The sequence below is a fragment of the Paenibacillus doosanensis genome (genome assembly GCF_025060755.1).
Taxonomy (GTDB): domain Bacteria; phylum Bacillota; class Bacilli; order Paenibacillales; family NBRC-103111; genus Paenibacillus_S; species Paenibacillus_S doosanensis.
The window spans coordinates 1-57,671 of record NZ_JANYUY010000040.1; the positions used below are offsets into that span (position 1 = coordinate 1).

The following is a 57,671-nucleotide window of genomic DNA, read 5'->3' on the forward strand; positions in this document are numbered from 1 at the left end:
CTAAATGATCTTCAGGGATCCAATCGCTCAAATACATCGGAAACAATTCACCTTGTTCCGTGGAGTAAGATTTAAATTTTGCCATAAACCACACACCCTTTTTTACCAGATAAACAGATTACAGTTAAGTTTCGCGACGAAACTATGCTTTTCCTGTTTCGTCGGACAGACTCCTAAAAGCGTGCTGAAAAAGTCCGCGCGGGAGCGCGCTCCGCGGTGCCGAACGGACCGCGCAGACGCCCCCAGCTTGTTGCGGATAAATCAAGCATGTTCCATTCCCTTGTTCTTGCTGCCGCAAGCTCCCCTGCCCCTGCTTCGACCAAAGCCGGAGCCATTCCTGCCTTTACCCGATCGGCATCACTTGCCCGCCCGTCATTGCGATCAGCTCCTCCGGCTTCAGCTTGAACACGGCCTTCGGATGGCCGGCCGCCGCCCAAACTTGGCCGTACTGCAGCAAATCTTCGTCGATCACGGTCATAAGAGCTTCTTTATGACCGATCGGCGATACGCCGCCGATAACGAATCCGGTTCGTTCCCGGACGAAATCCGCATCCGCTTTGCCCAGTTTGAGATCGAGCGCCTTGCCAAGCCGCTTCTCATTAATCCGGTTTACGCCGCTCGCAACGACCAGCAGCGGCCGGTCCGTTTCTTTGACCCGGAAAATGATCGACTTCGCAATTTGCGCCACCTCGCAGCCGATGGCGTCGGCGGCTTCCTGGGCTGTCCGCGCGCTGTCCGGCAGTTCTACGACGGTATGGGCAAACCCCCGTCTCGATAATTCGTTTTGCACCCGGTCGGCGCCTTCGTTTAAACCGTTCATAGCCTTAAATCTCCTTTCTTAGCTTACGTTCCTTTCTTAGCTTAAGCCCCGGCTCCCGCCGCTTCGACCGAAGCGTCCAGCAAGGCGCCGTTGACCGCATTCAGGAACGCATTGGCGCTCGCCTTAATAATATCGGTATCCATCGCGCGGCCGGAATACGTTTTGCCTTGATATTGAATCCGGATATTGACGCGGCCGATCGCTTCCTTGCCCCGGGACAAGCTGTTGATCTTGTAATCCTTCAGCTCGACGTCCAGTCCGGCAAGCGATTTGATGACGCTGTACAGCGCGTCGATCGGACCGTCTCCGACTTCGCTGCCTTTGAGCACTTCGTCCCCTTTTCTCAACTGGACGGTAGCGGTCGGACACAGGTCGTTGGTTACGACCTGGAACGATTCCAGCTCATACAGCTGTTTGTCGCTGTTGCTGACGGTCCTGTGGCTTGTCACCAAGTAGAATACATCGTGATCGTACACTTCCTTCTTGGCGTCGGCCAGCGTCAGGAATTTCTGGAACAGCGCTTCGAAGTCCGCTGCGTCGCTCGTGTCAAAGCCCATTTTCTCAACGGCGTTCTTGAACGCGTGGCGGCCGGAGCGGGCCGTCAAAATCAGCTCCATGCTATCGGCTCCGACATCCTCCGGCGACATAATTTCGTACACCTGCTTATCCTTCAGCAGACCGTCCTGATGGATACCGGAAGAATGGGCAAACGCATTTTCGCCGGTGATCGCTTTGTTCACTTGCACGTCGAGACCGGTCAGATGAGTCACCAGGCGGGAGGCGCGCAACAGCTCCGTCGTTCGGATATCCGTATACGCTTTATAGGCGCTTTCTCTTACTTTCAGACCCATGACGACTTCTTCCAAGGAAGCATTGCCCGCGCGTTCCCCCAGGCCGTTGATCGTGCATTCGATTTTATCCGCTCCGTTACGAATTGCGCTGAGTGTATTAGCCGTAGCCAAACCGAGATCGTTGTGGCAGTGCACGCTCAAAATCACTTTGTCGTCCAAGTTTTTCAGACGCTCGTTAATCCGGCGGATGAGGTCGCCGAACTCCTCCGGTACGGCAAAGCCCACGGTATCCGGCACGTTAATCATCGTTGCGCCCGCTTTGACCACGGATTCGATCGTTTTCCACAAGTACTCGAAATCCGATCTCGAAGCGTCCTCCGTCGAATACTGCACGTGAGGCAGCAGCGTTTTGGCGTATTTGACCGCATCGACGCCCATTTGCATGACCGCTTCCTTGGAGCGGTTAAATTTTTTCTCCACATGAATGTTGGAGGTGCCGAGCACGATATGGATCAGCGGATTTTGCGCTTCCTTGATGCTCTGATAGACGGCGTCGATATCGTTTTTGACCGCGCGGGCCAGCGCCGTAATCGATACGGCGTCCCCTACGGTGCGGACGATTTCCTGCACGGCCTGAAAGTCTCCTTGAGATGAAGCGGGGAAGCCGGCTTCGATAATGTCCACATTCAGCCGCTTCAATTGCACGGCCATTTCTATTTTTTGATGCACATTCAGCTTGGCGCCGGGAACTTGTTCCCCATCGCGCAGCGTCGTGTCCAATACGATAATTTTACGGTGCGTCATCTTCAATTCCTCCCAAATAACGGATTTTAATCATATATATGTGAAGCGGTGTTGACTAAACCCGGACTTTAGCCAACAAAAAAACCCCGTCTCTACGTATAGAGACGGGGTTGAACCCGCGGTACCACTCTAATTCATTTCCTTGCCGGAAATGATCTTCTTCGATGGCAATCACCATCTATCCCTGTAACGGTGGAACTCCGGCTTACCCTACATGATCAGGCAGCTGTTCATAGACGAGTTCGAAATGACGGACGCTGCCGTTTCGCACCTGCCAACGGCTCTCTGAAAGGTCAAGTCACTTCTACTATTTCTAATCGTAACATTTGGTTTTGAAATTAATGGTTATTATAGGGCATGATTTTTCGTTTGTCAACACCCTATGTGGGAATAAATTGCCGGCTTATCTTTGCGCCTGCTGCCCGCGAGTTCTCGCGGGTAAGCCCGCCCCGCTTCCGCGCGGCTTCCGGTTTACGAAATAAATGCTGCAAACAATCAGCACCAGTCCCGCCAAGAGCGAGACGGTAAACGGCTCATGCAAAAATAATGTTCCGGTCAAAATCGCTACAAGCGGGATCAGGAAAGTGTAGGAAGCGACCTTGCTCGCTTCGCCGGAATCGATAAGCTTGTAGAACACCAGCCATCCCATAGCAATAACGAAAATCGAAATAAACAGCAGGCTGACGATAAAAGCAGGCTTCCAGCTAATATCGGACCAGCGCTCCACGCCGCTGCCGAGCAGCGTCATGAACAGCCCGCCGGTCATGAGCTGAAGCGTGACGAGCCAGATCGGATCAACGCGGGAGCCCGTTTTCTTTACATAAATCGTTCCGAGAGCCCAACTGAGCGCCGATCCGAGCGCAAGCAAAATGCCGGCGACGGAAATATGGCCCGAGAGGCCGCCCGCTCCGCTGCAAATGACGCCGACGCCGACGAATCCGAGAATCAAACCGGCAATTTTCAGCCCGTTCATCGATTCGCCGAGCCAGAGCCACGAGAAGATACCGACCAGCACCGGCTGCAGAAATACGATCGCCGAGAACAGACCGGACGGCAAATATTCCAGACCGATCGTTTGCAGACCGTAATAGAGCACTACGTTGACCAGAGCGGATACGAGATATATCGGCCAAGTCGCCCGAAAGTTCAGCTTGCCCATCCGGGGTATGGCGACGAAGAGCAGCAGGATTCCGCCGAGCAGTGTTCTTATCCCGGAGAACAGCACCGGAGGCATAAAGGAAAGCGCAAATTTGGATAACGGCCAATTGACTCCCCATACGATAACTAAAAATAAGATCAGCAATACCGATTGCAGCTTGCTTAACTTGCGCACATCCATTTCCCCTTGTAAATCAATCATATGTTTTAGGCTAATAAACTACTATACGCCTCTTCCAACGAGTTATCAATGCCATTTATTGCACGTGCGGCACGGTTCAAAGCTCAAGCCTCGTCGCCGCCCGTGCTCCGCAAATAGCAAGCCAGCTGCAGCTTAAGCATATGCTCAGGCTCATCGAAGGAGAGCCGAAGCAGCTCCTCAATCTTCCGAAGCCGCTGGTACAGCGTATTGATATGAATGTGCAGCCGCTCCGCCGTCTGCCCCGCCGACCGGTTGCACGCCATATAAGCAAGCAGCGTTTCTTCCAGTCGGCTGCCCTCCTGAGCGCGGAGCGGTCCGAACACTTCGTGGATAAACGTATGCAGCTCTTCCTCCGGCTGATGAATAAACAACCGGTTAATGCCGATCTCCGAATAGCTGAGCAGCCCGGTCCGATGCTTCGAGGCCATGTACGACAACGCCTTGTCCGCTTCGTTATAGCTTTTGGCTACGGCCGTCAGCCCGACATAACCGGAACCTGCCCCGCCGCGCAGCGCCGAGCCTCCTGCCTTCCCCCACTCCTGAATCATCCGGCGGCATGCCTCCAGCGCATCCCCCGGAGCGCCGGACGCAGGCAGTTCCATCAGCAGCGTTACTTTGTTGCGGAATCCGAACACTACGGGAGCGCGGTGCCCCAGCTTGCGCTTGGCAGTCCCGACTAACCGGTGTACCTGTATATTCATCAGCTGCATATCGGTCACGGAGGCAAGCTCCAAAATGACGACCGTCAGCAGTTGTCCGTCCTGCAGTCCGAGCTCTTCCCCTTTTTTGCGCAAAATACCCGCGTCTTTTTGCAGCAGCAGCTCGTTGAACAGTTCATTCGTCTTTTTATAATAAAAATCGGAGAGCGATTGCTTCCGCACCATTTCCAGCGCAAGCACGGCGCTACCCTGCTCAAGCACAAGCTGGCCGATCGTCGTCAGCTCCGTCTGCAGCTCGACCAGAAGGAACCCCAGACAAGCGTTCATCGCCACGATCGGATATACGTAATGAAGCTGCTTGCCCCCGTCCGACTCCAACGTATCGTATAGCGGCGAGCGAATCGAGCCGAATCGTTTCTCCAGCTCGTCGATTTGGAATCTGTTCCGCCATCGCTGCCGCTTCGGATAATATTCGGCCTCCAACAAGTCGACAAACACGATCGGAAGCCCGATCATTCTCCCGAGCTCGCTGACAATGAAGTCGGCTCCTTTGTTTTGCAGCGTCAGTTTCATCAGTGTGGCGTGAATTTCGTCGCGCTTGACGAGCGTCCTGTTTTGACGGCTGACATTTTGGAACAGGCGCGCGTTGGTGATCGCAATCGACACCTGATCGGCGAAGCCCAAAAGCAGCTTCAGATCGTACTCGGTAAGCAGCGGGTACGCTCCGTTCTGATACACGATCAGCACGCATTCCGTTTGACCTTCCACCGCTATCGGCACGCTGATGATCGACCGGGTATTCGTAAAATTATAGGAGCCCATCAAGTAAGCCATGTTTTGTTCGGAAATGGATGCCGAATCCTTGAGAATATCTTGTTGATTCGTATACAGCCGCGGCTTGCCGTCCTGATAAGTCATCCCGATGATTCCTTCGCCGATGCGCATGCGCATAAGACGCGTTCCCTCGCTTAATTGGCCGACGGAGGTGCGTGCCGTCAAGGCGCCGAGCTTCTCGTCGTACATCCAGAGAACGCCCATGTCGGTCGACGGAATGACCGCCATGGCGTTATTCAAAATTTGCATCAGCAAATCGTCGAGTTCGAGAATCGAGGTGATCGCCCGGGTGCTCTCCGCCATTTTGAGCATAATGTACTGCTGCCTCTCTATCATCAGCTCCGCATAATACGGGTACACGGTTATGAAAAGCCTCGACCGGTCCAGCTCCGTAAGAGACACCGGACGGAATCTGCGAAATACGAGGCATCCCCGGTTAGGGTAGGTGAACCAGGTTTCGAGCACCTCGCCGTCGCTCCTCTCCTCTATAGCTCCTTCCGTTTCGGAGGGAATGCCGAGAGGCGGGCTTTCCGCTTCTCCCCCTTTGCTGTGCAGTAAGCGAAACGGTTCTCCCCCCAAGCTGAACCAAAGCTGGCATGAATCTTCGGGTAAAATTCGTGTTATATTTTCTATCACCGTGTTTAGCGCTTCCATTCATTTCATCTCCGTTTTCAATGTATAAAATTCTATATTAATTAGAGTAATTATATATTTTTATACATTGAGTGAAAAGTCTGAATTATTGTATCTTTAGTTTACGGAAGTTTTAGTAACATTTTATTACACAATTCCGCCAAGGAAGGAAGAAGCCCATTATGACATCCGTAAACGCTGGAAAGTGGAAGTACATTATCCTTCTGCTGCTGTTCGCGGGCTGGTCGCTAGGCAATCTTGACCGGTTCGTCATCAATTATGCCGTGCTCGGCATTACGAAAGATTTAGGTTTGAGCGCTTCGGCCACGGGCGTGCTGCTCAGCAGTTTTTTTGCCGGGTATGCTCTTATGCAAATTCCCGGAGGGTATTTGGCGGACCGTTTCGGCTATCGAAACGTGATTCTGATTTCGGTGCTGATGTGGTCCGTCTTCACCGTTCTGACGGGCAGCGCCTGGTCGCTTACTTCCATGATCGTCATCCGCTTCTTGTTCGGCATTGGTGAAGGCGGCTACTTCCCCTCCGGATCTAAAGCCCTTGCCAGTTGGTTCCCGCAAAACGAGCGGAGCCGCGCCATGTCGTTCATGCTCGCCTCCGGAGCGATTATGGGCGTAATCACTCCGATTTTATCCACCCATCTGATGACTTCCGTCGGCTGGCGGTCGATGTTCTACATGATCGGCGCCTGTGGCATCGTGATCACGCTGCTGCTGTTCTTCTTCCTGAAGGAACGGAAAGCGGATGCGCTGCCGGGGATGGCCACAGAGCAGGCGGCCGTCAAACCGAAGGCCCCGCTCAAAACCGTGCTGAAAACGCCGATGATTTGGAACTTGTTTCTCGCTTATTTCAGCGTATACGCGATTAACTGGGGACTGAATTCCTGGATGCCGACGTATTTGGTTAAAGCCCGCGGCCTCGATATGACGTCCGTCGGTTACTTGTCGGCTATCCCGGCCTTCGTAGGCATATTCGGCATGCTGCTGAGCGGTTACATTCTCGATAAGCTGCCCGCCGGCAAAGACAGGCTTGCCGCCGGCATTCTGGCGCTCGTTACCGGGGGCCTGCTCTATCTGATGGGATCGGCTTCGAGCATTCCGATGTTCATTGCGTATCAATGTTTGGTCGGCGTCTTCTTCGCCTTTATCTCGACGCTGATCGCTTCGGCCTCGCTCAAATCGATGCCCGCCGAGCTTGTCGGCTCCGCCAACGGCTTCATTAATACCGGGGCGCAGGTCGCCGGCGTGCTGACGCCTATGCTGATCGGCTTCATGGTCGACGCCTTCGGCGGTTCGTACAATGCCGCCTTCATTATGCTCGTCGCTTTCGCCGCGCTTTGCGCCGGAGCCTTGTTTACAGCCAGGGCGAAACCTGCGGCTTTCTCCGGCCTCCAAGCGCGTACGGCGGCTTATGAGGAATCGACCGGCGGCACGAATATTTAAAATATGAGTTTTGTTTTCGCCGAGCTTATAAAACCACCTTGGGAGGGTATATCTGATGGAAACTTTAACGCAGCTTATTTCCGAACTTGTCGATCGTAAAAGCGCCGTATTTACCGAGGTCAGCGACCGCATATGGGAATTCGCCGAAACCCGGTTTGAGGAAGCGCAATCCGCTGAGCTGCTGGAGCAAACATTGCGCAGCGAAGGATTCGAGGTCGAGCGCGGCGTCGCCGGACTAGATACCGGCTTTATCGCCAGCTTCGGCAGCGGCGCTCCGGTCATCGCGATATTGGGCGAATACGACGCTTTGGCCGGGCTCAGCCAACAAGCCGGCAGCGCGGACTACTCGCCGATAACGCAAGGCGGCAGCGGACACGGCTGCGGGCATAATCTGCTCGGCGGAGGCGCCTTAACGGCGGCCGTCGCCGTCAAAGACTACATGCGGCGGCACGGTATCGCCGGCACGGTGCGCTACTACGGCTGTCCCGCCGAGGAAAGCGGCTACGGCAAAACGTATATGGCCCGCGAAGGCTTGTTCCGCGACGTCGACGCGGCGTTCTCCTGGCATCCCGGCCCGGTGAACGCCGTCATGCACGGCTCCTCGAACGCCGTCATTCATGCGACGTTTCACTTCCGGGGGCGCAGCTCTCATGCCGCCGCATCGCCGCATCTCGGACGCAGCGCGCTCGACGCGGTGGAGCTCATGAACGTAGGCGTCAATTATATGCGCGAGCATATGATCAGCGAAGCCCGGGTGCACTATGCCATTACGAACAGCGGCGGCTTGGCCCCGAATGTCGTACAGCCTGAAGCGGAAGTCACTTATTTGATCCGCGCCCCCAGAACCTCGCAAGTACGCGAGCTGTACGCCCGCGTACAAGATATCGCCCGCGGCGCGGCCTTAATGACGCAGACGCAGATGACCAGCCGTCTGGAGGGCGCCTGCGCCAACCTGATTCCGAACGCTGCGCTGGAGCGCGTAATGCACAAATATATGACGGAGCTGGGCGCCCCGGCCGCTACCGAGGAGGAAGTTCGCTTCGCCAAGGCGATCTACGATTCGACTTCCGCCGAGGATAAAGCGTCGGCCGCCGCGCAAATCGGCAAACAGCTGGCTGCCGAGCTCTCGGAACGGCCTATCGCTGAATTTATTGCGCCTTATGTGGAAAAACTGTCCACCATGGCCGCCTCCACCGATGTCGCCGACGTCAGCTGGAATGTTCCGACCGCTCAGTGCACCACGGCGACATGGGCGTTCGGCACGCCGTTCCACACCTGGCAGGCCGTCGCTCAGGGACAATCGTCTTACGCTCATAAGGCGATGCTGCTCGCAGGCAAAGTAATGGCCTGCGCCGCAATCGAAGCTCTGCAAAGCGCCGAGCTGCGCGCGCAAGCCAAAACCGAGCTGCTGGAGAGGCTGGACGGCGAGTCTTACGACTGCCTCGTGCCATCCGACTGCAGGCCGCCGCGGCTTGCCGAGCTGACCGAGACGGCAGCCCGTCTGTTCGCTTAACGAAAATCAAATTCTTCTTATGTTTCGGAGACGATGACTCATGCGATTTAAAGATGTCTTTTCCATTATCGGTCCGGCGATGGTCGGACCTTCCAGCTCGCACACGGCGGGCGCCGCACGGATCGGCCGGGCGGCCCGTCAGCTGCTCGGAGAGCCTCCGGGACAGGCGCTCATTACGTTCTACGGCTCCTTCGCCGCAACCTATGCGGGGCACGGCACCGACCGCGCCATCGTCGGCGGGCTGCTCGATTTCGCGCCTGACGATCCGCGGCTGCCGGATTCGCTCATCATCGCCGGGCAGCAGGGCATCCGCATCGCCTTCGAGCAGGGGAAAGGCTTGTATCCCCATCCGAATACGGCCAAGCTCGCATTATCGTGCCCGCTGAACCAAAAACAGCTGACGGCGGTAGGAACGTCGATCGGCGGAGGCAATATCGAAATCGTGGAGATTAACGGCTTCAGCGTGAAGATGACCGGCATTTATCCGACGCTGGTGCTGCGCCATTACGACTGGACCGGCGTCATCGCCGACATTACGCAGCTGCTCCGGCTTACCGGCACCAATATCGGCTATATGTCGGTCGACCGCAAAAGCCGCAGCGGCGACGCACTCACCGTCCTGGAGCTGGACGGCGAGGTGCCGCCGGAGCTGATGGAGCAGCTGCGGCGGCTGCCCGCAGTCCAAACGATCCAGCTCGTCAATTTGCAATAAATGATAGATAGGAGGTCCTCATCATGAATTTTCGTACCTTGCAAGAGCTGGCCTCCCTGTGCCAAGCCAGAGGGCTCGGCATCGGACCGTTAATGCTCGAAGAGCAGGCCGCCGAATCCGGACGCGACGCCCGTCTGGAATTCGCCAAGATGGCCGATTACTACGCGGTGATGAAGGATGCCGTTCAGCGCGGGCTGCACGAGGACACGACCTCCCGCAGCGGCTTGACAGGGCTTGACGCCCAGCGGGTCATGGCCTACCGCGGCATGTCCGATCCCGCTCTCGGCGCCGATGCCAGCCTGGCGATGGCATACGCGCTCGCCGTCTCGGAGGTGAACGCCTCGATGGGCCGCATCATCGCCACGCCGACGGCCGGCTCCTGCGGCATCATCCCCGGCGTCTTCGTCAGCTGCCAGCAGCGCTTCGGCTGGAGCGACGAGCATATGACCTACGGCTTGTTCGCCGCGGGCGCCATCGGATATGTGATCGCCAATAACTCGTTCGTATCGGGAGCGGAAGGCGGCTGCCAAGCCGAGGTCGGCTCGGCCATCGGCATGGCAGCGGGTGCGCTGACCGAGCTGCGCGGCGGCACGCCCGCGCAAGCGGTGCACGCCGTAGGCCTCGCGCTCAAAAACTCGCTTGGGCTCATCTGCGATCCCGTCGGCGGGCTCGTCGAAATTCCCTGCATCGTACGCAACGGCTTCGGTGCGGTGACGGCGCTCGCCGCCGCCGACATGGCGCTGGCCGGAGTCCGCAGCGTCATCCCGTCCGACGAGGTGATCCAAGTCATGCTCGAGGTCGGCTCGGCCATGCCGGAGAAGCACCGCGAAACCGCCGGCGGCGGTTTGGCGCAGACGCCTACCGGCCGCCGAATCATGAGCGAGCTGAAGGGCAAATAGGCGAAGCCTCTTCCGGCTCCTCCCTGCAACGCAAAGAAGCAGATCGTCTCCCTTAGGGGAGCGGTCTGCTTATTTTGTTTATTCGCGAAACTGCGGCTTATGTAATCCAATATATAGGTTTTCATAGATTCATTTAATAGATTTGGGCGATGGTATAATCCGCCGAATCTTTGATCATCTCGGGGGCTTGTCCCTTTTGCACGCGGGCCGCATCATACGTTGTGTCTATCGTGACCCATTGCCCGCTGTCCTGCAAATAAATTTGATTCCAGGCGTGATATACATCGGGAGCATCGGCGGCATATCCCATAACCAACCGGGTCGGAATGTGCTGGCTTCTGGCCATCGCCGCAAACAGCGCTGCATAGTCGTAGCAAATCCCTTCCGCCGTATCGTATACGATGTTCAGATCGGGGAGATAGGCGGTTGTGACGGAACGGGCCTTCTCATTATCATACCGGATGGTATGCGTAATATAAGAATAGATCGCCTCCGCTTTCTCCTTATCCGTCAAGGCGTCTTCGGTCAGCTTCGCCGTCTCGGCGACGGCCCTCGTTTCTCCATTCCAGTCAACGAGCTGAATCGGCTGTAAAAACACTTCGTTTTCGTCGGCCATCTTAAGCTCTATGCTTTCTTGCCCGACGACTTTATATTGATTATCGCTTATGAACTGGGCGATCAGGACGTTATACACGCCGTTGCCCCATTGCAGCGGGTAACGGGCTCCGTTCGCCAGATTGTAGTCGGATGTATCGTCGCCTTTCGTTATTCTAACGATGGCTTTCGTATCGGTCTTGCCGGTATAGCGAATCGTTATGATTCCTTTATCCAGAGAGCTCCGGTCAATGACATAAGGTACGGCGGCGGCGTAAGCTGCCGTTGGCAGTGCCATCAGCATAACAGCGATGAACAGCATCGCCAGCTTCTTTTTGAACATAAAAAAGCTCTCCTTTCGGTAACTGGCTGCCAACTTAGCGAATATCGCTAAGGAAGGCCCTTTAGCTTTGCGTCTCCAGCTTTCGCTGGATTTGCCTTTATCGGTTGAAAGCACCGAAAAAATATTTAATATAGTAAAATTATAGCATAGTTGCGCAGTAATGAATAGGCTTCACTGCTTCTCTATTAATGTTCCCTTAACCACAAGACGATGCGTCGGGTTTTCCATAGGATGACAGGTGAGCAGCGAAATTTCTTTATCTTTGCCGTTGCCCTTCAGTACCCAGACATCCTCCGGGAGCACGTACAGCTTCTCTTGAACTTGATATCTGTACTTCTGCTTGCCCGTATCGACCTCGATTACATCTCCCTTATCCAATTCGTCCAGCCTGTTGAAATTTTTCCCGTACGTCAGGTTTCTATGGCCGGCGATGGCATAGTTCCCTACGGCTCCCGCCTTTCCCGTGCCTGCAATGCTGGCTGCGGAAAGCTTCAGGTGGCCGGGAGTCGCATCCGTTATTATCGGCAGCTTCAGATCGATCTTGTCGATGATCAAAATTCCTTCGACCTGCTCCTTAAGCAGCGCGTCCTGCAGAGCATCCGGCTCGTTCTCCGAAGATTGCGGCTGACGGCTCGCTTCCGTTTCGTCCGCCGGCGTTCCGTCTGTGGTCGCCGGAGCCGGAGCGATAACCGCGGATATCGGAACTGGGGCCGCCATAGGCTTCGTACTGGCCGTATCGTCCGCCTGATCGATCTGCTTCATCGTTTCCGTCCACTGCTTCAAAAGCTGCTGCTGCCGGTAAGTCTCGTAACGATCGCTCACCGTCGGGTACAAAAAAACGATGATTCCGAGGCAGATGCACAGCATGGGCAGCATTTTTTTGATCATCCGAGCCTCCTTTCCGGAAAGCCTGCGGTTGGTTACGCAATAGGCGTTGCTCGCTAGATGTTCTTAGTCAGCTTGCGCCGCAGCACCAATCCGACAAGGATTAGGATAAGGCCTGCAATTTCAATGAAAACGGGACTTGCTTCGCCTGTTTTCGGAAGCGTTTCTTTCGGTTTCCCGTCCTCCGGCGGATTGCCGAGAGGGACTTTCTGATTCACTTCGATCGTGCCGGCCGTGTCGCTGCCATCCGGATTGTCCGGATTGTCCGAGTTTGCCGGATTGTCCGGTTGGACCGTCTCTTCCCCGCTATCCGGCTGCCCGGTCACCGACGGACCGCCCAAAGGCACTTTTACATTGCCGTCAATCGTGCTGCCCGGCTGCGACGGATTGGGATTGGCCGGATTTTCCTCCGCTGGCGTCGGCGTTGGCGTCGACGGTGTTGGCGATGACGACGAAGACGAGGACGACGATTTGCGGATTCTCAAGTTCGTTACCGTCAGCGAATAGTTATCCGACGTTTGAAGCGTCACCGGGTACTCCTTGGCATCAAGCACATATCCTGCCGGAGCCGCCGTTTCCTTCACTACGTATTCCCCTGCAGTCAGCTTATCGAAGACGATCATGCCGTTTGCATCCGTCGTTTTTGCGCCGACCGGGGTTAAACCTGTCCCTGTCTTAGCGTACAGCTCGAAGACCGCTCCGCTCAGCAGCAGATCGCTTCGCACCGAATCCGTCTTTTTCACCGTGATTGAGCTTTCCGCAACCGGCGTTGTCGGCGGATTAGACGTAACGTCCTTGTTATTCGTGACGGTGAATTGCGCGCTGCCCGACGTTTGAAGCGTCACCGGATATTCCTTGGCATCAAGCACATATCCTGCCGGGGCCGTCGTTTCCTTCACTACATATTCCCCTGCTGCCAGCTTATCGAAGACGATCGTGCCGCTCGCATCCGTCGTTTTCGCGCCCATCGAGGCTAAGCCGCTCTCCGTCTTCGCATACAGCTCGAAGGTCGCTCCGCCGAGCAGCAGATCGGGTTGCTCCGAATCTACTTTTTTCACTGCGATCCAGCCGTCCGAAGCAGGATTCGTCGGCGGATTAGGCGTAACGTCCTTATCGTTCGTAACGGTTAGCTGAACGTCGGCGGCGGTTTGAACCGTCACCGGATGCTCCTTGGAATCAAGCACATATCCTGCCGGGGCCGCCGTTTCTTTCACTACGTATTCCCCTGGCGCCAGCTTATCGAAGACGATGATCCCGCTTGCGTCCGTCGTTTTCACGCCGGCCGGGGTTAAACCTGTCCCCGTCTTCGCGTACAGCTCGAAGGTCGCTCCGGCGAGCAGCAGGCCGCTTTGCTCCGAATCTACTTTTTTCACCGTCAGCTTGCCGTCTGTGTCAGGCGGGTTAGGCTTAACGATCTTATCGTTGGCGATTGTCAGCTGATAGCCGTCCGCGGTTTGAATTTTCACCGGATATTCCCGAGAGTCGAGCGCATATCCCGCCGGGGCCGCCGTTTCCTTCAGCACATAATCCCCAGCCAGCAATTTCTTGAACACCGCCTCTCCGTTCGATCCGGTTGTCAACGTGCCGACCAGCAGCTGTTCCGAGCCGGTTTTACGGTATAGTTCGAATGTAGCTCCGGCGAGTTTAACCGCAGGGGCAGCTCCGTCTACTTTCGTCACGGTGAGAGTGCCTCTGATGCCGCTAATCGTCCCCGAACCGCTGGTCACTCCGACCACGACGCTCGTTGACGTATCCTTCGTTACCGTAATTTCGTTGTTGCCGCTAAATGCGATTTTGTTGGATACGGTATCCTGGTCCTTGGCGACAATTAAAGATTGATATTCCAGAATCGCCGCCGTAGCGAGCTTCTTGAGGAAACTTAGCTCGAAGCTCTGCTTTCCGTCGTCATCCGTCTTGATTTCCAACGTGTAATCCTTATCCTTAACGAGCTCGGCCGCCTTGTTCACCGTGCCGTTAGCGTCCACTTTGGTCGTAAACAGCTTGAACGTGCCAGGCAGCAGAAGCTGGTTGTCCGACGGCGTATCGATAATTTTGGCGTCGGTCACCGTTGACTGCGTGCGGTTGATAAGAACGGTCCAGTCGATTTTATCGCCGTTTTGCTTGCCGTTCTTGTTCACGTATTCGCCGCCGTTAGGGATGCTGACGGAAGCCGTCAAAGGATTCGATACCGGCGTAACGCCGTCCAGCAAGCCGGCCGTATTGCTTACTTTATTATCAATAATTTTCCCGTCGAGGCTTGTCTTAAAGACAACATAGTACGGAGCCGAAATCGGCTTCTGGAACGTCACGGTCAGCTTATTGTTCTCGTCGACCGAGTAGTTGTAATACGTGCTGTCGACGACGGAGCCTAAAGACGGATTGCCGTTTGACGCGATGTTCATCCCGTATACGGCAAGCGAGTCTGCGACCAGCTTCTGACCGGATTCAAGCGTATCTTCAACGACCGCTTCGGCCAGCGTCTTGCCGTTATAGTTCACGCCGACCGTCCATGCAATCTGCTTCGACGACGCGTCGTAAACTCCGCTTTTAAGCCCGTTGTTTTTCGCTTCGTTCCGCGGATCGAACGTTGCGGTAACCGTCTTCGTCTGTGCATTGGAAGCACTGTCGATCCAATCGACCACGGCCTCGTTCAGAAAATTTACCGCTCCGGCGCTGAGCCAGTCCATATTGAACTCGGTGTTGTAATAGATCGTCACCGGAGAGTTGATCGTCCGATGGAATGTAACGGCAAAGCCTTGATCCGGCGCTATGGCGGGATCTACCGTATAATCGGAAGGGCTCATCCGTTGGCCGCCTTCATACACGGTGAATGCTTCGGGAATAAACCGGAGTCCTTGATGAAGGAATTTATCCGTAACGACCACACCGCTCATCGTTTCGCTGTCGCGGTTGATCGCAATGCTCCAGGCTGCCGTTTTGGCCTTATAGTCGACCAGCCCGACGCCCTTGGCGATCACCACCTGATTAATGCCCCGCGTCGCCGTTTTGCTGCCCCCGCTGCCGGAAACGACCTTATTCGTAATGACAGCGTTATCGATGACGCGATGAACGGCCTTCGTTTGGTACTTGATTTTATAAGCGGACGAAATCGGGTGTGCGAACTGCAGCTTGAAGCCTGTGCTTCCGGCCGCCGTCTCCGGCGTCACGCTATATTCCGCTGCGGGCAATTCAGCGCCGAGCGTCTCTGCTCCCTTGGCATCGACCGTCACCGGGTAAACATGGAGCGAACCGGCGACCAGCTCCTGCGAATCATTAAATAAATCCGTCAAAAAAGCTTCGGTTTGGGCAATGGTTTTCTCGTTGTAATTGTACTTGATTTCCCAATCGATCGTTTGCGTATCGGCATCGTATTTCGTCGACACCTTGTCCAGCGCCGTACCGCGCTGCACCGTAACGGTAGCCGTCGCGCTTACCGGCGTTTGGTTGCCGCCTTGAAGCGTAGCCTTGTTCACAAACGAGGTTTTGTCCCCATCCGTTACCGGCGTCGTGTACTGAATGCGATAGGCCGTTCGGATCGGATTGTCTGTGAAGCTGAGCGTAAGTACATTGCCTGCCGTGTTGACGATGTATCGACTGCCGTCGACCGGCGCTCCCTGAACGACGGTGCCGTCCAGATTGACGCCCAGCTCGTATACGGCAACGGTCACCGGAGCTCCCAGCCCTGCGGGAATCGGGTCGGTTACCACCGCGTTCTGAACTGCAGCCAGCTCCTTGTTCACATCAACGGTCCAATCGATTTGCTTGGCGTTGTAGCCGTCCGGCACGCCGCTTTTCCCAATGGTCGAATCGACGTTCGGTTTAAAGCGGAGCGTAAAAACTTGTTCCCCGCCGTGAACCGGAATTTTAATAATCTGCGTCGTGCTTCCTTGGATAACATCCATATCGAACACGGTCTGGAACGTCAGCGTTCCTCTCACATCCGACAAATTTTCAATCGACTCCATCGTCATAACCACTTCATGGGAGTCTTTATTTAATGTAAATTTGCCTATCGCTTCGCCGCTGGATATGAGGGGCTGCGCGGGAATATCGTTGTAAAACTTAAACTCATCCGGCAGCTTGAACGTGAAGGTGTCCCCGTTCTTGTAATCATGTCCTCCAGGCAGGGACCATGTGTAGTCCAACTGCACCTTCGAGCCCGGCTCATACACATTTTCCGTCACGACGTGGCCGGATTTGTCGTACACCGCCATCGACACGCTGTCGATAATATTATCGGTAATCGCCGCTGCGTTCGCTTGAGGCGAAAAACCGAAAGCAGACAGCACCTGCAGAATCATCAATAGACCGATGAGCAGCGTGCTGATCTTTTTCTTGGCCATATCTTCTCAGCACCTCCATTCTGCATAGATTTTCAACCGAAATCCAAACCCTGTATTCCACCAGAATTTCAATAATTTACCTATAGAGAACGAACTTCCCCCTTTCCGTATCGTTGCACTTCATCTATCAGCCCGCACAAGCCGTCTGCATAGTGAAGCGTGGTATGAATTCTTTCCGGACATTGCAAAAAAAAATCGAGAGCCCGGTGCAACCGCAGACGGATCGCACTATCTCGATGAACCGGAAAGTCTTCCATATCAGTTTACCATAATTATCTGAACAAAATCTAAACAAATTTGCAGGCATATCAGCAACGTCGTCGCCGTCTATTTTGGATGCCTTGACCCCATTCGCCAAAACGCGGGATTTGATAGAAATGCTTAAAAAGGCCGAAGGAGAGCCTGCTGCCGCTCCCGCATTCGACCTTTTTGATAGCTAGTTTTTATGCTTAACGGGCAAACGGAACGTCACTATCGTCCCTTGACCGGGCACGCTGGCCGCGGTTATGTGCCCGCCGTGCCGGACGACGATCCACCAGGCGATCGACAGTCCGAGGCCCGTGCCCCCGCTGCTGCGGGTTCGGGCCTTGTCGCCGCGATAGAAGCGGTCGAAGATTCGCGGCAAGTCTTCGGCGGCAATGCCCGGGCCGTTGTCTTCTACCGCGACCTCGACGCTGTGGCCGCTGCGTCCGGCGCGAAGCCGGATCGTCCCCTGCTCCGGCGTAAATTTCACGCTGTTGTCGAGCAGGATGACCAACAGCTGATGCAGCCGTTCGCTATCTCCCATAAGCTGAAGACCGCTTTCTACTTGCAGCTCCAGCCTCTGCCGCTTCAGCTCGGTCAGCGGTTCGAATTTACGCGCCGCCTCCCTGATCAGCGAATCGAGCCCTAGCGGCTTAAGCTGCAGCTCTTCCTGATTCGAATCGGCTCTGGCCAGCGTAAGCAGCTGATTCGTAAGTTTCCCCATCCGTTTCGCTTCCGCAAGCACCATGGACAGCGGTTCGCTCATGTCCAGAATGGAACGGTCCGGATGCCGGAAGACGAGCTCTGCGTTCGCCTGAATGATCGACAGCGGCATCCGCAGCTCATGGGATGCGTCGGCGACGAATTGCTGCTGACGATCCCAGGAACGCCGGATCGGCTGAAGCGCCTTATTGGCCAAGTACAGCCCAGCGAGAACCGTCAGCGCGCCTCCTCCGAAGATGCCGAGCAGCATGATTTCCAGCAGTATGTTCAGCATATTTTGCTCGGAATCGACGATACTGACGGCTTGCGCGGATACGATCCGGACCGCTTCCCCGTCGTCGGAGGGATAAGGCGGGAGGATATCCCCCTCTTTCGGCGGTAATTGCCCCGTCATGATCTTCACATTCATCGAGACAGGCTGATCGTAATCCAACGTATACAGACGGTAGTAATGACCGTCGATTTTCACCGTCTCCGGCTCGCGTAGCGGCCGGTACGGCCGAAAAGCCTCGGCGGTTTTGCCGTTATCCGTTCCGAGCATAAGGGGGATGCCTTTACCGCTCTCATCCCAGAGCACCAGGAAAACCCGGGGATCGATCCCTTGAATTAATATCATGCTTTTCTTCATGCTTTTATCATCGCTCGCCGGGTTGTATTCCGTGAAAAATTGGGCCTTCACATTGACGGACCGGAGATCCTGCGCTCTCGTCCGCAGCGATTCATCGACCTTAGCATATAACTGGTGGCGCAATTCGCAATAAACGATCAAACCGATGCAGGCGAGAATAATGAATAAGACCGCCGCATTCAGCACCGTCAGCCGGTTTCGGATGCGGTTGAACATGAGGCTTGCTCCTTTATCATATAACCGACGTTTCGGATCGTTTGAATGATATGATCGCAATCGAACGCCTTTAGTTTTTTGCGCAAATAATACACGTAGACATCGACGACATTCAATCCGACATCGGAATCGAGACCCCAGACGCGCGCGCAAATCTGCTCGCGGGTCAATATTTGCTCCCGGTTGCGCAGCAAATATTCGAACAGCTCGAACTCCTTTTGCGTAAGCTCTACAGGTATTTCGCCGATTCGCGCCTGCTTGCTTCGCGTGTTCAGGACGATCCCGCGATAGACAATCGTTCCGTCACGGTCCGCCGGCGAGCGTCTTCGCAGCAGCGCTCTTACCCGGGCGAGCAGTTCCCGCACTTCGAACGGCTTGGTCATATAATCGTCGGCCCCGCTATCAAGGCCCTGAACCATATCCTCCACCGTATCTCTGGCCGTCAGAAACAAGATCGGCGTCGCCGCCTGTTTGGCCCGAACGCTGCGGACAATCTTCAGTCCGTCCATCCCCGGCAGCATCCGGTCGAGCAGCAGCAGATCGTAATCGCCCTGCTCCGCCATATAACAGCCTTCTTCGCCGCAATCCGCGGGGTCGACTTGGTAACCTTCTTCTTCCAGCAAGGTTCGGATCGTTTTGAGCAGATGAAGGTCGTCCTCCACAACGAGTATTTTCATCGAAGGCAATCCCCCTTTTTTTCACGTGCGAGTCTAAATAATCATTTGTAGTATAAAACGAAAAGCTGAAGGCCAGATGAAAAACCGCCGCCCGAACCGGTTAATCCGTCGTGGTGAACCAGTCGATCTTCTTCGCCGCAAGCAGTTTGAGTTGCCCGTTAAAGGAGTCGTATACGCTTAACTTATAAGTTTTGAGCGTCTCCAGTTTGTAGATCAGCTCCTGATCGGACTCCTTGATCTCGAACCGGGTCTTTTGGCCCGCTCGCAGCTTCGTATCCTTCGTTCCGTCATTCGGCTTAGCGGCTTCAAAGTCTTTGAAATCGTATTCGCGGGTAAATGTTTTATTACCGTTCTCATCCTCAAAAGCGATGACCAGCTTGCGGCCTTCAATATTGGTTTCCATCAGCCGATCTTTCTTCAATTCATAGTCGAACGAAAGATTCAGCTCGCCGAGAACTATTGCCGTCGTAATGCGATTCATCGAGAGCTCGTAAGGCACCAAGTCGATATGGAGCAAGTCGTCCTGCACAGTAAATCGTTCCGTGGGCAGCCAGAAAGCGGCGGCGCCAATATACCCGTCCGCTTGCTCATCCCGGGAAGCCAGCTTGCCGCCCGCAATCGCTTCGCCGATCATGACATGCATAGTTGAGGTCGGCGTCCCCTTCGGCAAGGATGCGGTCAGGAACAGGAGCGCTTTGCCCCCGGGGCTTAGTTTCCCGCCGATAGCGCTAACGACAGCCGGGAAGATCGTTCCGTCCGCCGACTGAACATTAGCCGCCAGCCGGGTCACATCGCTGTAGCGTTTCTCCAGATTGGACGCCTCCAGCATAATCATGAACGTATCCGAGCTATCCCCTCTGTAAGTCCGGACATCGCACACCTTGTAGCCGGCGCTCCGACCGGCATGCTCTGCCGTGTACGTCTCGCCTTCGTTGTAGTACGGGACGTTCAGCAGCTCGGCGCCGCTCGTAAAGGAAAGCAGCTCGCCGGTCCCGGTGTCGCTTTCTTTTTCTTCAAGTACAAGTTTGACTTTGGAAAATGCGTACGTATAAGGCAGCTTCCCGACGAGCTGGAAACGGGTCGATGTTCCCGGAGCCAGCCCGATCAGCTGATCGGGCTGAATCAGCGTCGCCTCGATTTTCACCGCATCGTCCAGCTCATAATATCCCGTCATGTCCGGGATCGGCAGCGACAGCTCGCTATTGTTGGCGACGACGATCTCCGCGGTCAGCAAATCCTGATCCTCCCACGGCAGACGGCGGATCGAGGCAATTTCCGCGGTATATATTCCCGCATCGTTCGCGAACGTATACGGTTGTCCGAAGCTTCCCCCGCTAGCGGAAGAAACGGCGGGCAGCTCGTAAACAGCGACGGAGACGTTAAGCTTTAGATCCTGCGGGTATTCGCTTAACACAAGCTGCCACCCCTCGGATGACACGGAAACCGGAATGGAGCCGGTAAGCTCGATTTCTTGAGTGACCTGAGGATCGATCGTCATATCCTTTCCGTTTTTCGAGTCCAATGGATACATAAAACCTTCGAGCGTGCGGATCGCAAAGGAATACGCAGGTACGGCTGCGCTTTTCGCGCCCGCATTGGTCATTTCATATACGATCGTCGTATGATAGTTTTTCTCATCCTGGCGCATCGATCTTTGTTTGATGACCGTTCGCACAGGTATGTCCCCCATTCGAACTTCGCGGGATGACCCGGCTGCGGTAACGTAGCCGGCGGGAACGGCAATGGCTCCGAGACGCCGCTCAAAATTCGGCCGGCTGAAGTCCCACTGGATGAATTCTACGCTTAGCTCGGATAAATTCGTTTGATCGCCGACCGTCGCATAAAACCGGATATTTTGCGCCGAATGCGGCGCAATCCGGTCTATCTCTTTGTCTTGAAGCCATACGTTGAGCGTAATCGGGCTGCCCGACGGGGTCAGCAGATGCACCCAATAGTCATGAAACATCAGATCGGCGGCGCTATCGTTATGCACCGACACGGTGAAGGTAATATTGTTCGCTCCGTTATCTGCAAGGACGCTCCAATCTTTCAATTCAAAATACCGGTTATCCGCAAGGCTCACGGTACCGACGGAGGGAGAAGCCGCAGCTTCCTCCCCTTCGGCTGCAGTCTGGTCTATAGTCTGATCTGCAATCCGGTCTGCGGCCTGAATAGCGGCATTCGCCGGCAGGGCTATGCTGAAGAAGCAGCACATCAAGATAAGCAAAAGTTCGGAAAGGCGCCGCTTACGCTGGCACGGCTTCATGATGCAGTCCTCCTGGTAACGAAAATATTTTGCATGCCGGAACGGTTGAATCCTCTAGGTCCGGACATTATTCCTGCAAGTAGATGCTTACTTTGTTTTGGATTGTCTTGGCGGCTTCCTCCGCCGTTTTCTGTCCTTGGAAAAACGGCCCGGTTTCCGACGATACGATATCGGAAATTTTCAAGTCGCTTTCGGCATACTGCTTCACGTTATCCAATGCATTCATGATGGCGGCGATATCCTGATCCGCAGCCGGCTGAAGCGCCAATTCCTTGCCGTTGACGTTGAGACGCATTCCTTTCCCTCCTCCGCCTTCTCCTGTCCCGAGCGTCTTTAAGCTCTCCGCTTGAGCCTTTGCCCCATTGCGGTTAACGGGAAACCCGTTCAATTCCCGGACCGACTGCATTTCATCGGTCAGCAAAAATTTTACGAATTCCCAAGCTTCTTTCTTATTCGCCGATTTGCTATTGATCGAGACCGGCATGTTCGTCGTAAACGAAGCTCCTCTACTGTCATTCTCGGAAGGCGGATTATAATACGCCGCTTTGCCGTCAAAAAACATTTTTGGCATGGAGTACATGTCCATTGCCATCATAATGTTCAATTTCGGGTTAAAGACGACGTTGTTATTATCCGTATTGTCGGCGGGGATGATCTTTTCGTCATACATCGACTTGGCCAGCTTCAGCATTTGCATAAATTCGGGCGAGTCGAAATTTGCTTTCTTGCCCGCATCATCGACAAATTTGGCGTAGTTGGCGCCGAGCATCACGGCGATCAGCGCATTCGGCTCGATATACCCGAGCGGGTATACGTCCGGCTTGCCGTCGTTATTGCGGTCCGTCATCCATTCGGCGGCGAGCGATTTGAAATTCTGCCATGTCCAGTTGGCGTCGTCAATGCTCTTATCAGCCAGCAGGGCTTGATTGCCCAGCCACTTGTTCAGTCCGAACCGGATCGGGACGGTATACAAAGCGCCTTTATATTTCATCGCATCCATGATGTCGGTATAGTAATCGCTCTGCTGAAAAGATTTGTCCCGGCTCATCAGATCGCTTATATTTTCCAGGAGCTTCTTATCGGCATATTTCTTATAAGGCAGTCCGTTCATGACGATAATGTCCGACGCTTTGCCGCTCATCAGCTCCGTGCCTACCGTACTTACATATTTCTCCGTATTCTTCGGGTCCGGCTTGGTGATGATCGTCGTGTTTGGCCCCTTCATCCCCGTATCCGGCGCCGCCGCATATTCTTTGATGTCAATATTGATATTCGGGTGACTTTCTTCGAATTTTTGCTTGGCAAGCTCCAGGAAACGATCGGAGGTCATGACCGATAACGAGACAGTTTTCGTCCCGGAGCCCGCCGATCCAACGTCTGCGTCATTGGCAGCAGGCGATACGGCTCCGCTCCCCGAGCAGGCGGTCAAGCTTAAAAAGGAAATGATCGAAATGACGGCCAAACAAGGCTTACCTAAAATTCTCGACATGGGAAAGCTTCACTCCTTCAAGTTCAAGTTGGTTTGCAAGGCTATGAGCGTGAATGACGGCGACGATAAAGAAAGCGCCGGTAACCGCATATTCCTGCGGATCGATCCGGTAATCGACTCCCGCCCAGCGGGCGGCGCCATAGCCGATGGCCGCCACAACCGGAATGCAGAGAAACAAACGCTGCAGCTGCACCGGCAAAAGCACCCGTTCGGCCGACCATAGACGGACGCCAAGCAAAAACAGCGGCAAGCCGAGCAGACTGCCGGCAAAGCATAACGCGTCCGCCAGCCTTCCTGCCGCATGCGCAAGCCGTTCATGAGGCGCCGGGACATATCCCGCTTCCGCCGTCTGCTGCTGCCACAGCTCCCGCAGCTTATCGATATAAAACGATACGTCAATGATTTCCTCCGGCACCCAGTCCGGCGGAATGTACAGGCGAAACCGGATCATCTCCCACAATCCGGCCGCGCCTATTGCCGTCGAGGCCGCAGCAAGCGCGCAGCCCAGAAGCAAGCGCCGCTCGCTGCGAAGCACATCGGACCAATCCTGCGCCGCGAGCCGGGCCTGCATGGCCGCGCGGGCCTTGGCCAGCTGCCGGATCATCAGAGAAGCAAGCCCGTAAATTGCGATCATCCCGCATCCGAACAACAGCAGCCGCCGCAGCTGCGAAATCCGCGCATGAACGAGCACATCGTTTGTAATCCGAAATGACGACGGATTCAGCCCTGCCTCCGTCATCGCCTGCTTGACCGCAGTCTCCCCGCGGATCGCCGCATCGGGCTTGGCCGCCAGTTGGACGATGCCGATTCGCGCATCGGGATACACATCCAGCATCGCCGTGACCGGGATGAATACATCCTCCAAGCCGTCATCCGACATTTGCTCCGCCAGGGAGCGTTCATCCTCGAACACGCCGATAACGGTAAAGGGAACTCCGTACAGCTCGATCGTTTTACCGGCGACCCTGGTCGAATGGAACAGCCGATCGGCGAGCTGCGCGCCGATTACCGCAACGCGGCTGCGCTGATCGACCGCGGCTTGCGAGAGCGCCGCACCGCCGATCATTTTGAATTCGCGGAAATCGCGGTAAGTCCCGTTCACACCGAACAGATTGCACGAAACCGACAGCTTGCCCTGAACGGCCTGAGCTTGCATCGCTGCGGCATAAGCGACAGGCAGCGGGTTCCACCTCCGCGCCAACCGCTCCGCCTCCTCAAGCCGCAGCCCGCCCATGCTTGAAGAATCGGCGATACGATCGACGATGGCCGTCAGCTTTTGCAGCCGGTGGGAGCCGTTCTCCCGCTCCCAAGCGGTCGTGACGGACGACAGAAGCCCGATGCCGCCCAGTACAAGCAGTACTCCTGCAAACACCATGAACGAGGCTAATCGGGAACGGCGCCTGAGCATACGCGCTCCCTCCTTTCCTATGAAATGCTAAACGTGCTCAGCTGCCGGGCATGACCCGATCCCCTTCCGCAACCGGCTTGCTGCTGGAGACAACCACTTTGTCGAGGGGCGTCACGCCGTTCTCTATCGATGTCTTCCAATCATCCGCGTCGCCGGCCTGTACGGAGGCGCGCTGCAGGACGTATTCGCTGCCGAGCGGCCCCTTCTTCTCCTTCATAACGAGGACGTATTTCCCTTTATCGTCTTCGCGGACCGCATCGCTCGGCAGCAGCGAGCGGAATACGTCCGTCTTCTTAACGATCCCGAATTCGCCGGTTTCGCCGCCCTTCAGTCGGCTGTCGTTCAGCGAGAACGTAATTTCTTTGCCTTCGCGCTTAGACGGGGCGGACGACCCGGACGCCGACGTCTGCGAAGACGCTTCGTACAGATCGCGGATATCGGTGACTGCGGCCTTCACCCGCACATTGCCCAGCGCGGCAAAGATCAGCTCGGTTTCATCGCCCAATTGGACATAAGGGGCCTTAGTATCCGGGATCGTCGCCTTTAGCCGCTGTCCCTTGGCGGCGTCGGCGATGCGCACGGCCGCCTTCCCGCTTGGCACCGGCGCGCCTTTTGCCGCGTTCACTTCAATGACGGTTCCGGCGACCGGAGACGCCATCCGCCCAAACTCGGCGAGCTGGCGCTGCAGATTGGCGATTTGCCGCTCCAAAATCTGCAAATCCAGCTTTGTGCTGTCAATGTCCCGCGCTATGCCGCGCATCTGCTTCTCGTCGCTGCTGCGGGCGGCATCCATGTAGCTGTCCTGCAGCTTTTGCAGACTCAACTGCTTCTGTTCGTACCGGGCCTGATTATCTTTGAGCGAATCATCGGCATCTCCGGTTTTCAACGTAAACAGTTCTTGACCGGCCTCCACGGTATCGCCGGTCTTGACGGCGACATCGCCGACCGGCCAGTTGACTTCTACATAAATATCCGCCGTCTCCGCCGCTTCTACCTTGCCCGAGCCGGTCACCTCATGCGACAAGGGGCCGCTTGCCGGCTGCTGAACCGTCACCTCCGCCAGCGAGAGGGTCAGCAGCGTATTGGAAAAAAACGTTAAAACGATCATGACCAGGACAAAGACGAGGATAGCCCGCCGGATCGCTTTTTTCTTGACGTCATCCTCGCGCGAGGCGGCGATCGTGCCGTCCATGGAGCATGTCCCCTTTCTCTTGCTTCCCTTACCCTTTGATTCCGGAAAGCTGGATACCTTCGATCAAATATTTTTCCGCATACAACGCCACTAACAGCAGCGGCAGCATATACATCGACGATGCGGCGAAAGCGATTCCGCGTTCTCCCTCGCCGATCTGCGACAAGTAAACGGACAGCGGCTGCCGGCTCGCCTCTTGCAGAAAGATGAGCGGCTGCTCCACCATGTTCCAATTGTCGATGAAAACGAGAATGGAGAGGGCCGCCACTCCCGTCCCGCACATCGGCAGGACAATTCTTGCAAAAATGTACGCGTGGCTCGCGCCGTCCACTCGCGCCGCTTCGATATAGCTCGCAGGCACGAACATCATGAACTGCCGCAGCAGGAATACCCCGAAGGCGCTGAATATGCCCGGCAAAATAATGGACCAATGCGAGTCCAGAAGCCCTAGTCTGTCAGCAACGATGTAATTCGGCACGAGCGTCACCTGAAACGGCATCAGCATCGTCACGATATACATGAAAAAGAGCGGCTCGCGAAACCGAAAGCGCAAATGCGCGAACGCATAAGAAGCAAGCGATGCGACGAGAATTTGGCCGGCAATAATCGGTACCGTCATTTTTACGGAATTCCAGAACATAAATAAAAATTGCGGCCTCCCTACCAGCACTGCATACAGCTGGGACAGCGTTACGCGGTACGGAATCCACTGCAAGCGGACGAATTCGCTCCCTTCCCCACCGTCGCCCCGGCCCTCTGTAAAAGCGGCATAAATATCCGTAATCTCGCTTTCCGACATGAAGGATTGGATTAACGTCAGAACCATCGGAAATAAAAACACCGCCGTCAAAAGCGTAAGCAGACCGACCAGTGCGATCTGCCCGGCTCTTCGTCCTACACGGGCCATAATGACCCGAGCATTTCGGACTGCCGCCGGAGGCTGAAATTTAGCATGCTTCCGCACAGCGCTTGCGTCCGGCTCCGGTTGCGGCTCGCCTGCTGTCATAGAGCGTTCCCCCCTTATCTATTGACCAGAACGTCGGGCCGGATATGCGGCCGAAATTTCGCCTAGCCGAGCGATTTGCCGATACGCCTTTCCGTCAGGAACAGAATCCAGACCAGCACGACGATAACAAGCGCCATCAGGAACGCCGCCGAGGTCAGCTTTTGATAATCCAGCGATTTGAACATGTTGTTCATATAGTGCTGCAGCATATAAATGCTCGGGTCCGGATAATCTCCGGCCAGCAGGTACGTTTCTCTGAACACCTTGAACGAGTTGATGATCGACATGATGAACACGAAAAACGCTGTCGGCGTTAAATACACCAGCGTAATCGACCGCCACTGCCTGAATTTCCCCGCTCCGTCAACCGACGCCGCTTCGTAATAATCGGCCGGGATGTTCTGCAAACCGGCGAGAAACAGCACCATGTTGTAACCGATGTTTTTCCACAAGTAGACGACGAGCACAACCCCCAGCGCGGAAGAGCTCTCCAGCCAATCTTTCGGGGAAGCGCCCCGGCTCCAGCCCCAATCGGCGATCCATCCGTTCAGAACGCCATGCTGATCAAACAGTGCCTTCCAGACTAACACCACGGACGCTACCGGTACGACGAGCGGGCTTAAGAACGATATGCGGAACGTTTGACGCAGCGGCAGCGGCCTGTTGAGCGCCATCGCCAGCCCCAGGGACAGCAGCATGTTCAGCGGGACACAGATAACGGTAAACAGGAACGTGTTGGCGGCCGCCCGTCTGAACACCGGGTTCGCCAGCAGCTCACGGTAGTTGTCCAGCCCGACGAACGTCCCGTCCACAGGGCTGTCCATCAGCGAGAAGCGCAGACCCATCGCAAAAGGAATCGCGAAGAAGACCGCGAACCCCGCAAGGCTCGGCAGCAGAAACCATAGCGCCGTCATCCCTTCGTGATTATGTAGACGTCTCAGCACAAGCGAATCGCCTCCTTTCGTCTGAATCCATTTTCGCATCGTTAGATTAGAATTCGATTAGAAATGACGCCGCGCAAGACGGTCGGTCACGAATTTGGCTTGCCGACGGGGAAAGGCTCGGTTATCATGGGAAGAAAACGGAGGCCGGCGATACCGATGATTTACTGAAGCTTCAGGAGGTGCAGGTCTAAGGCAAGAAATAATACAGACGGGGAGGATGTATATGCAAGGAACCAGATTCAATCCGGAATTTCGCGAGTACCGGGATCGGCTTTCCGGGCGACGCATCGTGCAGCTGACCGATTATTTCGCCCACAGCAACCATCTGTACTTTACGAACGAAACGTTCTACCGCGGCGACATTATCTTCAAATCGCAGCGGGGCAATGCGAGCAATCTGTTCCGGCTGCACATGGATACGATGCACATCGTGCAATTGACCGATCTGCCGCAGCCCTCCTACGACGACCGGTATTTCGACCGCCTGCTTCTGTCCTATGTGCACGAAGGCAATGAGGAAGTGTACATGTTTTACCTCGGCCAGGTGCTGGCGCTGAATCTGAAGACGCTGCGCCAGCGCGTGCTGTATACGGCTCCGGACGGATATTATTTAAGCTCCGGATCGCCCAGCGCCGACGGCAAATATGTCGTGGCGTCCATCAACGAAAACAAGGTGCACCGTGAATTCGAGGGGGGCTTCTACGAAACGTGGGCCGCATATCCCGAGACGCGGCTGATCCGCATTGATATCGAAACCGGCGCTGCCGATACGGTCTATTCGGAACGGTATTGGATCAAGCACGTCAATATGTCGCCGGCCGTGCCGAACTTGCTTACCTTCTGTCATGAAGGTCCCTGGGACAAGATCGATCATCGCGTATGGCTGCTCGATACGAACACCGGCGCAGCGTCCAAGGTCGTGCCGGATCAAGGCCCGGACAAATCGGTCGGCCACGAGTACTGGTTCGCCGACGGAATCCGTCTCGGCTATCACGGCCGCAAGGTGCGGCCGGACGGGCAAATCGACGGCTACTTCGGCTCGATCCGCTATGATAATACGGAGCAGACGGAGGTTGACTTCCCGTTCCAAAGCCATCATTTTCACAGCAACGACCTGGAGCTGATCGTCGGGGACGGACAGCCAATGACGAATCCGCATGTGCTGCTGTGGAAAAGAAACGGCGCGGGCTTCGATCAGCCCCGCGTCCTGGCGTATCACGGCGGCATGGCGATTAATGCCGCCACCCACGTGCATCCGCGCTTTACTGCGGATACCAAGCAAGTGCTGTACACGTCCGACCGCGGCGGGTACGCAAATCTGTACCTCGTCGAAGTGGGAGACGTGGAGGAGCTGCCCTCGCTTGCCGAGGTACAGGCAGGCAAGCGGTTATAGCCTCGTAGCTGGACAATACGATATATCGTTTGGCAAAAAAAGGGTTATTCCCCGAGCAGCCCTATTCGGCTGCCTGGAGAATAACCCTTATGTCTTGCAAGATCATTCCATACGCTGCTACTTGCCGCTTTGGGCCAGCAGGTTCAGCAGTACGGTGACCGCCTCGGCTCTCGTTGCCGAGGCCGCAGGCCCAAATACGTTGCCGTCCCGGCCTTCAATCAGCTTTTGCTGCTTCATGGCCGCAACGGCGCCCTTCGACCATGCCGGAATGTCCTGATCGTCGGCAAAGCCGGCTGCCGCATCCGCTTCGATCTTGAGGCTTGCCGCTTTAGCGATCATCACGGCCATCTCGGCGCGCGTAATCTCGGCGTTCGGCCGGAAGCTTCCGTCTTCATAGCCTTGAACGACGCCCGCTTGAACCGCCTGCGCGACCGCCTTCTGCGCCCAGTCTCCAATCTCCGCGCCATCGGTGAAAGTGAGCTTCGCTCCTTCTCCCTGCGCCTTCCGCGCGTTCATCAGCATGACGGCGAATTCCGCCCGCGTCACCGTGCGGTTCGGCTTGAACGTGCCGTCCGGATAACCGCTCACTATCCCTCGGTTCACCGCCTGCTTAATATTCCCTTCCGCCCAATGTCCGGCAATATCGCTTAAGGCGACAGCCGGATTCGGCTTCTCCGCCGCCGTGTCTACGGCGAATACGGCAAACTTCGTAAAGTGATCGACCTCGACGGAAATCTTATTTCCGTCGATCTTGCCGCCGGCCACTTCCACCCAAACCTTCTTCGCTTCATCGTAGTAGAAGACGGCCGCCGTCTTGCTCTCCGGCAAACCGGCCGTATCGAATGTGAAGGTCAGAGTGACCGGGCTGCTGAAGTTTTCCGAAATATTTTTCAAAATTTCAAATATCGGGCTGACCAAAATCTCATGATTCGCAAGCAGCGCTTGCAGGTCGGTTACCTTCTCGATCGTTATTTTCAATTCCTTGTTCGATGCGTTGGCCGGAATGGAGACGACAATCCCGTCGCCCAGGCTGACTTCTCCCTGCTTACCTGCCGGAAGCGTCAGCTTGCCGTCCGTTCCCGTCACCTTCGCATCGCCTGGAGCGGTACCTGCACCGCCGCCGCTGCTTCCACTGCCGCCGCTGCTGCGTTTCACGAAGCGGGTCACGGTTATGTTGTACGTCTTCGTCGTGCCGTCCTGCGCCGTCACTGCGATCGTCACCGGATTACTGCCGAACTGCAGCGGAACGGCTTGGCTCGCCTGGCCGCTTGCGACCGGCTTGCCGTTCACGGTCACTGCGGCGCTGCTGTCGCTTACCGCAGCCGTTACCGTCAGGCTCGATACGCCGCTGTCCACGTTCGCCGTATACGCCGTCGTACCGGGTGCAAACGCCGGGCTCAGGCTCCCGCTCGACAAGGTCAAGGAGCTTAAATCCGCGTTGCCGCTCAGAGCAGCCGCACGCTGCACGGATACGGTATACATTTTCGTCGTGCCGTCCTGCGCCGTCACTACGATCGTGACCGGATTGGCGCCGACCTGCAGCCGGACGGCTGGACTCGCTTGACCGCTTGCAACCAGGTTGCCGTTCACGGTCATCGTTGCCTGGCTGTCATAGACGCTGGCCGTTACGGTAATATTCGATACGCTGTTATCTACAGCTGCGGCGTAAGCCGTCGTACCGGGCGTGAATGCCGGAGTCAGACTGCCGCTCGACAAAGCCAAGGAGCTTAAATCCGCATTGCTGCCCAGAGCAGCTGCCCGGTTTACCGTCAGTCTGTACGAATTGCTCGTGCCGTCCTGCGCGGTAACCGCAATATCAATCGGGTTGGACCCGAACTTCAAACCGGAAGCCTTATAAGCATATACATCGCCCGTTACCGTGCTGTATACGGCTCCGGTAACGGATATCGACGCCTCCGGCTCGGCCTTGGTCACATAAAGATGGAGGCTGCTCACGCTGCTCGGCACATCGACCGTATAACCGAATTCCGCCGGCGAGAATGCCGGAGAAAGCGTGCCTTGATCGACAGACAAGCCGGACAGCTTGGCATTGCCGCTGTAAGCGACCGTAATCTCATGCGTGCCGGAAGCTTGCTGAAGCATGCCGGAGGAAACAAAGGCACCGTCGACCGTCGTTGCCGTAATGGTAACTTGCCCCGCCGCTACAGCCGTTACTTTGCCGGTTGAATCTACGACCGCAACAGCCGGATCGCTGGATTTCCAGATCACATCCGTCACCGTCGCCGTGCTTGGCGTCAGCTGCGCCTGAAGCCGCGCGCTGCCGTTCGGGCTTAATGATGCCGGTCCGGATACGGCGACTCCCGCAGGAGGCGTATACGGCGGTTCCGTCTGCGGGAACAGAGGGCGCAAACGCCAATAATTATTCCATGCGTTGCTGGAAGAACCCGTCATATTGCCGTTGCCGGCGATTCTAATAAACCGCGCCTGTACGGGCGTATCAAAAGTAAACGTCTGCAAAACGTTCTCTCCGGGCGTTCCCGCAAGCACCGTAAGCGAGTTCATGTACGTATCCGGCTGCGTTTCCCAGGCGACCGGCGTCGCCGAAGTTTCGCTGACGACCGTACCGCTCGGAACGGCCGACCAGTTCTGCCCGTCCGTTGAATATTCGATTCTCAGCTTATACGTACGAGGGTTCGACGCATGCTGGACAAACCCGATCTGCACGCCTTGAACCGTCTTCGCCGTTTCTCCCAAGTACATGCGAATCCACGCCGCGCCGCTGGCTGCCCAGCGAAGCGAACCGGTGCCGGCATAATCGCCGGGGTTCAGCACGTTGACCGCATAGTTGGAATTGCTCGAATCCACTTGCTCGTCGCTTGCCGTGACGATTGGCGATTTGGGAATGACGGCAAACGCAACATTATAAAAGTTTTTCACGCCTTCGGCATCCGTCAGCGTAATGAGCGCCGTTCCGCCGCTCATCTCTTGCGGATAAGCTACATCGACGCGGACCCCTTGCTCCGCTTGAGCGGTAATCTCCGCTTTCTTGGAATAATCGTAATCGAGAGGAAGCGTCACCGTATAGCTGTACACATCCGGCGAAAATCCGGATACGGCCCGTCCGTCTACTTGAAGACCGGTGAGCTTGGGCCGTTTGTCGCTCGATTGATCGTCCATCGGCGGAACGGTATTCTCGGCGATGATAGACGCCGCTTGCGGGCCGTGGCTATTGATCAGCTGCTGAACATACAGGCTTTCCGGCATATGATCGGCCGCAGGCGTCACCTTTTGCGTCACGCTGTATTCATATGCATCAAAGTTAGGTACCTTGCCCCCGTTCAATCCTGCGGCGGCCATATTCGCCGAATCCGACTTGTCCGGTTTTTGCCGTCCGGTCGATGAATCGGTGGCCGATCCCAAACGGTTGCTGGCATTGTCGAATTGATGCCCGATTACATAGTTCGGCGAAAGCTGAGGCTGGGTCGCTATGAACGGGCCGGTGAAGTTATACAGCATATAGTTAACCCCCGCCCAACCGTGCGACGTCCCCATGTCCCAGCGGTTTTGCAAGTAGATGCGCGCTGCGACATTGTCGTACAATCCGCCGGACGACCAGCGGAAATGCGGCTCCGACGCATTGGACGTGTACTCGCTGGAGTTATTGTAAAATACGTTAGGGCCGGAAGTATACGAATCTACGATGAAAGCATGCCGCATATACCGGGAATACACGCGCTGCGTAAACATGAACGCGGATTTTTTATAATAGATGGAATAACGGCGTTCACCGGCATTCATAAGGCTCACAGGGTCCAGAACGCTGCCGTCCTGCACCGTAATATTCCGCGAGCTGCCGTCCGTTACAAAGGCGCTGTCAATATGATATGTCGTAAAATTGCGCAGCCATCCGTCGCGGACGTTGACCATCGCCACAAATACTTCCGCGTGGTTCTCATCGTTATACGACTTGAAGTTGACTCCGTATCTGGATAAAGACGGCTTGGTCGTATTGTAGAAATGCGAGATGCCCTGGATGTTTTCTGCGCCTACGTTGCTGATGCGTCCGCCTTCCGCCGTCTTGACGATTTTGGAGACGCCCCAGCGCATATCGAGATTATCCGAAAGCGGCTCGGCCAGCGTGATCGTGCGGGTTGCGGCGTCGATGCTCTTGATCGTACGCTCCGCCGTGAACGGCGTGCCGGCAAATCCGCTCTCCAGATTGCCGCCGGGCAGCCAGTTGCTCGCTCCGTCCACTTTGTCCATGTACATGGCCTTGACCCAATTCGCATTGATCGCCTTCTGTACGGTGACCAGATCGCCTACGGAGAAACCGTCCAGGCTCGCCACATGGATGGAGTACTGCCCGGCTCCCACATACTGATCCGTGATATCGGTCGATACGGACTTGCTTACGCTTTGTCCGGTAAAATTGATTAAGGTGCTGCCGGATTCTTTCGTATACGGACTGCCGGTCGTCGTATCGTGATTGGCCGGAGGGGTATACGACTCCGCAATTTTCCATGTGGAAATCAGCTTCGTCACTCCGGGCTCGGCGCTCTCGCTGGCGATTTGCTCGTCATACGGATTGCCGGCCGTACCGTCTCCGACAACGGGCGTAACCGTCCCCGCTCCCGCTCCGCGAATGACGACGCCGGATACGTTAACGTTCAGCGGCTTGCTGATGCGGAACACGCCAGCTTCCAAATAGACGGCTCCCCGGAAGCCGTCTTCCTGGACGGGATACAAGGAAACATAATCGATCGCGTCCTGGATCGTCTGCCACGCATCCTGGGTATCGTCGGCAAGAGGCGCTACTTTGACGCGAACCGGCACATTCGGAATCGCTGTGCCGCCGCCCTTATAACCGACCGCCGAGTAATCCATCACCTGATTGCCTTTGTAATCCGGCACATAAGTGAGTTGGCCGGAGCCGTCCATCTGGATTGCCGGATAAGCGCTGTCCGCCCAATCATCCGGACTCTTATTAGCCACGTCGGCATTATTCGAATTTTGGATGTTAGGGATCGATCGGTAATTCGCAAAATCATCGATGGCCGTAAAATAGTAGTTGTCATACAGCGTATTTCCGCTGTTGGTCAACGTGAACGCCGCCCTGTACGTTCCCTTCGCTAGCGCGACGGAATCGGGAACAGACATGACCGCATTGCCGCCCGCATCCGCAGCTGTCGGAGGGAAGCTGTAAGCCGCCGAACCGTCAGGAGCGATGAGCGTTCCGGCAACTGTCGTTCCTGCAACCGCTTTCGTAACTTGGAAAACAGGAAACTTGCCGGATGCCGATTGAGCGTCGATCACGGCCGGACGGCCGATCGTAAGACTCATTCCCGGATAACTCGGCGTGATGATGGCGTATCCGCTGCCCGGATCGTTCAAGTACGTATCGGCAAATGCGGAAGAATCGTCCGTCGCCGTCTCCGAGTTCAAAATTTGCAAATTCGACATGCCGATAGCGCCCGGATTGCCTGGAATGACCGTGAAATGGATCATCACGTAGCGCGCCGTCACAGGCGAGACAAGAGTTCCCGTAGTCGTGGCCGACCAACCGGAATTGCTGGGCTTCAGCGAGCCCCAGTTCGGATCTCCCGCGTCGCTCGCCGGAACGCCGATTTGCTTGGCAAGCGACCAGTCAGCGCTCCACGTATAGGCGGTCAGTCCCGAGTTCGACGTCCCAGGAAGCGAAGCCCAGGCGTTATCGGCCGACGTATAGAGCACTTCATAATCCGATATCCGGGTTTTCACGCTGGAAAAGCCGGCGGGAATATCGAAGCTGACTTCGTCAAACGTCTTCTCCCCTCCCAAATCGACGGCTATCCAGAGCGAACCGGTCCCTTCAGCCGGAAACACCGCTGTCGCGGTTCCGCCGAATTGCCAGTAGTCTTTTCCGTTATGAGCGGCCGCAAACGGCGCTTTTTTAGTGCTATTTTCCGAGCTTACCTTCACGTTGCCGCCGGCGCCCGTCTCGAGCGTCCCCGGCACAACGTCAACCTTGGCTGATGCCGCATGAGCGGCCTGTTGAGGTACAAAGAACAGACCAATAATAAAAGTGAACACCAATAAGATAGACAGAGCCTTGTTCAACGTCTTTTTCAATAGTAGGACACTCCTCCAAAATCACTTTTGTTACCGTTTTCATACCAAGCCAGAACCGTACTTGTTTCTGCTACAGCCGTCGCTCACCCCCAACTCTCATATGCTTTTACATTAACATAAATTATAAATCTTCAGTGTCGATGCATCATGAAAAAATGTCGTTATATTACGATACAAATCAAAAAGCCCCCGAGGGCCGAAGGCTCCTTGGAGAACTTTGCTAATCATTAATGAAGCTGCTCTTGCTCCGCAACGGCAAGCTCAGAGCCGAGCTCTCGGTCCAATTCGCTCTTCTGGCGCAGATGATGACGGAAATGCATGTCAACGAGACTGTACCACTCCCTCGCATTCAACCATCCGAATCCGCCGTGCTTGACTTTACAATCCGGGTTCGTTTCATCCAGCTTTATTACCCATTCCGCCATTCTCCGCTGAACCTGCTCAAGCCCGCGCAGCAATTCCTCTTTACTGTCCGAATTGCTCGGCGAGTTTGCGGGACCGTCCGGCAGCTTGATCTTCACCGGAGGAAAGCCTCCGTTTCGGAACACCTGCTCGCCCGCTTCGGTCTTCACGAGCGTCTTCTCCGCTGCAGCGGTGCAAACCGCCGCTTGATCCAGATAATCCAATGCGGCCAAGATCAAATGATTGTACATCTGCGATAGGGACCAGCCTCCTTCCGCCGGTTGATACCTTAGCTGCTGAAGCGAATAACCGGATAAATATTGTTTGTACGCCTCGATCACATCGCGTTCGCTCATAGGGATCACACTCCTTGGACGTTATCGCTTCATTGCGCGGAACATTGCCATTCATCAATGCGTTATTCGCCGTCATTATTCGCCGGCAGCTGCCCCAAGATGCGGTTCAATGCTTGAATGACTTCGTCCGGCTTGCGCTCCTCCGTCAAAGCGTCATGCAGCCCGATCTGCAAAACGGACGAAATTTCCGAATACTGCGCCACCCTCGGCCGAAAGCGCGCGTGCTTCAGCACGGATTCTATTTCGGGATAGTACGGATTAAACGCTAGGACATCGGGATCATGATACGGCCGATTGGCCGCAGGCATTCTGGAATCGTTCATAGCAATTTGCTTCTGAGCCTCTTCGCCAATCAAAAATTTAAGAAATTGAATGGCCGCCAATCGGCGCGGCTCCGTAATATGGGCGTTCATACCGATGCTGAACCCTCCCAGTCCCGCTCCGCCCAGCGTTCCGCGCGGCCCGACGGGCAGCGGCGCAATGCCGATTTTGCCTTGAACGGGATAATTCCCGTTTTTCGCCAAGCCCCATACGATAGGACCGCTGCGCAGAAAAGCCGACTTTCCTTGCAAAAACCATTCTCTGGACTCCGTTTCCTTTAAACTCAGCACCCTTGGCGGGGAGATTCCCTCCTTCAAGAGCCGCTGCATAAACGCCAAAGCTTCCACGGCTTCGGGATCGTTCAATGTCCAACGGCCCGCGTTTTCAACAATATCCCCGCCGTTATTCCACACTTGTTCCAAGAAGTTGAGCGTCAAGCCCTCATATGCATTCCCCTGGAATAAATATCCATATTCTGCAAAGCCTTTTTGCTGCAGCAGCTTGGACTGTTCTATCAGCTCCGACCAAGTTCGCGGCGGCGGTTGCCCGATTTGTTCCAGCAAATCTTTGCGGTAAAACAGCATCCCCATATCGGCATACCACGGAAGGGCGTACATCGTCCCTTGCGAATAGACGCTTTCAAGCGGAATATCGCTAATATCCTTCAGATCGTCTTGACTGAAATAAGGGGTTAACGGGGCCAGCCATCCGGCGGAAGCGAATTCCTTAATCCAGATGACGTCCATCGCGAACAAGTCGATATCTTTATCGCCGCTTACCAGCTTATTCACATACTCGTCATGCATGGAAGAAACCGGCGGCAATTGCGTAATGTTCACTCTAATCTCCGGATGAAGCCGCATAAAGTCTTCCGCCAGTCTTTGCGCGGTTCCCGTCCCCGTCTCCGGCGCGGAGAAGGCAATCGTCGTCACTTGCTCCGGATCGGGCGAAGCTTCCGGCCTGCCCCCGGATTCGCAGGCGGTCGCTGCCGCCAGCAGCAGAAGCGACAAAGCGGCGGCGAAACCGAATCGTACGTAAAGCCGGCGCCTTAACCTCATCCTTGCCTTACCTCCGTTTCTTGAGCCGAATCGGCCATAGCTTCATAAGCAAGCCGCTCCCGCCATTCCTTCGGAGTCGCTCCCGTATGCTCCTTGAAGCAGCGCGTAAAATATTTATAGTCGGCAAACCCTACCTCATAGGCGACTTCATACATTTTTTTACGGCCTTCTCTTATGAGCTCCATCGCCCGTTCCATTCTTTTTTCCATCACGTATTCCAAAAAGGTCTTGTCCAGTGCTTGCTTGAACAAGGCGCTGAAATGGCTCCGGCTGAGCTCCACATGCTCGGCTACATCCTGCATCTTCAATTCTTCTTGCAAATGCCGCTGAATATATTGGACGGCCTTCTGAATTTCCGGACGCAGCGAGAAGCCGCCGGAAGCTTGCACCCGCTGTTCCCATGCGTCGATTTCGCGCCCGATCCGGCTAACCAGCTCGGACCGCTTGCTCATCCCCCGCAGCTCGGAAATGGCCGCTCCCATAGGGGAAGATTGCGGATCGCCGCATTCCAGCCGGATCATGTCGATCATGGCGGCCGCCATCTCCTTGACGGAAGCGGACGACACGCCGGGCTTCCATAGAGCGGATAACTGTTGGAGCTCCGCTCTTACCTTTTGCGGCGAGCGTGTTCGAAGCGCCTCAAGAAACTGCTGGCGGCGGTCGGCGGTAAACATTGCGCCACTCATTGCGCCTCTGTCCTCCGCTGCGGCGTACGGCGCTTCACCGGTATAAAAGCTCCTTTCTCCCTCGTCGTAAAAGAAAGCTTCCGCGCCCCGGCCCGCTTCTTCCAATGCTTGCCGGGCCGTCGCCAACGATACGAACGGGGCCGATACGCCGACGTACAGCTCCTCCCTGCCGCAATCGAACAGCTGAAGCAGACGGCCCGACCATATGTGCCCCGTCCGCTGTATTTCCAACGAAGACGGCGTTCCGGAATACTTCAGCACGGTCAGCAGGCAGCCTTCCTCATCCAAGGCGCCGTACCAATCGCTCTCGTGGCCGTACAACTGCTCAAGCTGACGGCAGCCCGCGAACAGCGCGCCGCTTCCCGCCGAATGTACGGGCTTCGCCATAAGCAGCAGGAAGCAGCCCGAATCGCCGGCTGAACGCCCGCTTATTGCGGCGGCTGACGCGGACGGCAGGTCGCTTTTGAATGCGGCGCGCAGCCCGGCCTGCCTTTCCAGGCTGCGGACCTGTTCGGCCTGCCGCAGCAGCGCGTCCACGCTTTTCCGCTTTTCCAGGCTTTGCCGTACTTTGCTTAAAGCAAGATCCACTTCCGTTTCGTCCATCGACGTTTTCAATAAATAATTGACCGCCCCCAGGTGAATCGCCTCTTTGGCATAGGCAAAATCGTCATGACAGCTTAAAATGACCGATACCGTTTCCGGATAAGACTCGCGGATCTTTTTGAGAAAGGTCAGACCGTCCATATGCGGCATGCGGATATCCGTGATGACGACGTCGGGCTGAAGATAGGCCATAGCTTCCAGCGCTTTCGCGCCGTTGGAGTAGTCGCCGACCACCTGCATATCGTATTTGGACCAGGGGATGGTCAAAGAAAGCCCCCGGCGCACAAGCACTTCATCGTCCACGATAATAACCTTCCACATTCCTCATCCCTCCTTTACGGGCAAATGGATGATAATCTTCGTTCCTTGCCCGATCTCGCTCATAATGCTGATTCCATAAGGACTTCCGAACAGCCGCTTGATTTTCTCCGCCACATTATGAATGCCGATGCCGCTGAATTTTCCGGGGAATGCATCGTCCTTGGCCAGCAAGCCTTCGATAGCTTCGGGCGTCATTCCGACTCCGTCATCCATAACGGATACCATCAGCGTCTGCCCTTCCCTGCGAGCTTGTATCCATATATGCCCGATTCCGTCTTCCAGCCCGTGAAAAATGCTGTTTTCCACCAGCGGCTGCAGAATCATTCGCGGAACGATGCAATGCTCCGTATCCGCGTCCGTGTCGAAGGCAACGGATAATTCGGGCCCGAACCTGTACTGCTGAATGGAAATATAATGGCGCAGCTCTTCAAGCTCTTCGGACAGCGTCTGGAAAGGCCCCTTCTTGCCTAAGCTCGATTGCAGCAGCTTGATTAACGAAGTAATCAGCTCTTTAATTTGGGGGACGCCGTGCAGGACGGCGAGCCACTGAACCGAGTTCAGCGTATTGTACAAAAAATGCGGATTAATTTGATACTGCAGCGCTTTCAATTGGGCGTCCTTTTTGGCGCGCTCCTCTTCCTGAACCCGCTTGAGCAGCGATTCCAGCGTGTTCAGCATTTCATTATAGGAGCTGCTGAGCTCGCCGATTTCATCATTGGCCAGCACCTTGACCCGCGATTGAAAAAAGCCGGTTTGAATGTGACGAATCGAGTGGCTTAACAGCTGAAGCGGTTTCAGCACATGTTTGGAGAGGGCGACGGCAAGCGCCAGCCCCAGCAAGCAAGCGATCGCCGTAATGGCGAGCGTGACGTCGCGCGTCTCCCGGGTGGACCGGTACAGCTGGTCATACGGGATGCTGGCGGTCAGCGTCCAGCCGGTAACGGGCGAAACATGAGAGATGATCAGGCTCTCGGGCGACGGGGCCAGCACATCCCGGGAGCCGAGTATTACCTTGCCCTCCTTATCGAGCAAGCCGATCTTCTCCCCCGAAAAGCCGATGCCGTTGGAAAATTCGCCGAGCAGCAGGTCCGCGGACATATGTACAAAAACCCACTCTTTATCCTTCGCTTTCAAAGGATACGGAATGGGATAGAACATATCGATGCTCTCGGATACAGGGACGCCGTAATCAAAATAATCGGCCATATGCGGCGCGACAAAAACGCTGGCCGTCTCTTCCCGCAGCACTTCCGGCCACCACGGCTGTCTGACGATCAGATCCGGCTTCAGGTCGACATTGGTCCCTGAGCGGACCAAGAGCTGCGACCGATCGTTCATGGAAAGAATATGAATGCCGTCAATATACGGGCGGCTGCCCTTCTGCGCGGTTAAAAAATGACGGATATCCAAATCGTCTTTGTACCGTTTTTCCAGATTGGCCGCCGTTTCCCCGGACTTCTCCAGCGGAGCCTGATGCAGCCAATCGGAAATGGAGCGGTTGAGCACGACGACTTTGGCGATGGACTCCATATCCTTCATATAAGTATCTACATTGCTGCCGATTTGCCGCAGCGACGCCTGGGCGGAAGCCGTCGCCTGACTCTCGCTGCTGCCGGCGAATTTATGATAAACAAATACGTTTACAACGCTTAGCGGCACGATCGCCATGCCGAGAAAAGACAAAATTAACCTTACGCGAATTTTCACGCGAACCTCCACGCCCGGATGTCATATGCAATGCTGTATGTCCAAAGTCTATCCCTTTACGGCTCCCGAAGTCAATCCGGAAATAATTCTCTTTTGGAACAGCAAAACCATGATGACGAGCGGAATTGTAGAAATGAAGGAAGCGGCGGAAATTTGCCCCCACGGCACGTCGTAATCGGACGGCATCCCGACAATCGCGACCGGCATCGTTTTGAACGCGTCTTTGGAAATAAACGTAACGGCAAACAAAAATTCGTTCCACGCCGATATAAACACAAGAATCGCCGTCGTAAACATGCCGGGAGCGACGAGCGGCAGCAGTATTTTATAGAAGGTTTGGAACGGCGTGCTGCCGTCCACCTCGGCCGATTCGTCCAGCTCTTTCGGAAGCTTCCGGAAAAAGGTCGTCAAATTCCACAGCGAAAACGGCAGCGTAAACGCGATATACGGCAAAATCAGCGCCGCGTAAGAGTTCATCAAGCCAAGCTTCTGAAGCAAAAAATAAAGCGGCGAAATGATGACCATTGCCGGAAACATCGAGATGGCGAGCACAAAATAAAGCACGAATTTGGCCCCCGGAAATTTGATTCTGGCAAGCGCATAGGACGCTATGGAGGAGACGGCAAGCGCGATCAGCATGCTCATGCTCGCTACCATAAAGCTGTTCAGCATATTTCGCAAAAAATTTCTTTTTTGAAAAATATCGATATAATTCGTCCAATAGGTGAAATCCGGGAACCAATGGATATCGTTAACGTTATACAGCAGCCGTTCATTATGAAATGAAGCGTTCGTAATCCAATAGAACGGAAAAACCGTAATGAGAACGGCTGCGGCGACAACGGCGAATAAAGCTGATCTTCCCCAAATGTTAGTCTTCATGTCCGTCCCTCTTTTTCCGATAAAGTCCAAATGTACACGCTGCTGATGAGCGCGATCACAATAAGAATCGATACGGCGATCGTCGATCCGTATCCGAAATCTAAATTTTTGAATAACGTCTTGTAGGCGTACAAGCTGGTGACTTCCGTCGCATTCCCCGGCCCGCCCATCGTCATGACGTAGATCAAATCGAAAACGCGGAAGCTGTCGAGCGTCCGGAACAGAACGGCGACAAGGATGGTCGGCTTGATCATAGGCAGCGTGACCGCCATAAATTGACGAAACCGCGAGGCCCCGTCTACGGAAGCGGACTCGTACATATCTTTGGGAATCATTTGAAGCCCGGCCAAGATGAGCAGCGCCATAAACGGAGTCGTCTTCCAAACGTCGGATATAATTACCGCGCCAAGCGCGCTGTCCGTATTCGAGAGCCACGCGTGAAACTGGCTGATCACTCCGATCTTCTCCAAAAAGATATTGATAAAGCCCCACTGATCGTTATACAGCCACAGCCACATCGTCGCCGAAACTACGGATGGGATCGCCCACGGCACTAATGCCGCCGCCCGGACGACTCCGATATAACGAAACGGCAAATTCATGATAAGCGCCAATATTAGACCGAGCACCAGCTCGCAAAATACGCTGGCCAGAGAAAACAGGCATGTATTGAGGAGCGAATTCCAAAACCGGGTATCGTGAACGAGCGTATCGTAATTTTTCAAACCGATAAATTTCTGATCTTGAACGGCGAGCAGCGAATATTCGTAAAAGCTAAGTTTTACCGTCTGCACTAAGGGGTATACCGCAACGAGCAAAATCAGTATGATCGCCGGAGCTACGAATACGCAGCCCCATAATGCTTTTTTCCTCTCCAAATGAGTTAACGAGGCTTTCATCCTATCATCTCTTTCTTGCCAAAGATGTCCCCCCTGCTATCAGGCAGAGGGGATAGTTCATAAATGCTATTTCTGAATTTCTTCCAGCTTCTTCTGCATATCGGCAAGCGCCTGCTCCGGCGTTTTTTTATTGTTAAATGCAAGGGACAGCTCCTGTTGAATCGTTTCGCTCACCTTGCCGTAATTGGCCGACTTAGGACGGGACACGCCGTTAATCAGCACTTGATAGAACGGGATGAACGAAGGATTCTGGGAAATGATCTCCTGATCCTGGTACAACGTAACGTCCGTCGGAAGACGGCCGCCTTCCATCGCTTTCACCTTCTGCTGCTTGGCGTCCATCAGCCACTTCATAAATTCGAACGATTCCTTCGGATGCTTGGAGGTTTTGGTAATCCCCAGATTCCAGCCCCCCAGTGTAGAAGCCGGCTTGCCGTTATCGCCCTTAGGCAGCGGAGCAACGTCCACTTTCCCCTTCACCGCGCTGCCCTCCTTCTCTACGAGCGGCCATGCGCTGTTCCAGGATCGCAAGAATACGGCGTTTCCGTTCAGGAACGCTTCCTGGCTTTCTTTTTCCACATACGTATTTACCCCTGCCGGCATAACATCCTTAAGCTTCAGCATCATCTGCAGCGCTTTGAGGTTCTCGGGCGAATTCACGACAACCTTGCCGCTCCCGTCCAGGAAATGGCCGTTGTAGGATTCCATAATCTCCAGCGCATTGGTGACGATCGCTTCATGCTGCTTGAACTGGCCTACATATCCGTTCATCTTGTATTTTTGACCGAGCTGCTTGGCCTGATCGTACAGCTCATCCCATGTTTGCGGCGGCCTCAGACCTTCTTTCTCCAAAATATCTTTGCGATAATACAGCATTCCCGCCGTGGAGTTCCACGGGAGAGCATACCAAGCGCCGTTCACATTCATCGCTTCCGACGGCCCTTTCAACAGCCCGGTTGTCGCCTTGGTCTTGAAGGCGTCGTCCATCAACGGGTCAAGCGGCTGAATCCAGCCGGCCTTGGCAAACTCGCTGATCCAGACGATGTCCAGCCCGATCACGTCCAGCGAATCGTCGCTCGCCGCCAGCCACGTCGTCAAGCGGTCCTTGTATTCGGAGTTCGGAACCGGCTTATAGGTCACCTTCACCTCGTTTTGCGATTGGTTATACGCATCGACCAGCTTCTTGTCGACCCCCAGGCCGTCGTCGAAGATGGTAAAAGTAATTTCCACCGGCTTCTTCCCGTCCTTGCCGGCTCCGGAAGCGCCCTGATCCTCCGCATTGCCGCATCCGCTTACAACCAGACAAGCCAGCAGCGCTGTTGCCGTCCATTTTTTCATAGCTTGTACTGCCCCCTTCATAGTATGTGCAATCGCTTACAAAATGGATTATAACCGTTTTGGCGGATCGCTAACACGGAGCAATCATCCGATTTGGGGGAACAATCATCCAATCGCACCCCGCTCGGCACGCCGTGCTTCCCGCAAAATGGTGACGATCATCCGATTTCGGGGGTTAAATGTCCGAATTCAGGGCAGGCAAAAAAACGCTTGGAAGCCCAAGCGTTTCATTGGCAATTAGCCGTTCATATTCCGCTGTCTACTGTTTCATCGAAAATTTCATCTTATCCAGGTTACCTACATACATGAGGCTGGATGTCGTCGATCCCTTGAATACGACGCAGACGGTTTGCTTGCCGCTCACCAGCTGGTTCAGCCGGCCGCCGGCCGTATTGTAGGTGCCCCAGCCCGAGCCCGTATTGGGCAGGCTCAACGTGCCGATCACCGGGCCGTCCTTATCGTTCAAACGGATTTCGGCTGCAACATCGGCAGGCGCTTTCTGCGAAGGCGCGTCGTAGACGATCTCCAGGTAATTTTTCCCTTTCGTCCCGAAATCGACGTCGTTGTAAGCCATCCAGGCGCCGTTAAACGTGTTGCCGACGGTCGTCCCGCCGTTGTTGCTTTCCGTTTTTAACGGGTTGTTATTGAACGTGTTCACCGCCGTCGTCCAGGCGGAACGGGCTTCAAATTCCACGGTCACATCCTGCTCCGGCGCCTGCTCGCTTAAGGTAAAGCTCGCATTGTCGAAATTGCCGATGTATTTGTACGTCGCGCTGCCTGTGCCCGTCATCACGAGGTACACATCCTGAATGCCGGTCAGCGTCCGCGTCAGCTGCGCCGTCACGGTTTGGTAGGTGCCCCATGACGCCGCCGTCGGAGGGGTATTCACCTTCCCGACAAGCTCGCCGTCGACGCCGCCGATCCGCACCTCCACCGCCGCATCGGCCGGGCAGCTCGCGCTGTTGCCCGAATACTCGATGGACAGCTCGTTCACGCCGCCGCTGCCGAAATCCATCCCCTTATAGGCAAGCCAGGCGCCGCTGAACGTATTGGCGACTTGTTTGCCGCTTTTGCCCGCTTCGGTTTTGAGTGGATTATTGTTATACGGATTCAGGGCCGCAGACCATTCGTTGTACGTCTCTAGTTCAAGCTTGGTGAAGTCGGTTCTGATTTTCTGGTAGCCGAAGGTCATCCGGTCAAAGTTGCCGATATAAGGCAGCGCACTCGTCGTGCTGCCTTTCATTACGATCACCAGCCGCTGCTTGCCGGTAATCGTTCTGCTTAGCTGGGCTTGCGTCGTCTTATACGTTCCCCAGCCGCTGCCCGTATTCGGCAGATCCAAGGTTCCGACCAGCTCGCCGTCGACCGCGTCCAGACGAATTTCCAGCCGGCTTCCCACCGGCACTTTATTCGTCGGCGCATCATATTCGACCGTCATCTGATTGGCACCCGGAGTGCCGAAATCAAAATTATCATAGGCAAGCCATGCGCCGGTAAACGTGTTGGCGACGACCGTCCCGTTATTGCCCGCTTCGGTTTTGAGCGGATTGTTATTGAACGTGTTTACATCGGACGACCATTCCGTGCGGCTCTCGAACTGAAGAGTCAAGCCGTCTTCCCCAGGCTGGCCGGGCACTTCCGGAACCTCCGGAACATCCGGCTCCTCCTCCGGGAGCGGAAGGGGTTCCGGCAGCGGCTCTTCGACCGGCGGCTTCGGCTCCGGTTCGGTTACCGGCTCCGGCTGTGATACGACCGGCTCCGCGAGCCATAGCGAGTCATAGATGTTGCCGTTATAGGCATCCACCAAATACACGTTCATCTGGTACTTGCTCGCATTGACGTTGAACAGCTGAGAAAGCTGGAAGCCTCCGGTTTGTACAGGCACGGCATTGGACATCAAGGCCCGTTCGCTGCCGTCCATTAATTGAAACACGACCACGGCGGAATCCGCATATTGGCCTGTCAATGTCCCCTTGACCTGAACATCCATATTGCCGCTCCGGTTCACGTCCACCTGCAGATCGTACACATCCCACTGAATGTCCGAAGTGTATCCGGCATTCGAGATCAGTTCTTGACCTGCCGTGCGCCCGGAAGCTTCGTCCGCCTTCACGCGCACCTGCACCTTGCCCGCTGCAAATTCGAGCGGACCTACCGTTTGCGGGTTCGCCGTCACCGGCTTCCACTTCAAGCCGCCGTCCGTGCTGTACTCGTAATCGGACGGCTGCTCGAAGCCGGGAACGAACGTCCACCCGAAGGTATTCGCCTTATCGTCCACGACCGGTTCGGTCGGAGCGTCCGGCTTCATCATCCGCTTCACCGCTTCCAGGCTGAACTCGAAGGCGATGTCCGAGCTCGTCGCATTCACCTGATGCACCTCGGCGGAAATGACATTCGTCCCCGGCACCAAATACGCAGGATCGATCTGATACGCATTGCGGTCCCGCTCGTCATTGACCGTCGCGTTCGCGTACGTATTATAGTTCACCGGACCGGCGGGCATATTCGTGCGGATCACTTCATGACCGTTCAAGTAGACGATAGCCCCGTCATCGCGGATGAGACCGGCGTCCAGCTCGAGAATATCGCTCGCATCGGATACCTCGAAGGTTTTGCGGAAATACGTCGTCGGATACTTGTTGTTGGCATCCGGTCCGTAGCTTACCTTCGTCTTGACCTTGCCGGTATTGTCGTAGCCCAGCATAGCCTGGCCTTCCGCCCAGCGGCTGTCGTCGTATTCTGGGCCGTTCCAGCCGCTGCCGGCGTATTGGCCCTTGTCGTAATATTTCCATACGGATTGCTCGGCGATCAGCGTTTGGCGCGTCAAGGCGTTGTCCGCTTCAGCCGTAAAATCCATGATCGGAGGCGCTGCGCTGGGCGTTGCTCCCCAGCTCGTATTCGGCACGGCATCCATATCGAATTCCAAGGTGCCCCCCGACATCATATCGCTGTACTTGATCCACGATTGGTTCAGGTTATTTCCGTTCAAATGCGCGGATTGAATAAAGCGGTTTTTGCTGGACACATGGTTAGCTTTAATCGTAAACGTCTTGCCGTTGTCCAGATGCAGCTTCACCTCCGAGAAAATCGGAGAGCCGATCAGGAAGCTCGCTTCGCCCGGATTGCCCGGGAACAAGCCGAGCGCGCTGTACACGAACCACGAGGACATGCCGCCGGCGTCGTCGTCCATCGATTGCAAGTATCCTTCCGGATCGTCGCGGTACACCCGGGATTTCATCGGATAGGCGTAAGGCCCGTGGTTATGATATTTTTGCGTAACGACTTCCGTCGTATACTGTCTTGCATAATATTGGGTTAAATACGGATACCCCAAATAATTGAACAAATAAGGGACATGCAAATCCGGTTCGTTGATCGCCATATACTCGTTGATTTTGAAAAAATGCTGCAGCTGCTCGGCCATCGCTTTTTTGCCGCCCATCAGGCCGGCCAGCCCGTTAATGTCTTGGGGCACGGACCAGCGGTACGTCCACAGATTGCCCTGATAAGCATATTTATCTACCGCCAAAATATCTCCCTTGCTCACCGTCTGTCCGTTCGGAGTAAAGAAGCCGCGCTTCTCTCCGTTCTCGTCGACCTGATTCGGGTTCCAGAGCTGCTTGTAAGACAGCGCAAGCCGTTTGTACTTCTCGTACGTATCGCGGTCCCCGATCAGCTGGGCGAGCTTCATCGGGAACGAGGCGCTGTTGGCCTTCTCCAGCTTGCCGGAAATTTCCCCGTCGCTGATCGAGAAATTGTCCGCGTCAACGGCCATCCCTTTGAGCGCTTTGTACACGTCAAAGTCCGTAAAGCCTTTGGCGTACGCATCGAGAATGACCGCGCCGTTGAACTCGTTTCTCACTGTAGGACTCGGCCAATAACCGTCGCCCCATTGCGTATAGGAGCCTCTTGTACTATACAAATCGACAAGAGACTTGACCATGTTCTCGTATTGTTTCGGAGCCAGCACGGAGAACAGCGAATATTTGCGGAAGTCGTCCCACGTCGTCCAGCCGTTATAATACTCGAAATCGCCGCCGAACTCGGAGACTTGACGAATCGTGTTCTCGTCTCTTCCCGCTTTGAAGGTGTCGTTCGAACTCGTCACATTATTCGGATGAAGAAACGTATGGTACAGCTGCGTATAGAAGACCCGCTTGTTCTGTTCATCCGCATCGGTGATTTCCACCTTGCTCAGCAGCTCGTCCCAAGCGTTTCTCGACTTGGCCTGCTGCGCGTCGAAATCCCAATTCGCGATGTCGTGGTCCCGCTCGTACTTCGCCTGTTCGACGCTGATCGTCGAGAGGCCGACTCTGGCTTGAATCACTTGATGATCCCGCGTATTGAAATTCACCCATACGCCGCTGTTCGAGCCGCTGCGCTGAGCGACCTCTCCTACCGCGTCTGCCTGCCAGGACGTGTAGGAATCGAAATCATGGTCAAACTGGATGGAATAATACATCGTATAGTATCCGTGGCCGCATACATTTTGCGATTGGATCATCCCGGAAATTTCATCGCTGCCTTCCACCGTCAGATTGGCGTCCACCATGCCCGCATAGGAATTGGACAGGTCGACCAGCACCGATCCGGTATCGGCGTCAGGGAAGGTGTAACGATGGAAGCCTACATTATGCGATGCCGTAAGCTCGACGCCGATGCCCGACGCCAATTGAACGCCGTAGTAGCCGGGCGAAGCTTGCTCGCTGTTTTTATCGTACCGCTGCTTGTACTCGTCCCGGTTTTTCGTAAATGCGCGGGTTTCCGGCATCATTAGGATGTTGCCGCCTGCGCCGCTGCAGCCTACGCCGCTAAAGCGCAAATGGGAGAAGCCCTTCAAATATTTATCCTGGTAGTAATACCCGCTGAAGGCTCCGCCGTCGCTATCGGGTCCCAAGGAAACCAGACCGAAAGGCGTCGTCGGCCCCGGGTTCGTCTGTCCGTTGTCCCCCAACGTGTTAATAAACGGGTCTACATAATCGACGGGAGCAAGGTTTGCGGCCGGGTAGACCGGCTGCTTGTCACTGTCCGTTCCGTAAATTTCCAGCTCGTACAGACGAACCGTATTGTTGTCGTAGGCTCCTTTATCGACGTACAATCTTACGTACTGAGCCGTAAATGTCGGCACATAGCGCTTAACGATCGTTTGCACGTTATTTTTGACCGTATCGACATCGAGCCATGTCTGCCCGTCTTGACTCATCTGCAAACGAAAGTCTTTGGTGTTCCAGAACGGGCTGTTCGTCGATTCGCCGATGGCGGCGTTTTTGACAACCCATTCGTTCATATTGTATTCCCGGCCCAAATCGAGCATTAACCATTTGTTCGCCGTATTCGAATTGTCGCACCACTTCGTATCGTTCTTGCCGTCAACCGCTGCGCTTGCGCTCTCATTGGCGTTGCACTGCCCCGATGCCGTGACCTTGGCGTTGAGCGCCACGTTTCGGGTCTCGGCGACCGGAAGCGCATTGTCGGGCGCTGCCGATACGGTTCCCATGGCAAACGGAGTCAGCATGCTGTAAACGAATACGCCCGTCATGACAACTGAAATGATTTTTTTCCACATTGCGATGGGGTCCTCCCGCTTTCGATTTATAAAGATCCTTTCGGCAGCAGCCGGTAGATCATAACGGCCACCTCGGCCCGGGTAACGGATTGTTTCGGATGAAACCGAACGCCGTCCCCTTCAATTAATCCTTTGGACCAAGCTTCCTTCACGGCCGCCTCCGCCCAAGACGCTACCTCGTTCATATCCGCGAAGTCGGGCGCCGCTTTCGCCGCTGCGGTCAGATTGAAGTAAGGAGCCGCCTGCACTAAAACGATGACCGCTTCTTCTCTCGTGATCTTGTCGTTCGGCCGGAAGGCGCCGTTATAGCCCGACACGATGCCGAGCCATGCCGCTTCCGCCACGGACCGGGAATAATACTCGCTCGACCCTACGTCCGAGAACGGATTCGCCGCTGCCGCCGGAGACGCGGTTCCCTGCCATTTCAACGCGCGCATGATCAAGGTCACGAATTCCGCCCGCGTGATCGCCCGGCCCGGCTCGTAATGACGGTCGTCGACGCCGTCCACAATGCGCTTGGCAGCCAGCGAGAGAACGGCCGGCTCCGCCCAATGCCCGGATACGTCAGCAAATGCTTTGTTATATTCAAGGAGCGTATAATACGAGAAATGCGCCGCCGCAAATGTGAGAACGCCCTGACGGATCGTGCCGCCCACATATTCGGCTTGCTTGCCGTCTACGTAATAAACTCCGGCCCGCTCGGTCGAAATCGCCCGCTCCTGCTCCGGCGTCAGCCGGATCATCACGGCGGCGGGCTTATCCAGCTCGTGGATTTCCGTCATGCTATCTCCGGATATCGCCTTAATGACGACGGACAGAATCACTCCGGTACCGGTATAATCCGGCTGGTTCTTCAGCGAACGGCTCAGCAGGTCTTTCGCTTCTTCCGTCCACGCGAAGTTCAGTTCGATGCGAATCCGAGACTGAACTTCGTCCGAGAAAGCGGCAATGGAGCCCGCCGGAAAACGAACGGTATGATCGCCGTCTTGAATGATCAAATCGAGGTTCTTGTCTTGAAGATCCTGCAGCGATTTGGCAGGGAACTCCAACGCTTGGCCCGATACGCCGGCCTCTGCCGGAAGCTGAATCGTTACGGCATCCTTCGCTTGCGCTATCGCCTGCGCCAGCGTATCGCTGCCGAAAACATAACGCCCGTCTTCGGAGCTGTCCGGCTGTACGACGCCGTCAGATGCTTTCCCTGCGCCGGACGGAATGCCGCCCCCATCCGCTGCCGTTTCCGTACCGCTCGAACTCTGATGAGGACGGTTCGGCTTTCCTCCGCTGCCTGGCGTTTCCCCTCCGCCGTTGCCCGGATCGGTACTGCCACCCTCGCCCGGATACGTGCCGCCTCCGTTACCCGGGTCGGTACCGCCACCATCGCCTGGATTCGTGCCGCCTCCGTTGCCCGGGTCGGTGCCGCCACCATCGCCTGGATTCGTACCGCCTCCGTTGTCCGGATCGGTACCGCCTCCGCTGCCGTTCGGGTCCACGATGACAAACGTCCGGCTTTCCGTCCGGCCCTTACTGCCCGCCGCTACTTTATACTCGCCGTATGGAGCGAAATTTTCGTCGTCCGGAATCTTCACCTTGGCGGAATAGCTCCCCATAGAAGGAGCTACGGAATCGATATATAAGATCGTTTGGTTCGGCCTGACAATCTTCACCACGACATCGGTATCATCGCTCTCCGTCGTCCCGGAAAGGATGATTTCACCGCCTCGCTGCACTTCCTTCGCGCTCAAATTGAGCGTAAAGGAAGCCGAAGCCGCGTAAGCCGGCAGCGTAGAGAGCATGAAGATCAATGCCAGAAGGGCCGCAGCTATTTTTTTCAACGGATTCCATCCTCACTTTCATTGCAGCGTAATAGGTCTTGCCAGCTGATTCGGCACATTCAAATCGCTTGTAAATCGGTCGATCACGAATACTTTGACCTTATAATTTCCGCCCGTCACATTGAAGTACTGAGTGAACGTCAGCTTGTTTTGCTTGACCGGAACGGCATTGACCAGAATCGGCGTGTCTCCGTCCAGCAGCTCGAATACCGTATAGGCGTCTGCTGCGTATTCGGCCATCGGCTCCAATGCGACGTTAACCTGCAGCTGCCTCGCCCGCTTGATCTCGCCTGTAATCTTGTACGTATCGAGAATATGATTCACGGTGAACGGCTTGTTCGAGACGAGCGCCAAGCCCGCCTCCGCTCCCGTGGCGGCGTTCGCTTTCACACGCACCTGCACGGCTCCGGCAGGATAGTCGTCATCTCCGACCGGCTGCGGATTGGCGGTTACCGGAAGCCATTGCTTGCCGCCGTCGATACTGTACTCATAGTCGGCCAACTCGCCATACCCGGGGACATTCGTCCAGCCGAACGTATTGTATCCGTCATCCACAAGCGGAGAAGTCGGCGCCGCAGGCAGATTGCCCGAAGTGCTTATGATGCTTGCCTCCGAATTGTCCCGTTTATCGACGGCTTTGACTGCGAACTCATACGTTTCGCCGGGAACGGTGCCTGCCGCAATGTATTGATAAGCGTCCCTGCCCTTCTCGGCCGGAACATAGTCGCTCCAGTTCATACCGAGCTTGCCGCTCGTTTCATAAATTCTAAAGCCTCGCACTTCGTCCGCTTCATCTGCGGGCTGCGGCCGGTTCCAGGAAAGAACCGCTTTGCCGTCCCCCGTCTTGCCGGCCGTCAGTTGGCCGACCGGGTTCGGCTTACTGTCCGTTCTGACGATGGTATACGTGTCGAACGGTTTGGCTTGTCCCGATTTATAGGACTCGATGGTAAAGCTGTTATCCGTCATTTTGATTCCCGAATAAATCGGTTCGTACGGCTGCTCGTATACCGCCGCGTAATAGCGGTCAACGCCGTTTTTCAAATCGTAATATTTGGTCCCTGCGGAGTTGTTGATCATATACAAGGTGCCGTCCGGATTGAGCGCGTTCCCATTCTCGTCCTTCTGCACGTCGGCGACCGGCTTATCGTTATACATTTGATAAGATCTCATAAACGTATGGTCATGCCCTTGCAGCACGACGTCGATCCCGAGTTGATCGAAGACAAGGTACAGCATTTGTCTCATATCCAAAATATCCGTATCCAGCGCGTGGTTGCCGAGCGAGTAGATCGCTTTGTGGAACGCTACGATCTTCCACTTCTTATCGGTTTGGGCCACTTCCTTCTTCAGCCACTCGACCTGCTGGCGGAACGATTCCTTCTGGCGGTCGTCCCAGCCGATATCCATCGTATTCAAGACCATAATATGCGCATCGCCGTAGTCGTACGAATACACGCTGCCCGGAGGCAGAGGATTCTGAATCGAGTCGTTCGGGTAGTTAAAATGGTAATAATAGTTATCGTTATAGGGACCTTCATGATTGCCTACTGCGGCCATGATAGGCAGCTTGAGGAACATGTTCTGCGGCTTGCCGAAATAATCGAGCCACTGCGATTCCAGAGAGCCGGCATCCACCTGATCCCCGGTCATCACCATAAACTTGGCGTTCGGGTAATGCTCAAGACCTTGCTTCAGCGTGTTAGCGAACACTTCGTAATCTTGCGAATTGGAGCCTTGAGAATCCGTCATATACAAAAACTCATAATCGTTCTCGTTCTCCGCTTCCGTCATAAAGCTGCCCTCGGGGCTCCAGTTGCCGGCGCTGCCCACCCGGTACTTATAGGCCGTCCCCGGCGTCAGCCCTTCCGCCAGCACTTTGTGGCTTATGAAGGAACCGCTTGTCGAATTCGTAATTTTGAGATTTAAAATTCGCGTATCTTCCGGTTTCCCGGCAAATCGCTTCACGGAGGCCGAGTTAAAATCCCGATCCGCCGCCACGATCTCCACGATGCTGTCCGTCGCGTTCGCAGGTGCGTTCTGCGGCTTCTCGTAGCTTGTATACCAGGCAAACGAGCGGTTCGTCTTCGGGCTGCCGTAGAACGACATAGCAATGGCGATCGGCGCGTAATTGACTACTTCGGACGCATTCGCCGGGTTGAACTTAAAGCTTGCGACAGGGGTGCCGCTCGCATATTGCAGCGCTCCTTGTCCGTCGTAGGCGACGTTCACTCGCTGACCCGGCTTCACGGTGTCGGCCAAATTCAATCGGAGCACCGCAGAATTTGCACCTTGCTCTACCGATTGAACTGCGATGGCTTGACCATCCGCCGTTACGGCCCAATGCGGCGCTAAACCTGCGGGTATTGCGCCCAAGTCCGCCGTCATCGCGAGCGAGATGCTTGACCCTTCCTTCGGAACGGCTGCCGATGCCGGGCCGGTATATCCTTGCGGCAGGAAGAGCGCATCGCTTGGAACGATGGACTTGCTCATGCCGGGCGCCGCCCAGCGCAAATACAAGTTCGAACCGCCTGAATCTTCGAAATATTCAATCTTCAAATTGTATTTCTTACCGCCTTCTAATGAAACCGGGCCGCTAGTTTGTTCTTTATCCCAATCGTTCACCCAATGGTCAATGACCGGCTTGTCGTCGACCCAGAGGCGGAACCCGTTGTCCCCGATCATATAGAACGTGTAATCATCCGTTTGCGGCGGCATGATTTGACCCGTCCAACGAATGTTGACATGATCCTGCTGGCCCGTCCAGGTTTGCAGCGCCGGTTCCAGATTGGTGAAATTGATCTCTGGATCGACCGTCGTCGCTTTATAATCCCCGAAGCCAAAATCGCTTTTGCCGGTGTAATATTCGGCAAGCAGCCCCTGATCTTGCGTCCGGGCGGCGGCCAAAGATGCCAGCGGCGCCGGCGCTGCCGGGGATTCTATCGTGCCGTATGCCTGAAATTCATAGATTTGGGCCGTATAGCGTCCAGTCGATGCATCCGCGTCGCCGGGGTTCGTAATGTTCAGCTTGAAATATCTTGCCGTGACCGGCGATTCCAACCGATGCGTCGTCACGGCGTATGTATTCCCCGTTACCGTAACGACGGGCGTCCAGTTCACGTCATCGTCGCTGGTCTCGATAGTGAAATCCCGGGTATTGTAGCCTGCCGGTTCACCGGCGGAGCCCGCATGCGCAATCATAAATTGATTGACCGAAGCTTCGACCCCCGCGTCGATCTTGAGCCAATACGGATTTCGGGTATCCGGCAAGCTCTCGCCGCCCTGATAGACCCATTTGCTAGATGTAAGATTCCCGTCAATCGCCTGCGACGGTTTGTACTTGTCGGATACATAACCGTACGCCGATGCCGTTACGGAGCTTGCCGCAAAGACATTCGCAGCCGCCGGCTCGGCATAGACGGAACGGCCCGGCGCAACGCCTGCGGAGAACAGCGACGTCCACAGCAGGACTGCGGCAAGCGCGCGAGTAAGCAGCGCAAAACTCTTTTTCACTTCTTTCTTCCCTCCCAAAATCAATATCTCGTACATTAGGGAACTATACCTACTAAATAATCGTTATACAATACAATTAACAAAGAGAAAATATTTTGATTTTGTTAAAAGCAAGCCAAAAAAGCCGACATCGGCAAAGACGCCGTCGTCAGCTTTTACAACCTGAGCCTCATATTCAAGTAATCGGAGCAGGATTGAACAAGGCCAAATCATTGTGGATTCCCCACTGATCCGCCCATGTTTTCTTTCTTCCGCCGGCCACGTCCAAAATCAGACGGAACAGCTCCCATCCCACCTCTTCAATCGTCGCCTCCCCCGTTGCAATCGTTCCCGCGTTCAGATCGATCAGATCATGCCACTGCTCGGCGAGCGAAGTTCGCGTGGACACCTTGATGACCGGCGCGGCCGCCAAACTGTACGGCGTCCCTCTTCCCGTGGTGAACACCTGCATGTTGATGCCGGAGGCCAGCTGCAATGTGCCGCATACAAAATCGCTGGCAGGCGTCGCCGCGAACAGCAGCCCTTTCTGCGTCGCCCTCTCGCCGGGGGGAACAACGCCCATGATCGGGCTCGTGCCCGACTTGACGACGGAGCCGAGCGACTTTTCCACAATATTGGAAAGCCCCCCTTTTTTATTCCCGGGGGTCGTATTGGCGCTGCGATCCGCCCAGCCTCTCCGCAAATAATCATCGTACCATTGCATTTCGCGAATCAAAGCGCGGCCGACTTCTTCGCTCGCTGCCCGCGGCGTCAATAAATGAATGGCGTCCCTGACTTCGGTTACCTCGGAGAACATGACCGTAGCTCCCGCGCGGACCAATAAATCGGCGGCAAAACCGACGGCCGGATTGGCCGTAATCCCCGAGAAAGCGTCGCTGCCGCCGCACTGCAGGCCAACGACCAAGGAAGATGCGGGACAGGTGATACGCCGCCGCTCGTTCAGTTTAACAAGCCGTGCTTCGGCCATCTTCATAATCGCCTCGACCATCGGGATAAACCCGCGGTTATCCTGCAAGGATACAATCTGCCCGGCATCGCCGTCCGGCACTAATCGGTCGGGAAGCAGCTTCTCGCAGCCCAGCCCGACAACCATCAGCTCGCCACCGAAATTCGGGTTCCGCGCAAGGTTCTGCACCGTGCGAATGGGAATGACGGCGTCCGGCGCGTCGATCGCCACCCCGCATCCGTAAGTATGCGTTAAGGCGATGACGTCCTCGACGTTCGGATAGCCGGGCAGCAGCTCCGCCTTGATGCGTTGGACCGCATACTGCAGCACGCCGGCGACACATTGCACGCTGGTCGTAATGCCGAGAATATTTTTCGTGCCGACGCTGCCGTCGTCGTTCAAATATCCTTCAAACGTATACCCCTCCAGGGGAGGCAGCGGGTCCGGCACATTGCAGGCGAGCGGCAGCTCCTCCAACCTCGGCGGCGTCGGCATCTGCACCGACGACTCGTCGACCCGGCCTCCTCGGGCAATAGGATGAGCCGCATAGCCGATCACTTCTCCGTACCTTATAATGGCTTCGTCTTGGCCTATATCCGTCAGCGCCGCCTTATGTCCTTGGGGAACATACTGAATCAGTTCAAGTCCGCAAGGAAAACGCGTTCCTGGCGGAAGCCCCCCGGGATTCGCAATGATCGCGATGTTATCCTTCGGGTTCACTCGAATATACAGTGGCTTTTCTTCCGATAGCGGCTTGGCATTCATCGTCACACAACTCCTCCTCTCGATAATGAATCACTTCCGTATCGCTAAGGTTGTCGTTTATACAAAAACATCGTAATCTGAATGTACTCGTTAGTAAAATTCATTGTTGTTAGAGTTCTCTTAATTTTATTAAGAGTATAATGGAGGCCGATTGCAATGGACCTGAAGCAGCTGGAATATATCGTAAAAATTGCCGAAGAGAACAACATTACCCGGGCCGCGGAGAAGCTTTTTATTACGCAATCCGCGTTAAACCAACAGCTGCTGAAGCTGGAAAAGGAGCTCGGCGCGCCGCTTTTCGTCCGTTCCCGGAACAACTGGCATTTGACCGAAGCCGGGGAAATTTATGTGGACCATGCCAAAAGGATCATGCGCCTCAAAAAAGACGCCTACAGCCGAATCAAGGACATTATCGGCGCCAAAGAAGGCAAACTGACGATCGGCCTGACTCCCGAGCGGGGCACCGACATGTTCGCCGCCATTTACCCCGCCTTCTACAAACTCTATCCCCACGTAAAAATCGAACCGCTCGAAATGCCCGTAAAACAACAGCAGCTTGAAATCTCCCGCGGTCAGCTCGATATCGGTTTCTTAACCTTGCAGGATTTTCAAAAAACGGATGACTGCTACATCCCTATCGGCTGCGAACCGATTATTTTGGCCGTGCCCCAAGCGCATCCCCTCGCGCATAAGGGAGGAAAGCTGGGCGAGGCGCTGCCGCCGATCCCTCTGTCCGCGCTGGCCGCGGATTCGTTTGCCATCATGCAGCAGGGGTCTACCTTGCGGGAAATATACGACCGGCTGACCGCCGAAGAAGGCGTCGAGCCCAACATCTTGCTGGAATCCAGAAGCTGCCGAACTTTATTCGAAATGGTCGCCGAAGGGATCTGCTGCTCGGTCATCCCTATGAGCTACGCCAAGCCGGACGCCGGCGTCTCCTTCTTCGCCCTATCGCCAAATCCGGTTTGGGAAGTCGCCGCCAGCTATAAAAAAGGCAGCTACCTCTCCCTGGCAGCCCGAGAGCTTATCGCCCTCTCGGCCGGTTATTGGTCCGGCAGGCTGACGGGCCAAAGCTAATACCGGTTAACACGCGCTCAAAAGCTCCAAAGTACACTTCCTCACAGCGCAGCGGCATCACGGCAAAATGGGGTCAGCCCGAGGATTTCGCCGATGTCGCAGCGTTTTTAGCCTCACCAGACAGCCGCTGGGTGACCGGGCAATGCAAGCGGAGGCTCGCATTTGTAATTGGTAATATTCCAGAGCTTGCGGAACTGAGCCCCGCACCTTCCAGATCATAAAGAAAGAGGCTGATCACAAGGAACAACCTCTCTCTTATTATGGTAATAAAGGTGTTATTTTACCTAACCCCTCACTATGAACGTCACGATCTTTACAATCGCTTTTTAATTCTAATGATTGCACTTTGCGGAATTGTCGCATCATGATATACGACAAAAGCTTCATTAAAGTGCTGCACATAATCGGATTCGTGGGATTTGGGAGACAAAATAATCATTTTACGTGCCAGTTCCTTTTGATACAGCAAAAATACTTTGGACTTTCTGCCTTCATCCAGCG

At 55.3% G+C, this 57,671-nt stretch carries 34 protein-coding genes, 1 pseudogene, 1 riboswitch and 1 other annotated feature (1 of these 37 running past the window's edge); of the genes and pseudogenes, 7 read left to right on the forward strand and 28 right to left on the reverse strand.

Translation table 11 applies throughout. The features are described from left to right. Positions 1–343: 343 nt before the first annotated feature. From N0M98_RS23535 to N0M98_RS23550, 4 genes are all read right to left on the reverse strand, one after another. Positions 344–820 (reverse strand): YbaK/EbsC family protein, encoded by a 477-nt coding sequence (locus N0M98_RS23535; protein ID WP_249865044.1) that lies wholly within the window; start codon positions 818–820, stop codon positions 344–346. Positions 821–861: 41 nt separating this feature from the next. Further along, positions 862–2,415 carry a 2-isopropylmalate synthase gene (locus tag N0M98_RS23540; RefSeq protein WP_259619364.1) on the reverse strand — a complete coding sequence of 518 codons (1,554 nt, stop codon included), beginning with the start codon at positions 2,413–2,415 and terminating at the stop codon, positions 862–864. 97 nt (positions 2,416–2,512) lie between these two features. Then, positions 2,513–2,745: a binding site (T-box leader), on the reverse strand. Between the two features lie 73 nt (positions 2,746–2,818). Continuing rightward, positions 2,819–3,748: a DMT family transporter gene (locus N0M98_RS23545; RefSeq protein ID WP_259619365.1), complete on the reverse strand. Its 930-nt coding sequence runs from the start codon at positions 3,746–3,748 to the stop codon at positions 2,819–2,821. 110 nt (positions 3,749–3,858) lie between these two features. Beyond that, on the reverse strand, positions 3,859–5,922 hold the full coding sequence (locus N0M98_RS23550) for a helix-turn-helix domain-containing protein (RefSeq protein WP_259619366.1): 2,064 nt from the start codon (positions 5,920–5,922) through the stop codon (positions 3,859–3,861). 161 nt (positions 5,923–6,083) lie between these two features. On the opposite strand from N0M98_RS23550, the gene N0M98_RS23555 reads away from it, so the two are divergent. Genes N0M98_RS23555 through sdaAA form a run of 4 tightly spaced genes read left to right on the forward strand, consistent with a single transcriptional unit; the run spans position 6,084 to position 10,482 of the window. Further along, positions 6,084–7,358: an MFS transporter gene (locus N0M98_RS23555; RefSeq protein ID WP_259619367.1), complete on the forward strand. Its 1,275-nt coding sequence runs from the start codon at positions 6,084–6,086 to the stop codon at positions 7,356–7,358. Between the two features lie 55 nt (positions 7,359–7,413). Further along, complete coding sequence (locus N0M98_RS23560; RefSeq protein WP_259619368.1) at positions 7,414–8,871, forward strand: M20 family metallopeptidase; 1,458 nt, start codon at positions 7,414–7,416, stop codon at positions 8,869–8,871. 40 nt (positions 8,872–8,911) lie between these two features. Beyond that, positions 8,912–9,583, forward strand: coding sequence for an L-serine ammonia-lyase, iron-sulfur-dependent subunit beta (gene sdaAB, locus N0M98_RS23565; protein WP_259619369.1), 672 nt, complete (start codon positions 8,912–8,914; stop codon positions 9,581–9,583). Between the two features lie 23 nt (positions 9,584–9,606). Further along, positions 9,607–10,482: an L-serine ammonia-lyase, iron-sulfur-dependent, subunit alpha gene (sdaAA, locus tag N0M98_RS23570; RefSeq protein ID WP_259619370.1), complete on the forward strand. Its 876-nt coding sequence runs from the start codon at positions 9,607–9,609 to the stop codon at positions 10,480–10,482. A 133-nt stretch (positions 10,483–10,615) separates the two neighbouring features. On the opposite strand, the gene N0M98_RS23575 is transcribed toward sdaAA, so the two are convergent. The 11 genes from N0M98_RS23575 to N0M98_RS23625 all read right to left on the reverse strand — a co-directional run bounded on the left by N0M98_RS23575 (position 10,616) and on the right by N0M98_RS23625 (position 27,436). Continuing rightward, complete coding sequence (locus N0M98_RS23575; RefSeq protein WP_259619371.1) at positions 10,616–11,419, reverse strand: transglutaminase-like domain-containing protein; 804 nt, start codon at positions 11,417–11,419, stop codon at positions 10,616–10,618. 14 nt (positions 11,420–11,433) lie between these two features. Then, positions 11,434–11,525, reverse strand: a riboswitch (cyclic di-GMP riboswitch). A gap of 65 nt (positions 11,526–11,590) precedes the next feature. Continuing rightward, a complete protein-coding gene (locus tag N0M98_RS23580) occupies positions 11,591–12,307 on the reverse strand; it encodes a class D sortase (RefSeq protein ID WP_259619372.1) in 717 nt (238 codons plus the stop codon). 53 nt (positions 12,308–12,360) lie between these two features. Beyond that, positions 12,361–16,647 carry a SpaA isopeptide-forming pilin-related protein gene (locus N0M98_RS23585; RefSeq protein ID WP_259619373.1) on the reverse strand — a complete coding sequence of 1,429 codons (4,287 nt, stop codon included), beginning with the start codon at positions 16,645–16,647 and terminating at the stop codon, positions 12,361–12,363. A gap of 436 nt (positions 16,648–17,083) precedes the next feature. After that, positions 17,084–18,457 carry a sensor histidine kinase gene (locus N0M98_RS23590; RefSeq protein WP_259619374.1) on the reverse strand — a complete coding sequence of 458 codons (1,374 nt, stop codon included), beginning with the start codon at positions 18,455–18,457 and terminating at the stop codon, positions 17,084–17,086. Continuing rightward, on the reverse strand, positions 18,430–19,134 hold the full coding sequence (locus N0M98_RS23595) for a response regulator transcription factor (protein WP_259619375.1): 705 nt from the start codon (positions 19,132–19,134) through the stop codon (positions 18,430–18,432). The genes N0M98_RS23590 and N0M98_RS23595 overlap by 28 nt, the downstream gene beginning before the upstream one ends. 100 nt (positions 19,135–19,234) lie before the next feature. Beyond that, entirely contained in the window at positions 19,235–21,400 is a 2,166-nt protein-coding gene (locus N0M98_RS23600) for a hypothetical protein (RefSeq protein WP_259619376.1), read from the reverse strand. A gap of 67 nt (positions 21,401–21,467) precedes the next feature. Further along, complete coding sequence (locus tag N0M98_RS23605) at positions 21,468–22,889, reverse strand: extracellular solute-binding protein (protein ID WP_259619377.1); 1,422 nt, start codon at positions 22,887–22,889, stop codon at positions 21,468–21,470. Beyond that, the gene (locus tag N0M98_RS23610) at positions 22,870–24,297 is read right to left on the reverse strand and encodes an ABC transporter permease (RefSeq protein WP_259619378.1); all 1,428 of its coding nucleotides are present in this window, start codon (positions 24,295–24,297) and stop codon (positions 22,870–22,872) included. Before N0M98_RS23610 ends, N0M98_RS23605 begins: the two co-directional genes overlap by 20 nt. 37 nt (positions 24,298–24,334) lie before the next feature. Beyond that, a complete protein-coding gene (locus N0M98_RS23615; protein ID WP_259619379.1) occupies positions 24,335–25,489 on the reverse strand; it encodes an efflux RND transporter periplasmic adaptor subunit in 1,155 nt (384 codons plus the stop codon). A 28-nt stretch (positions 25,490–25,517) separates the two neighbouring features. After that, positions 25,518–26,396, reverse strand: coding sequence for a carbohydrate ABC transporter permease (locus tag N0M98_RS23620; protein ID WP_259619393.1), 879 nt, complete (start codon positions 26,394–26,396; stop codon positions 25,518–25,520). 161 nt (positions 26,397–26,557) lie between these two features. Further along, a complete protein-coding gene (locus N0M98_RS23625; protein ID WP_375295548.1) occupies positions 26,558–27,436 on the reverse strand; it encodes a carbohydrate ABC transporter permease in 879 nt (292 codons plus the stop codon). 226 nt (positions 27,437–27,662) lie between these two features. Between N0M98_RS23625 and N0M98_RS23630 the strand changes: the two genes are divergently transcribed. Then, positions 27,663–28,832, forward strand: a complete 1,170-nt coding sequence (locus N0M98_RS23630) for an oligogalacturonate lyase family protein (RefSeq protein WP_249865058.1) — start codon at positions 27,663–27,665, stop codon at positions 28,830–28,832. A 117-nt stretch (positions 28,833–28,949) separates the two neighbouring features. Here N0M98_RS23630 and N0M98_RS23635 read toward each other — a convergent pair whose 3' ends face one another. From N0M98_RS23635 to garD, 12 genes are all read right to left on the reverse strand, one after another. Then, positions 28,950–34,901, reverse strand: a complete 5,952-nt coding sequence (locus tag N0M98_RS23635; RefSeq protein ID WP_259619380.1) for a cadherin-like beta sandwich domain-containing protein — start codon at positions 34,899–34,901, stop codon at positions 28,950–28,952. Positions 34,902–35,128: 227 nt separating this feature from the next. After that, positions 35,129–35,659: a DinB family protein gene (locus N0M98_RS23640; RefSeq protein WP_259619381.1), complete on the reverse strand. Its 531-nt coding sequence runs from the start codon at positions 35,657–35,659 to the stop codon at positions 35,129–35,131. A gap of 62 nt (positions 35,660–35,721) precedes the next feature. Beyond that, positions 35,722–37,038 carry an ABC transporter substrate-binding protein gene (locus N0M98_RS23645; RefSeq protein ID WP_259619382.1) on the reverse strand — a complete coding sequence of 439 codons (1,317 nt, stop codon included), beginning with the start codon at positions 37,036–37,038 and terminating at the stop codon, positions 35,722–35,724. Beyond that, a complete protein-coding gene (locus N0M98_RS23650; RefSeq protein ID WP_259619383.1) occupies positions 37,035–38,648 on the reverse strand; it encodes a response regulator transcription factor in 1,614 nt (537 codons plus the stop codon). Before N0M98_RS23650 ends, N0M98_RS23645 begins: the two co-directional genes overlap by 4 nt. 3 nt (positions 38,649–38,651) lie before the next feature. After that, positions 38,652–40,355, reverse strand: coding sequence for a cache domain-containing sensor histidine kinase (locus N0M98_RS23655; RefSeq protein ID WP_249865063.1), 1,704 nt, complete (start codon positions 40,353–40,355; stop codon positions 38,652–38,654). 48 nt (positions 40,356–40,403) lie between these two features. Then, positions 40,404–41,237, reverse strand: coding sequence for a carbohydrate ABC transporter permease (locus N0M98_RS23660; RefSeq protein WP_249865064.1), 834 nt, complete (start codon positions 41,235–41,237; stop codon positions 40,404–40,406). Then, entirely contained in the window at positions 41,234–42,136 is a 903-nt protein-coding gene (locus tag N0M98_RS23665) for a carbohydrate ABC transporter permease (protein WP_259619384.1), read from the reverse strand. The genes N0M98_RS23660 and N0M98_RS23665 overlap by 4 nt, the downstream gene beginning before the upstream one ends. Before the next feature lie 66 nt (positions 42,137–42,202). Beyond that, positions 42,203–43,474, reverse strand: a complete 1,272-nt coding sequence (locus N0M98_RS23670) for an ABC transporter substrate-binding protein (RefSeq protein ID WP_249865066.1) — start codon at positions 43,472–43,474, stop codon at positions 42,203–42,205. 259 nt (positions 43,475–43,733) lie between these two features. Next, positions 43,734–49,040: a glycoside hydrolase domain-containing protein gene (locus N0M98_RS23675; protein WP_259619385.1), complete on the reverse strand. Its 5,307-nt coding sequence runs from the start codon at positions 49,038–49,040 to the stop codon at positions 43,734–43,736. 26 nt (positions 49,041–49,066) lie between these two features. After that, the gene (locus tag N0M98_RS23680) at positions 49,067–50,872 is read right to left on the reverse strand and encodes an S-layer homology domain-containing protein (RefSeq protein WP_249865068.1); all 1,806 of its coding nucleotides are present in this window, start codon (positions 50,870–50,872) and stop codon (positions 49,067–49,069) included. Between the two features lie 18 nt (positions 50,873–50,890). Then, a complete protein-coding gene (locus N0M98_RS23685) occupies positions 50,891–54,382 on the reverse strand; it encodes a PA14 domain-containing protein (protein WP_259619386.1) in 3,492 nt (1,163 codons plus the stop codon). A gap of 175 nt (positions 54,383–54,557) precedes the next feature. Next, positions 54,558–56,093, reverse strand: a complete 1,536-nt coding sequence (gene garD, locus N0M98_RS23690; protein WP_249866261.1) for a galactarate dehydratase — start codon at positions 56,091–56,093, stop codon at positions 54,558–54,560. A gap of 156 nt (positions 56,094–56,249) precedes the next feature. On the opposite strand from garD, the gene N0M98_RS23695 reads away from it, so the two are divergent. Together N0M98_RS23695 and N0M98_RS23700 are read left to right on the forward strand one after the other, a co-directional pair. Beyond that, positions 56,250–57,170 (forward strand): LysR family transcriptional regulator, encoded by a 921-nt coding sequence (locus tag N0M98_RS23695; protein WP_249865070.1) that lies wholly within the window; start codon positions 56,250–56,252, stop codon positions 57,168–57,170. 65 nt (positions 57,171–57,235) lie between these two features. Continuing rightward, positions 57,236–57,338, forward strand: a pseudogene (locus N0M98_RS23700) (short-chain dehydrogenase); the annotation flags it as partial. Positions 57,339–57,483: 145 nt separating this feature from the next. Here the strand turns inward: N0M98_RS23700 and N0M98_RS23705 are convergent. Then, positions 57,484–57,671 carry the final stretch of a hypothetical protein gene (locus N0M98_RS23705; protein ID WP_259619387.1) on the reverse strand. Its footprint extends 2,041 nt past the window's final position, so 188 of the gene's 2,229 nt are visible here — the last part of the coding sequence; its start codon lies off the right edge, out of view; its stop codon occupies positions 57,484–57,486.

Bases quoted from the DNA above. Each gene is read 5' to 3' on its own strand.
- N0M98_RS23580 (WP_259619372.1), bottom strand. From the start codon at position 12,307: ATGATCAAAAAAATGCTGCCCATGCTGTGCATCTGCCTCGGAATCATC.
- N0M98_RS23630 (WP_249865058.1), top strand. From the start codon at position 27,663: ATGCAAGGAACCAGATTCAATCCGGAATTTCGCGAGTACCGGGATCGG.
- N0M98_RS23695 (WP_249865070.1), top strand. From the start codon at position 56,250: ATGGACCTGAAGCAGCTGGAATATATCGTAAAAATTGCCGAAGAGAAC.
- N0M98_RS23585 (WP_259619373.1), bottom strand. From the start codon at position 16,647: ATGGCCAAGAAAAAGATCAGCACGCTGCTCATCGGTCTATTGATGATT.
- N0M98_RS23660 (WP_249865064.1), bottom strand. From the start codon at position 41,237: ATGAAGACTAACATTTGGGGAAGATCAGCTTTATTCGCCGTTGTCGCC.
- N0M98_RS23675 (WP_259619385.1), bottom strand. From the start codon at position 49,040: ATGTGGAAAAAAATCATTTCAGTTGTCATGACGGGCGTATTCGTTTAC.
- N0M98_RS23620 (WP_259619393.1), bottom strand. From the start codon at position 26,396: ATGGCCCGTGTAGGACGAAGAGCCGGGCAGATCGCACTGGTCGGTCTG.
- N0M98_RS23615 (WP_259619379.1), bottom strand. From the start codon at position 25,489: ATGGACGGCACGATCGCCGCCTCGCGCGAGGATGACGTCAAGAAAAAA.
- N0M98_RS23575 (WP_259619371.1), bottom strand. From the start codon at position 11,419: ATGTTCAAAAAGAAGCTGGCGATGCTGTTCATCGCTGTTATGCTGATG.
- N0M98_RS23555 (WP_259619367.1), top strand. From the start codon at position 6,084: ATGACATCCGTAAACGCTGGAAAGTGGAAGTACATTATCCTTCTGCTG.
- N0M98_RS23650 (WP_259619383.1), bottom strand. From the start codon at position 38,648: ATGTGGAAGGTTATTATCGTGGACGATGAAGTGCTTGTGCGCCGGGGG.
- N0M98_RS23665 (WP_259619384.1), bottom strand. From the start codon at position 42,136: ATGAAAGCCTCGTTAACTCATTTGGAGAGGAAAAAAGCATTATGGGGC.
- N0M98_RS23540 (WP_259619364.1), bottom strand. From the start codon at position 2,415: ATGACGCACCGTAAAATTATCGTATTGGACACGACGCTGCGCGATGGG.
- sdaAA (WP_259619370.1), top strand. From the start codon at position 9,607: ATGAATTTTCGTACCTTGCAAGAGCTGGCCTCCCTGTGCCAAGCCAGA.
- N0M98_RS23610 (WP_259619378.1), bottom strand. From the start codon at position 24,297: ATGCTCAGGCGCCGTTCCCGATTAGCCTCGTTCATGGTGTTTGCAGGA.
- N0M98_RS23590 (WP_259619374.1), bottom strand. From the start codon at position 18,457: ATGTTCAACCGCATCCGAAACCGGCTGACGGTGCTGAATGCGGCGGTC.
- N0M98_RS23550 (WP_259619366.1), bottom strand. From the start codon at position 5,922: ATGGAAGCGCTAAACACGGTGATAGAAAATATAACACGAATTTTACCC.
- N0M98_RS23600 (WP_259619376.1), bottom strand. From the start codon at position 21,400: ATGAAGCCGTGCCAGCGTAAGCGGCGCCTTTCCGAACTTTTGCTTATC.
- sdaAB (WP_259619369.1), top strand. From the start codon at position 8,912: ATGCGATTTAAAGATGTCTTTTCCATTATCGGTCCGGCGATGGTCGGA.
- garD (WP_249866261.1), bottom strand. From the start codon at position 56,093: ATGAATGCCAAGCCGCTATCGGAAGAAAAGCCACTGTATATTCGAGTG.
- N0M98_RS23670 (WP_249865066.1), bottom strand. From the start codon at position 43,474: ATGAAAAAATGGACGGCAACAGCGCTGCTGGCTTGTCTGGTTGTAAGC.
- N0M98_RS23560 (WP_259619368.1), top strand. From the start codon at position 7,414: ATGGAAACTTTAACGCAGCTTATTTCCGAACTTGTCGATCGTAAAAGC.
- N0M98_RS23605 (WP_259619377.1), bottom strand. From the start codon at position 22,889: ATGTCGAGAATTTTAGGTAAGCCTTGTTTGGCCGTCATTTCGATCATT.
- N0M98_RS23535 (WP_249865044.1), bottom strand. From the start codon at position 820: ATGAACGGTTTAAACGAAGGCGCCGACCGGGTGCAAAACGAATTATCG.
- N0M98_RS23645 (WP_259619382.1), bottom strand. From the start codon at position 37,038: ATGAGGTTAAGGCGCCGGCTTTACGTACGATTCGGTTTCGCCGCCGCT.
- N0M98_RS23640 (WP_259619381.1), bottom strand. From the start codon at position 35,659: ATGAGCGAACGCGATGTGATCGAGGCGTACAAACAATATTTATCCGGT.
- N0M98_RS23595 (WP_259619375.1), bottom strand. From the start codon at position 19,134: ATGAAAATACTCGTTGTGGAGGACGACCTTCATCTGCTCAAAACGATC.